Source organism: Sphingobacterium bovistauri (assembly GCF_020295405.1).
Taxonomy (GTDB): Bacteria; Bacteroidota; Bacteroidia; order Sphingobacteriales; family Sphingobacteriaceae; genus Sphingobacterium; species Sphingobacterium bovistauri.
Genome location: NZ_JADEYP010000028.1, coordinates 1 through 57,158, shown reverse-complemented (window position 1 = coordinate 57,158; position 57,158 = coordinate 1). Strand labels below are relative to the sequence as shown.

General features: G+C 34.3%; 50 protein-coding genes, 1 rRNA gene and 1 other RNA gene. 18 read left to right on the top strand and 34 right to left on the bottom strand.

The annotated features are described in order from the left end of the window. Window positions 1-206 precede the first annotated feature (206 nt). Window positions 207-710, bottom strand: a complete 504-nt coding sequence (locus IPZ78_RS13810; RefSeq protein ID WP_225554578.1) for a hypothetical protein — start codon at window positions 708-710, stop codon at window positions 207-209. Window positions 711-843: 133 nt separating this feature from the next. After that, a complete protein-coding gene (locus IPZ78_RS13805; protein WP_225554577.1) occupies window positions 844-1,077 on the bottom strand; it encodes a hypothetical protein in 234 nt (77 codons plus the stop codon). A gap of 101 nt (window positions 1,078-1,178) precedes the next feature. Here IPZ78_RS13805 and dprA point away from each other — a divergent pair, with 101 nt between their 5' ends. The 5 genes from dprA to accD all read left to right on the top strand — a co-directional run bounded on the left by dprA (window position 1,179) and on the right by accD (window position 5,175). Next, window positions 1,179-2,276, top strand: coding sequence for a DNA-processing protein DprA (gene dprA / locus IPZ78_RS13800; protein ID WP_225554576.1), 1,098 nt, complete (start codon window positions 1,179-1,181; stop codon window positions 2,274-2,276). Between the two features lie 15 nt (window positions 2,277-2,291). Further along, window positions 2,292-3,809 (top strand): MFS transporter, encoded by a 1,518-nt coding sequence (locus IPZ78_RS13795; protein WP_225554575.1) that lies wholly within the window; start codon window positions 2,292-2,294, stop codon window positions 3,807-3,809. A 4-nt stretch (window positions 3,810-3,813) separates the two neighbouring features. Next, window positions 3,814-4,041: a DUF6814 family protein gene (locus IPZ78_RS13790; protein ID WP_225554574.1), complete on the top strand. Its 228-nt coding sequence runs from the start codon at window positions 3,814-3,816 to the stop codon at window positions 4,039-4,041. Between the two features lie 82 nt (window positions 4,042-4,123). Further along, window positions 4,124-4,221, top strand: an RNA gene (gene ffs, locus IPZ78_RS13785) — signal recognition particle sRNA small type. 111 nt (window positions 4,222-4,332) lie between these two features. Beyond that, window positions 4,333-5,175 carry an acetyl-CoA carboxylase, carboxyltransferase subunit beta gene (gene accD / locus IPZ78_RS13780; RefSeq protein ID WP_225554573.1) on the top strand — a complete coding sequence of 281 codons (843 nt, stop codon included), beginning with the start codon at window positions 4,333-4,335 and terminating at the stop codon, window positions 5,173-5,175. Between the two features lie 39 nt (window positions 5,176-5,214). Here accD and IPZ78_RS13775 read toward each other — a convergent pair whose 3' ends face one another. After that, on the bottom strand, window positions 5,215-5,943 hold the full coding sequence (locus tag IPZ78_RS13775) for an AAA family ATPase (RefSeq protein ID WP_225554572.1): 729 nt from the start codon (window positions 5,941-5,943) through the stop codon (window positions 5,215-5,217). A 36-nt stretch (window positions 5,944-5,979) separates the two neighbouring features. Further along, window positions 5,980-6,324 (bottom strand): hypothetical protein, encoded by a 345-nt coding sequence (locus tag IPZ78_RS13770; protein ID WP_225554571.1) that lies wholly within the window; start codon window positions 6,322-6,324, stop codon window positions 5,980-5,982. A gap of 102 nt (window positions 6,325-6,426) precedes the next feature. On the opposite strand from IPZ78_RS13770, the gene IPZ78_RS13765 reads away from it, so the two are divergent. After that, entirely contained in the window at window positions 6,427-6,762 is a 336-nt protein-coding gene (locus tag IPZ78_RS13765; RefSeq protein ID WP_225554570.1) for a MerR family transcriptional regulator, read from the top strand. 1 nt (window position 6,763) lies between these two features. Here the strand turns inward: IPZ78_RS13765 and fbp are convergent, their stop codons facing one another. From fbp to IPZ78_RS13750, 3 genes are read right to left on the bottom strand one after another with little or no spacing between them, the layout of a single operon-like run. Beyond that, window positions 6,764-7,768 carry a class 1 fructose-bisphosphatase gene (fbp, locus tag IPZ78_RS13760; RefSeq protein ID WP_225554569.1) on the bottom strand — a complete coding sequence of 335 codons (1,005 nt, stop codon included), beginning with the start codon at window positions 7,766-7,768 and terminating at the stop codon, window positions 6,764-6,766. 36 nt (window positions 7,769-7,804) lie between these two features. After that, entirely contained in the window at window positions 7,805-8,299 is a 495-nt protein-coding gene (locus IPZ78_RS13755; RefSeq protein ID WP_225554568.1) for a metallophosphoesterase family protein, read from the bottom strand. A 4-nt stretch (window positions 8,300-8,303) separates the two neighbouring features. Then, window positions 8,304-9,008 (bottom strand): tRNA1(Val) (adenine(37)-N6)-methyltransferase, encoded by a 705-nt coding sequence (locus IPZ78_RS13750; protein WP_225554567.1) that lies wholly within the window; start codon window positions 9,006-9,008, stop codon window positions 8,304-8,306. 73 nt (window positions 9,009-9,081) lie between these two features. On the opposite strand from IPZ78_RS13750, the gene IPZ78_RS13745 reads away from it, so the two are divergent. After that, entirely contained in the window at window positions 9,082-10,206 is a 1,125-nt protein-coding gene (locus IPZ78_RS13745; RefSeq protein ID WP_225554566.1) for a hypothetical protein, read from the top strand. Here IPZ78_RS13745 and mutS read toward each other — a convergent pair. Together mutS and IPZ78_RS13735 are read right to left on the bottom strand one after the other, a co-directional pair. Next, complete coding sequence (gene mutS / locus IPZ78_RS13740) at window positions 10,203-12,779, bottom strand: DNA mismatch repair protein MutS (protein WP_262903878.1); 2,577 nt, start codon at window positions 12,777-12,779, stop codon at window positions 10,203-10,205. The two genes, IPZ78_RS13745 and mutS, sit on opposite strands and share 4 nt — an antisense overlap. 138 nt (window positions 12,780-12,917) lie before the next feature. After that, window positions 12,918-13,283 carry a DUF2200 domain-containing protein gene (locus tag IPZ78_RS13735; RefSeq protein ID WP_225554564.1) on the bottom strand — a complete coding sequence of 122 codons (366 nt, stop codon included), beginning with the start codon at window positions 13,281-13,283 and terminating at the stop codon, window positions 12,918-12,920. Between the two features lie 139 nt (window positions 13,284-13,422). On the opposite strand from IPZ78_RS13735, the gene mtgA reads away from it, so the two are divergent. Beyond that, window positions 13,423-14,172 (top strand): monofunctional biosynthetic peptidoglycan transglycosylase, encoded by a 750-nt coding sequence (mtgA, locus tag IPZ78_RS13730; protein ID WP_225554563.1) that lies wholly within the window; start codon window positions 13,423-13,425, stop codon window positions 14,170-14,172. Window positions 14,173-14,247: 75 nt separating this feature from the next. Here the strand turns inward: mtgA and IPZ78_RS13725 are convergent, their stop codons facing one another. The 7 genes from IPZ78_RS13725 to IPZ78_RS13695 form a co-directional block, all read right to left on the bottom strand. Further along, window positions 14,248-15,516: a DUF4302 domain-containing protein gene (locus tag IPZ78_RS13725; protein WP_225554562.1), complete on the bottom strand. Its 1,269-nt coding sequence runs from the start codon at window positions 15,514-15,516 to the stop codon at window positions 14,248-14,250. Between the two features lie 11 nt (window positions 15,517-15,527). Beyond that, complete coding sequence (locus IPZ78_RS13720; RefSeq protein ID WP_225554561.1) at window positions 15,528-16,934, bottom strand: zinc-binding metallopeptidase; 1,407 nt, start codon at window positions 16,932-16,934, stop codon at window positions 15,528-15,530. Between the two features lie 22 nt (window positions 16,935-16,956). Beyond that, window positions 16,957-18,423: a RagB/SusD family nutrient uptake outer membrane protein gene (locus IPZ78_RS13715; RefSeq protein WP_225554560.1), complete on the bottom strand. Its 1,467-nt coding sequence runs from the start codon at window positions 18,421-18,423 to the stop codon at window positions 16,957-16,959. 4 nt (window positions 18,424-18,427) lie between these two features. Next, window positions 18,428-22,024, bottom strand: a complete 3,597-nt coding sequence (locus IPZ78_RS13710) for a SusC/RagA family TonB-linked outer membrane protein (protein ID WP_225554559.1) — start codon at window positions 22,022-22,024, stop codon at window positions 18,428-18,430. Between the two features lie 350 nt (window positions 22,025-22,374). Beyond that, a complete protein-coding gene (locus IPZ78_RS13705) occupies window positions 22,375-23,541 on the bottom strand; it encodes a FecR family protein (RefSeq protein WP_225554558.1) in 1,167 nt (388 codons plus the stop codon). Window positions 23,542-23,589: 48 nt separating this feature from the next. Continuing rightward, on the bottom strand, window positions 23,590-24,135 hold the full coding sequence (locus tag IPZ78_RS13700) for a sigma-70 family RNA polymerase sigma factor (RefSeq protein ID WP_262903879.1): 546 nt from the start codon (window positions 24,133-24,135) through the stop codon (window positions 23,590-23,592). Between the two features lie 36 nt (window positions 24,136-24,171). After that, window positions 24,172-25,260 carry a lactonase family protein gene (locus IPZ78_RS13695; protein WP_225554556.1) on the bottom strand — a complete coding sequence of 363 codons (1,089 nt, stop codon included), beginning with the start codon at window positions 25,258-25,260 and terminating at the stop codon, window positions 24,172-24,174. Window positions 25,261-25,437: 177 nt separating this feature from the next. Between IPZ78_RS13695 and IPZ78_RS13690 the strand changes: the two genes are divergently transcribed. Then, window positions 25,438-26,802 (top strand): peptidylprolyl isomerase, encoded by a 1,365-nt coding sequence (locus IPZ78_RS13690; RefSeq protein ID WP_225554555.1) that lies wholly within the window; start codon window positions 25,438-25,440, stop codon window positions 26,800-26,802. Between the two features lie 55 nt (window positions 26,803-26,857). On the opposite strand, the gene IPZ78_RS13685 is transcribed toward IPZ78_RS13690, so the two are convergent. The 5 genes from IPZ78_RS13685 to IPZ78_RS13665 are packed head-to-tail and all read right to left on the bottom strand — an operon-like array spanning window position 26,858 to window position 31,264. Then, complete coding sequence (locus IPZ78_RS13685; RefSeq protein ID WP_225554554.1) at window positions 26,858-27,871, bottom strand: LacI family DNA-binding transcriptional regulator; 1,014 nt, start codon at window positions 27,869-27,871, stop codon at window positions 26,858-26,860. 40 nt (window positions 27,872-27,911) lie between these two features. Beyond that, a complete protein-coding gene (locus IPZ78_RS13680) occupies window positions 27,912-29,555 on the bottom strand; it encodes a S41 family peptidase (protein ID WP_225554553.1) in 1,644 nt (547 codons plus the stop codon). Between the two features lie 6 nt (window positions 29,556-29,561). Then, on the bottom strand, window positions 29,562-30,125 hold the full coding sequence (locus IPZ78_RS13675) for an HAD family hydrolase (RefSeq protein ID WP_225554552.1): 564 nt from the start codon (window positions 30,123-30,125) through the stop codon (window positions 29,562-29,564). Window positions 30,126-30,128: 3 nt separating this feature from the next. Further along, window positions 30,129-30,599, bottom strand: coding sequence for a hypothetical protein (locus tag IPZ78_RS13670; protein WP_225554551.1), 471 nt, complete (start codon window positions 30,597-30,599; stop codon window positions 30,129-30,131). An 11-nt stretch (window positions 30,600-30,610) separates the two neighbouring features. Beyond that, window positions 30,611-31,264 (bottom strand): ABC transporter ATP-binding protein, encoded by a 654-nt coding sequence (locus IPZ78_RS13665; protein ID WP_225554550.1) that lies wholly within the window; start codon window positions 31,262-31,264, stop codon window positions 30,611-30,613. Window positions 31,265-31,399: 135 nt separating this feature from the next. Here IPZ78_RS13665 and sucC point away from each other — a divergent pair, with 135 nt between their 5' ends. Together sucC and IPZ78_RS13655 are read left to right on the top strand one after the other, a co-directional pair. Beyond that, complete coding sequence (gene sucC, locus IPZ78_RS13660; RefSeq protein ID WP_225554549.1) at window positions 31,400-32,596, top strand: ADP-forming succinate--CoA ligase subunit beta; 1,197 nt, start codon at window positions 31,400-31,402, stop codon at window positions 32,594-32,596. A gap of 104 nt (window positions 32,597-32,700) precedes the next feature. Next, entirely contained in the window at window positions 32,701-33,261 is a 561-nt protein-coding gene (locus IPZ78_RS13655; RefSeq protein ID WP_225554548.1) for a DUF4230 domain-containing protein, read from the top strand. A 57-nt stretch (window positions 33,262-33,318) separates the two neighbouring features. On the opposite strand, the gene tsaD is transcribed toward IPZ78_RS13655, so the two are convergent. After that, window positions 33,319-34,320 carry a tRNA (adenosine(37)-N6)-threonylcarbamoyltransferase complex transferase subunit TsaD gene (tsaD, locus tag IPZ78_RS13650; protein WP_225554547.1) on the bottom strand — a complete coding sequence of 334 codons (1,002 nt, stop codon included), beginning with the start codon at window positions 34,318-34,320 and terminating at the stop codon, window positions 33,319-33,321. An 81-nt stretch (window positions 34,321-34,401) separates the two neighbouring features. Here tsaD and IPZ78_RS13645 point away from each other — a divergent pair, with 81 nt between their 5' ends. The 3 genes from IPZ78_RS13645 (at window position 34,402) to IPZ78_RS13635 (ending at window position 40,914) form a co-directional block, all read left to right on the top strand. Then, complete coding sequence (locus IPZ78_RS13645) at window positions 34,402-38,712, top strand: translocation/assembly module TamB domain-containing protein (protein ID WP_225554546.1); 4,311 nt, start codon at window positions 34,402-34,404, stop codon at window positions 38,710-38,712. A gap of 390 nt (window positions 38,713-39,102) precedes the next feature. Beyond that, entirely contained in the window at window positions 39,103-39,273 is a 171-nt protein-coding gene (locus IPZ78_RS13640; RefSeq protein ID WP_225554545.1) for a hypothetical protein, read from the top strand. A gap of 30 nt (window positions 39,274-39,303) precedes the next feature. Next, complete coding sequence (locus IPZ78_RS13635; RefSeq protein WP_225554544.1) at window positions 39,304-40,914, top strand: hypothetical protein; 1,611 nt, start codon at window positions 39,304-39,306, stop codon at window positions 40,912-40,914. A 40-nt stretch (window positions 40,915-40,954) separates the two neighbouring features. Here the strand turns inward: IPZ78_RS13635 and IPZ78_RS13630 are convergent, their stop codons facing one another. Next, on the bottom strand, window positions 40,955-41,239 hold the full coding sequence (locus IPZ78_RS13630) for a hypothetical protein (protein WP_225554543.1): 285 nt from the start codon (window positions 41,237-41,239) through the stop codon (window positions 40,955-40,957). Window positions 41,240-41,304: 65 nt separating this feature from the next. Between IPZ78_RS13630 and IPZ78_RS13625 the strand changes: the two genes are divergently transcribed. Next, on the top strand, window positions 41,305-42,114 hold the full coding sequence (locus IPZ78_RS13625) for a class I SAM-dependent methyltransferase (RefSeq protein WP_225554542.1): 810 nt from the start codon (window positions 41,305-41,307) through the stop codon (window positions 42,112-42,114). A 33-nt stretch (window positions 42,115-42,147) separates the two neighbouring features. Here IPZ78_RS13625 and IPZ78_RS13620 read toward each other — a convergent pair whose 3' ends face one another. Together IPZ78_RS13620 and tatA are read right to left on the bottom strand one after the other, a co-directional pair. Further along, a complete protein-coding gene (locus IPZ78_RS13620) occupies window positions 42,148-44,370 on the bottom strand; it encodes a Tex family protein (protein ID WP_225554541.1) in 2,223 nt (740 codons plus the stop codon). 84 nt (window positions 44,371-44,454) lie between these two features. Beyond that, a complete protein-coding gene (gene tatA, locus IPZ78_RS13615; protein WP_225554540.1) occupies window positions 44,455-44,964 on the bottom strand; it encodes a twin-arginine translocase TatA/TatE family subunit in 510 nt (169 codons plus the stop codon). 136 nt (window positions 44,965-45,100) lie between these two features. On the opposite strand from tatA, the gene IPZ78_RS13610 reads away from it, so the two are divergent. Next, on the top strand, window positions 45,101-46,465 hold the full coding sequence (locus tag IPZ78_RS13610; protein ID WP_225554539.1) for an MATE family efflux transporter: 1,365 nt from the start codon (window positions 45,101-45,103) through the stop codon (window positions 46,463-46,465). Here IPZ78_RS13610 and IPZ78_RS13605 read toward each other — a convergent pair. The 7 genes from IPZ78_RS13605 to IPZ78_RS13575 form a co-directional block, all read right to left on the bottom strand. Then, the gene (locus tag IPZ78_RS13605) at window positions 46,459-47,151 is read right to left on the bottom strand and encodes a sulfite exporter TauE/SafE family protein (protein ID WP_225554538.1); all 693 of its coding nucleotides are present in this window, start codon (window positions 47,149-47,151) and stop codon (window positions 46,459-46,461) included. The two genes, IPZ78_RS13610 and IPZ78_RS13605, sit on opposite strands and share 7 nt — an antisense overlap. A gap of 2 nt (window positions 47,152-47,153) precedes the next feature. Next, complete coding sequence (locus IPZ78_RS13600; RefSeq protein WP_225554537.1) at window positions 47,154-47,579, bottom strand: FixH family protein; 426 nt, start codon at window positions 47,577-47,579, stop codon at window positions 47,154-47,156. A gap of 5 nt (window positions 47,580-47,584) precedes the next feature. After that, on the bottom strand, window positions 47,585-49,003 hold the full coding sequence (gene ccoG / locus IPZ78_RS13595; protein ID WP_317197582.1) for a cytochrome c oxidase accessory protein CcoG: 1,419 nt from the start codon (window positions 49,001-49,003) through the stop codon (window positions 47,585-47,587). Between the two features lie 31 nt (window positions 49,004-49,034). Continuing rightward, the gene (locus IPZ78_RS13590) at window positions 49,035-49,922 is read right to left on the bottom strand and encodes a cbb3-type cytochrome c oxidase N-terminal domain-containing protein (protein ID WP_225554536.1); all 888 of its coding nucleotides are present in this window, start codon (window positions 49,920-49,922) and stop codon (window positions 49,035-49,037) included. 4 nt (window positions 49,923-49,926) lie between these two features. Continuing rightward, window positions 49,927-50,118, bottom strand: coding sequence for a hypothetical protein (locus IPZ78_RS13585; RefSeq protein WP_225554535.1), 192 nt, complete (start codon window positions 50,116-50,118; stop codon window positions 49,927-49,929). An 18-nt stretch (window positions 50,119-50,136) separates the two neighbouring features. Beyond that, window positions 50,137-52,254 carry a cytochrome-c oxidase, cbb3-type subunit I gene (gene ccoN / locus IPZ78_RS13580; RefSeq protein ID WP_225554534.1) on the bottom strand — a complete coding sequence of 706 codons (2,118 nt, stop codon included), beginning with the start codon at window positions 52,252-52,254 and terminating at the stop codon, window positions 50,137-50,139. 157 nt (window positions 52,255-52,411) lie between these two features. Further along, the gene (locus IPZ78_RS13575) at window positions 52,412-53,164 is read right to left on the bottom strand and encodes a lytic transglycosylase domain-containing protein (RefSeq protein ID WP_225554533.1); all 753 of its coding nucleotides are present in this window, start codon (window positions 53,162-53,164) and stop codon (window positions 52,412-52,414) included. Between the two features lie 241 nt (window positions 53,165-53,405). Here IPZ78_RS13575 and IPZ78_RS13570 point away from each other — a divergent pair, with 241 nt between their 5' ends. Together IPZ78_RS13570 and IPZ78_RS13565 are read left to right on the top strand one after the other, a co-directional pair. Next, window positions 53,406-54,890, top strand: a complete 1,485-nt coding sequence (locus IPZ78_RS13570; RefSeq protein WP_225554532.1) for a pseudouridine synthase — start codon at window positions 53,406-53,408, stop codon at window positions 54,888-54,890. Window positions 54,891-54,985: 95 nt separating this feature from the next. Then, window positions 54,986-55,456, top strand: a complete 471-nt coding sequence (locus IPZ78_RS13565) for a nucleoside triphosphate pyrophosphohydrolase family protein (RefSeq protein ID WP_225554531.1) — start codon at window positions 54,986-54,988, stop codon at window positions 55,454-55,456. Window positions 55,457-55,484: 28 nt separating this feature from the next. On the opposite strand, the gene IPZ78_RS13560 is transcribed toward IPZ78_RS13565, so the two are convergent. Together IPZ78_RS13560 and rrf are read right to left on the bottom strand one after the other, a co-directional pair. Next, the gene (locus tag IPZ78_RS13560) at window positions 55,485-56,432 is read right to left on the bottom strand and encodes a TIGR01212 family radical SAM protein (protein WP_225554530.1); all 948 of its coding nucleotides are present in this window, start codon (window positions 56,430-56,432) and stop codon (window positions 55,485-55,487) included. 612 nt (window positions 56,433-57,044) lie between these two features. Beyond that, window positions 57,045-57,156 (bottom strand): 5S ribosomal RNA (gene rrf / locus IPZ78_RS13555). Between the last annotated feature and the right edge of the window lie 2 nt (window positions 57,157-57,158).

Sequence of the window (57,158 nt, the reverse complement as noted above, 5' to 3'; positions counted from 1 at the left end):
TATAAACTCTTCTATTAGCAATAAAACAGAATCCAAAACTGTCAATAATTACAAAATATCCAAAATATCCTCTGTATCCAAGTATGCAGCTTAACAATTAGAAGTTTTCTTAAAAATCGAAATAAAACAAAGAAGCTGCCCTTTTTGGACAGCTTCTTTGTTATGTATTAGTAATTCTTACAATTAATATTTTCAGGTCATTCATATTAATTACCATTCCACTTTGGTAGTCGCATGCGCTCGTGAATAACTGCTGCCGAATCACGATAAATACGCATACTCTTTGTTACATATTCTACTTTTTCGTAATATGTAGCACGTTCGAGAAAATCGGATGTTGGCAAAAAATACATTTGAAAATAAAACAAAGAATCTCCTTTTAATTTAGTCAAATCAACAGTTAAAGGTTTCCACATTAGCTCTGCCTTATCTTGTTCTAGCTCCCGATCAAAAACACGTTGTAGTCTTCTTGAATTCTTACCCAATTTACTCAAATGACTATATAACTTATTAATACTAATAGCAACTCCTCCTAGAGGATTTATAGCAATTGGTTTTTTATTATCACCCCATAGATACGCTGTACGATATTGACTTTTCCGCGCATTATGCTTCTGCTCAGGAGTGGTTTCTTTAACAACACTTATTGTATCCATTTCCAATGTATCTCTCTTGATCGTATCTAGAATTGTCGGATGGTATAAATTCATAGTTTCCGTACCATAACTAATCCTAAATATTACTAAAATAAATCCGAGGAATAACAAATTACTGTTCATACAAAGAGATTATACACCTAAATATACAACCTCTATCAACTGAATGTAAACACTTTAACTTTAATTAACCTCCTAACTCCTTCGTTATCTCAGCGCCTATAAAATTTACTTCTTCGTCCATACCAAATAAAGGCAATCCTGTTTCTGGACTAAGCTTTAGCCAATTTGTATCTGAATCCTTAATAATTTGTACATATTCTTTGCCATCTTTGAAGATAGTATAAGTATCCTTTTCATCTGGGAAAACAGAATAAACAATCTCTCCAAATTCTAAATCAAAAGGCTCTTGCATTTCCATAATATTCAATTTTAATATACAAAGGTAATACTACTTAATAAGAAATTAAGTCAAAGTTTTGGAATAAAAAAAAAGTATTCCTTATATTTAAAGCACCAGTTATGAATATTCTTGAGAAGATCGCATTAACCAAAATCAAAGGTATTGGCCCAAAATTGAGCCGCACATTGTTAGCATACAATGGTTCTGTTGAGGAGATTTTCAAATGTTCTAAAAAACAACTTCTTACTATTCCAAATATTGGTGAAATAATAGCCAACACCATTGTTTCCAAATCATTTCTAAAAGAGGCTGAACAAGAATACGATTTTATTCAAAAGCATAATATCCAAATAGCTTGGATAGAAGATAATAATTATCCAAAACGCTTAAAAAATTGTGATGATGCCCCCATTCTATTATATCATAAAGGCACAAACTCCTTCAATCCATCACGAGCGATTAGTATTGTGGGAACACGTAATGCGACACAGTATGGTAAACGAATTTGCGAAAACTTTATTCAACAATTAAAAGAATATGACGTGCAGATCATCAGTGGTCTAGCTTACGGAATAGATAGCCTAGCACATCGCGAAGCACTAAAAAATGGGATTTCAACCCTTGGCATATTAGGCCACGGTTTGGATCGGATTTATCCTGCTGCCAACAGAGAGTTGGCAGCCCGCATGTTAGAAAATGGAGGTCTACTTACTGAATTTCCTTCTGGAACTAATCCTGACAGACAGAATTTTCCTATGCGTAATCGTATAATTGCTGGTTTGGCCGATGTAACTATTGTTATAGAAGCAGCACTCAAAGGAGGGGCACTTATCACCGCGGAAATAGCAAACACATACAATCGGGATGTATGTGCTTTCCCAGGAGGCATAGACCAAGAATATTCTGAGGGATGTAACTACCTCATCAAGACAAATCGAGCACACCTAATTCGAAATGCGGACGACCTCTCGTACTTGATGAATTGGAATAAAGATGATAGTAAAAATAAATCTAAACAATTGAAGCTAATTCCTGAGGACATGACAAGGGATGAGAAGAAAGTGTATGACTACATACATGAATCCGAACAAGCAAACATTGATGATATAGCCTTATTTTGCGATTGGCCACAGAGTAAACTAGCTATCGTATTACTAGAAATGGAAATGAAATCCCTTCTCATTTCCCTACCTGGAAAAACATATAAATTAATCTAACCAGTATAAACATCTATGACAACAGAAAAACAACAAACCAAAGGAATTTGGAAAGTAATTGGTGCCTCCTCTCTTGGGACTCTAATTGAATGGTATGACTTCTTTATCTTTGGAAGTCTATCCATCGTTATATCAACAAAATTTTTCCCTGCAGATAATCCTACAGCTGCTTTTTTATCGACACTAGCGACTTTTGCAGCCGGCTTTGTCGTAAGACCATTCGGAGCATTATTTTTTGGAAGATTAGGAGACCTTATTGGACGAAAATATACTTTTATGGTTACCCTAATGCTCATGGGTGGAGCCACATTCCTCATTGGATGTATTCCAAGCTACGATAGCATAGGCTTTTGGGCCCCTTTCTTAGTCTTAATATTAAGACTTTTGCAAGGCTTAGCATTAGGTGGTGAATATGGTGGTGCAGCGACTTACGTAGCAGAACATAGCCCTAAAGGACAGCGCGGCTATTGGACTTCTTGGATTCAAACTACCGCTACTTTCGGTCTTTTCGTATCACTTCTCGTGATCCTAATTACAAGAAATGTATTGAGCGAAGAACAATTTGATCTTTGGGGGTGGCGTGTACCATTTTTATTATCAATTGTGATGGTATACGTATCGTATTTGATTCGTAAAAACATGGATGAATCTCCTGAATTCAAACAAGCAAAATCTGAAGGTAAAACATCTACAAACCCACTTAAAGAGAGTTTTGGCAACAAATACAACATGAAATTCGTTTTGTTAGCCCTATTTGGAGCAGTGATGGGACAAGGTGTTGTCTGGTATACAGGGCAATTTTATTCCATGAGCTTCATGAAAACAGTGATGCATCTTCATACGGATCAAGCCGATATGATCTTAGGTATTGCCCTACTTTTTGGGACCCCATTTTTTATTGTATTTGGATGGCTATCAGACAAATTAGGCCGAAAATGGGTAATGCTAACAGGTATGGCACTAGCCCTCTTGACGTATCGACCAATCTACGAGCAAATGTACCAATTGACTAATGTGGACAACAAAGAAGAAATTACCTCCAAAAAAGAGGACTTCTTTGAAGTCGTTAATACAGAAAAAGGCAAAGATGAAGTAGTGACACATAAATCTCACTATACTGATGGATCCATTCTAACAACCATAACAACTACACATATTGTAAAAGACCAAAAAAGTGATGTGACAACTAAGAAAAGCATCACCATCGATGGAAGCAATTATATATATCTTATTTTATTAATTTTTATCCAAATCATCTATATTACCTTAGTATACGGACCTATAGCTGCATTTTTGGTGGAAATATTCCCTGTAAAGATTCGCTATACATCAATGTCACTACCATACCATATAGGTAATGGTGTATTTGGAGGTTTATTACCAGCAATTTCTACTTATCTCGCTACCAATGCACAAACTCAAATGGACCCCGAATTCTATTTAGCTGGTTTATGGTATCCAATCATCATTTCAGCGGTATGTTTTATCATAGGTGCATTATACATTAACAAGAACATTTACACTAAAAATTAATAAAATGGAATTATTAAAAAAGATATTGGGTGTAGTTTGGATATTACTATCACTTTTAACAGCATATTTTTGTATTGTGGAATTTGGATTCCCTAAACTACAAACAGGACACCAAGAAGACCTTGTTTTCGGGTTAATTATTGTATTTATTTTGACTCCAATAGTGTCATTAGGCCTAGGTGTATTTGGTTATTATGCGCTAAAAGGAGAATATGATGATAGCAAGATGTAATTTTTCTTATTGAACATCAATACTATAGGAAGATTATGGAGTTTTATTTTTGACAATCTCAAAATTTTCCTACTTTTGTGGTGGGTAAGTCCTTTACGACCAGCTCCCTTTGACTCCCCCAGGATGGGAACATAGCAAGGGTATTTGGTTGAGCGGTGCGATAAAGGGAGCTTGCCCACTTTTTGTTTCTATACTTTTCTAATCCTACCATCTCCATTATTTCTTTTAGCCATTATGTTTTACATTTAGCATATCTTTTCGTTTATTTGTAGTTCGAATAAACACTATTGTATGAGTTGGTTTAAAAGAAGTACGGCAGGTATAAGAACTGCAACAGCAAACAAAAAAGAGGCACCTGATGGGATGTGGGACAAATGTCCTTCGTGTAAAAAACCTCTTTTGAACTTAGAACAAATTGAGAACAAGTACGTTTGTCAGTATTGTGGTTACCACATTCGTATTGGTTCGGCAGCATATTTTTCCATTTTATTTGACGACAATCAGTTTACAGAATTATTTCCTAATTTGACAGCTGGTGACCCTTTAAATTTTGTTGATAGCAAGCCATATCATGAGCGACTAATTGAAAGCCAAAAGAAAACAGGCCTTAAAGACGCTTTACGCTCAGGTCATGGCAAATTGAATGGCCATGAAATCGTTATTGCATGTATGGATTTCAACTTCATTGGTGGTTCTATGGGATCAGTTGTGGGGGAGAAAATCGCACGTTCAATTGATTATTGTTTAGAACATAAATTACCGTTTATGTTGATTTCAAAATCAGGTGGTGCACGTATGATGGAAGCGGCATTCTCATTAATGCAAATGGCTAAAACATCAGCAAAATTAGCGCTATTGAGCCAAGCAAAATTACCTTACATCTGTTTATTGACAGACCCTACTACAGGTGGTGTAACTGCTTCATACGCGATGTTAGGTGATATCAATATTGCTGAGCCGGGTGCTTTGATTGGTTTTGCAGGCCCTCGTGTCATCAAAGAGACGATTAAAAAAGACCTTCCTAAAGGCTTTCAAACTTCGGAGTTTGTTTTAGAACATGGTTTCTTAGATTTTATTGTCGACAGAAGACAACTAAAAGATAAAGTTTCAACCTTCTTGAAACTTATAAAATAAAAGAACAAAGGTCATTCAAATTGAATGACCTTTGTTCTTTTATAATAAATCTAATTCTTTCAACATCCTTTCATGGTTATTCAGAAAGAATTTTGTTAGTCTATATTGATCCGTATCTTCATATTCAACATTCTTTATCCCCTTTTCATCCAAATGTAAAATCTCTGCATCAGGATAGGCTAATAATATGGGTGAGTGCGTAGCAATGATAAACTGTGAGTCTTGATTCAATAATTCTTTTATTCGCACCATCATATTCATTTGCCTAGATAAAGACAGTGCGGACTCAGGCTCGTCAAAAATATATAATCCTTTTCCACTAAATCTATTATGCAATAATGCCATAAAACTTTCACCGTGTGAACATTCATGAAGAGAATGTCCATATGCTCTTTCCAAACGATACGGCTCACCTTCATAAAGACGATTTACTTCACTAGCTACATTATAAAAACTTTCTGCACGTAAAAAATAACCATCTTTATTACGCCATGGAGTTCTTGTGATGTGGACATCTTCAAATAAAGCAGAATGAGAGTTCATCGTTTCAAAATTGAAATTTCGGCTGCCACCCTCGGGGTTAAATCCAGCTTTAATAGCGATAGCTTCCACCAAAGTAGATTTTCCCATCCCATTTTCACCAACGATAAAGGTTATTGGATTTGTAAATTCCAATTCCGTCAAATGACGAAGCGCTTCAATATTATAAGGGTAAGCTTTACGCTCTTTTTTAGGTTTTAGGTTTCTAATTTTTGAAATATAAATCATTACGAGTTGTTGGGATTGTATTAAATATAAAATTTATTACAAATACTTACAAAAACTCCAAAGCTTTTTGGACTTCAAATAGTTGAAATTAGATTCATTAGCGTATGCTTCACGCTCAAACGAAATATTACGATATGCTTTATGAAAATCACGAAACTGAATAAATCGAATAGTAAATTCAACTAAATACCAGATATAAAATGGAAGTATTAGTAGTTCCAAAGCTTGTAGGAGATGAATACGTTCGTGATTAAGCAAGACCTGATCTGTCTTTAACCCTCTTCTTCTCAAAAAGATAAATGGGAATATAGTAATAGCTTCAGCCTTACCAAAAGAAAAGACTTTAGTCCAAAATCTACTTACCAATACCTTACCTTTCATTTATACAAGTATACTTATTAAACCAACAACAATTATTCCTAACTTTAATATTTGAATACTACATTGTATATTTGTTAATATTAAGAAAAACACGTTACGGGTATGCCTTACAAAGAACGAGAAATAAATAAATTGTACTATACAATGGGAGAAGTCACTGAAATGTTTGGTGTAAATGCTTCTCAGGTTCGTTTTTATGAACGTGAATTTGATATTCTTCAACCCAAAAAGAATAAAAAAGGAAACCGTCTTTTTACTCAAGAAGATATTGCTAATTTGAAAATCATCTTCAACTTAGTAAAAGACAAAGGCTACACATTGCAGGGAGCGCGTGAATATTTGAAAGCGAATAAATCAGAAGCAAAAGAGAACCAACGTGTTGTTGATTCTCTAGAGCGTTTGAAATCTTTCTTAATTGAAGTTCGCGATAGTTTATAAATTAATTCAAAAACTCCAATACCTTATCAACCATTTTTGTACTGCCCAATATTGCAGGTACACGTTGGTGTAGTTCTGTAGGCTTTACTTCTAGTATACGTTCATTTCCAGTACTAGCTTTACCCCCAGCCTGCTCTATAATAAAAGCTATTGGATTACATTCATACATCAATCGTAGTTTACCATTAGGCTGTGATGCCGTCTCTGGGTATATAAACACGCCTCCAAGTAGTAAATTACGGTGAATATCTGCCACCATTGAACCGATATAACGTGAAGTATAGGGTCTATTGGTTGTCTTATCTTCCTCTTGACAATATTTGATATAGTTTTTAATACCTTGTGGGAATTTGATATAGTTACCTTCGTTGATCGAATAGATTTTTCCCGTTTCAGGAATTTTCATATTGGGATGGGATAAGCAAAATTCACCTATAGATGGGTCTAGCGTAAAACCATTTACACCTTTGCCAGTTGTGTAGACCAACATGGTAGATGAACCATAGATAATATATCCTGCTGCGACCTGTTCTAATCCGCTTTGTAAATAATCCTCTTCTGTTAATTCTTCTCCAACCGCACCTTTACGTCTATAAATAGAAAAAATAGTACCTACAGAAACATTGACTTCAATATTTGAGCTTCCGTCCAAAGGGTCAATACAAACAATATACTTGGCATTTTTTGAAATACCTGCATCTGTCAACAACACCCCTTCTTCTTGTTCTTCTGAAGCCACAAAACAACATTCACCACCACTCTTTAGTGCTGAGATAAATTGTTCATCGGCATACACATCTAGTTTCTTTTGATTCTCGCCAAAGATGTTGGTCGAATCACCGTTTGTCCCTAGAATATCAACCAATCCTGCTTTGTTTACTTCACGATTTACAATTTTTGCGGCAATACCAATGTCACGTAATAATCTGGAAAGTTCTCCTTTCGCGTAGGGAAAGTCAGCTTGTTTTTCAATGATAAACTGACCCAGTGTTTTTGTAGATGTCATAAATATAAGTTTCAAAAAGTAAAAATATGAAAATTTTTACCTTATATTCAACTCAATTATTTCCAAATTTTCAATTTTTCCACTATTTAGATCGAATCGCATTAATGTCCTTACCTTATGCCATCCATGTTTACCAGCCGCTCCAGGATTTAAATGCAACAACTGCAACTTTTGATCAAATTGAACTTTTAAAATATGGGAATGTCCACAGATAAAAAGTTTAGGCGGATTCTTTGTAATTTCTGATTTTACTAAGGAAGAATAACGCCCTGGATAGCCGCCAATATGCGTCATCCATACATCTACACCTTCACATTCAAAACGCAAATGCTCTGGACAGTGTAATTGTATTGTCTTATCATCGATATTGCCATACACACCACGAAAAGGTTTGAAAGCTTCTAATTTCTCGACAACCTCCAAAGAACCAAAATCACCTGCATGCCAAATTTCATCACAATCTTTGAAGTGATTAAAAACCGCATCGTCAAGATAGCTATGCGTATCTGAAAGCAATCCAATTTTCTTCATATTACTAAAATGCTAAAAAGAAAGGTTTTAATAAAATTCGATAGCCATCGGAATACACTCCCTGTGATTCATAAATAATGAATTCTTCAGTAGAAATCTCAGTTCTCAATTTACTAAGTGTTATAATATGGCGAATGACCTCTGTTTCTTCAAAAGATTTTATCAATATTTTCTTAACTATATGCAGTCCTATTTTTTCTCCTTCTGCGGCTATATACTCCGCCAATTCTACAGGCAATATTAATGTTAACTGTCCGTGATCAGAAATATTTTCATTCGCAAATACCAAAAGCTTATCAAAAAAATCAAAATCAGCATGACGCGCCAATTTCTTACGCGCATCAGGATTATGTAGAGAATTCGTATAAAAAGGGGGGTTACTAACTATCAAATCATATTTTTCAACAGATTTCATAGTTTCAAAAGAACCTAAAATTGCATTTAACCTTGAAGTAAACTTTGAATTTTCAAAATTCAATCTAGAAGCTTTGTAAGCATCTTCATCTATCTCAACGGCATCCACAATAGTATGCGGAAATTGCTGTGCTAACATGATGGCTATAACACCAGTTCCTGTTCCAATATCTAAAATTCGCAAAGGGTGCTTCGAAGAAATTAGAGCCCCTAATAAAACGCCGTCTGTGTTTATTTTCATTGCACATCCTTGTTGATTTATTTCGAACTCTTTAAACCTAAATACTGATCCCATGTCTAACAAAGGTAGCCAATTTACAATTGAAGAAATTGTTTTTTATGTATACTTTAGCTATAAACTAACCATTATGATGATAATCAGAAATCTATCCTTACTATTCTTTTTCATGTTGTCAATGACTCCTGGTAAGGCTCAAAATAACTGTGAACAGATTTCTACTCTATCCTTAGAAAAACTAATTTCACTTCTTAAGAAAAACGATGTTCCGAATATCTTAACTATAATGAACACCATTGAAGCAAATTGTGGAGAAAATGAATTTACTCTACGAACAAGACTAATTTACCAAGTAATTAACAAAGAAAATACAGATGCAATTTATACACGATATATCAAAAATAAATTTGATGAAACACTTATCAAACGTTGGGATAATGCCTCGGACACAGATTATCAAAACATTTATGCTAAAAATAAGAAATCATTCAACTTTGTACCATTACGTCATCCTACAGATTCACTATTAAAAATCAAAGCCTCAGCTATATTAAATTCTCCTTCTTACTCCACAATCAATAACAATGATGTGGCCATACTTCACCTTTTTGCTGATGATATAGATGCCTATTTAAATATCATGCAACCAAAATCAGCACCTGATAAAAAGATGAAGGAGCGAATCGAAAATGAACAACACAAGGAAAAGAACACATTTGGTGTACATGCGGGCTCATTCATGCCTATTGGTGAAAATATTTACTTTAAAAATTCATTTACAGGAGGATTATCGTACATGTCGCCATTCATAAATGACTTCGTATTCGATGTACATTATAAATTTAGAATTCATTCCAATGCACCAGCTTTTGATTTTATGTACAAAGACGAATTAAGAGAAGTGGCATCAAATTCTAGCCATGTAGTTGCAGTAGGTCTTGGCTATAAGTTATTGGATAAAAGCAGATTTATTATTTTGCCAAAAGTAAATATAGGGTATGGTGTTATCTGGACAGGTTTGTCTGAAACAGTTTATGGTGAAGATGATGAAGGTAATGAAACAGAGTTTATGCAGTTAAGGAATGTTCAAACTTTACATTCATCATTGGGCATTGCACTAATGAGACATATTAAAAACAAAACCTATATAGGAGTTGAAAGCAATGTACACTTAGTTCCTTATACATGGGACGGCAGATTGCATTCTACCATCCCATCCAAATATGCTTCTTTAGAATTTTTTGTTCGTTTTTAACTTTTCAGTACGCGTTGAATCTCGTCCAATTTCATCAATGCTTCGACAGGAGTCAATGTATTGACATCAAGATTATTCAACATATCACGTATTTTCTCTAACACTGGGTCATCAATCGCAAACATTTGCAGTTGATGAGCTTGCTTTTGGATTTTCCGCATACTATCCTTTATTTGCTCTCCCCCTGTACGTTCCTGTTCTAATCGTTTCAAGATTTCAGAAGCTCGACCAACTAATTTGGATGGCATACCCGCCAATTTAGCCACATGAATACCAAAACTATGCTCCGATCCACCAGGAACTAATTTGCGCAAGAATATCACTTTATTGTTTACTTCTTTGACCGTGACATTATAATTTTTAATACGCGGCATAGAATTGTTAAGCTCATTCAATTCATGGTAGTGTGTAGCAAACAATGTTTTGGCCCTTGCAGAAGGATGATTATGCAAAAATTCGGCTATCGCCCAGGCAATGGAAATACCGTCGTACGTACTTGTTCCTCGACCAATTTCATCAAGCAGAATCAACGAACGATCTGAAAGATTGTTCATTATACTCGCTGTCTCGTTCATCTCTACCATAAATGTAGATTCTCCAGAAGATAAGTTGTCTGAAGCTCCTACCCTAGTAAAAATCTTATCAACTAATCCAATATGTGCTTCTTTGGCTGGCACAAAAGAACCTATTTGCGCCATCAAAACAATTAGTCCTGTCTGACGTAATAAAGCCGACTTACCTGCCATATTTGGCCCCGTTATGATGATGATCTGTTGCGATTCAGGATCTAAATAAGTATCGTTCGTAATATAGTCTTCACCAATTGGAAGGTTTCTTTCAATGACTGGATGACGCCCTCCTTTGATATCAATGATCTTTAAATCGGATATATCGGGTTTTGTATAATAATTTTTTTGTGCTATTGTCGCAAAATTTAATAATACATCCAATTTTGCTATCAATTGCGCATTGAGTTGAATAGGCTTTATATATTCAGCTATGGAAACTAATAATTCTCCATAAATTCTATTTTCAATAACTTGAATCTTCTCTTCAGCGCCAAGTATTTGTTCTTCGTACTCTTTAAGTTCTTCCGTAATATAGCGCTCTGCATTAACCAGTGTTTGTTTACGAATCCAACTTTCAGGCACTTTATCTTTATGCGTATTGGTCACTTCTAAATAATAACCAAACACATTATTAAACGCTATCTTTAAGGAAGGAATGCCTGTCGCTTCTGCCTCTCTACGCTGAATCTCTACCAAGTACCCCTTACCTCCGAATGCGATTTTACGCAACTTGTCCAAATCAGCATCCACACCATCCGCAATAACATTACCCTTATTGAGTAAAACAGGCGGCTCTGCCTGAATAGTTTGCTCTATCTTCTCACGAATAATTGTACAAGCATTCAACTGTTCAGAAATCATACGCAAAGCTTCTGACTCTGCAATATTCGTCAATTCCTTCAGTTTTTCAGTAGCATAAAGCGAACGTTTTAACTGTATAATTTCACGAGGATTAGCTTTGAGCAAACCAATTTTAGAAATTAAACGTTCTAAATCTCCTACCTGCTTTATCTCTTGAATCAATTGCTCGCGCAAATCTTGATTCTGATAGAAATAATCCACTACATTAAGACGTTCTTGGATTGATTTTCTATCCTTCAAAGGCATGACAATCCATCGTTTTAATAATCGAGCTCCCATTGGAGAAGCTGTCTCATCCAAAACATCAGACAGTGTAATTGCATTTTCATTTGCCGAGCCAATCAATTCCAAATTTCGAATCGTAAAACGATCCAACCACATATAGCGGTCTTCTTCAATACGTGAAATATTTGAAATATGCTGAAGGTTACGATGTTCGGTTTCATTTAGATAATGTAATGCCACACCTGCAGCAACAATTCCAATTGGCATTCTATCAATACCAAATCCTTTAAATGAATTAACCTCAAAATGCTTTAGCAAAGTTTCATTTGCATAGTCGCCAGAATATGGCCATTCATCCAAGAAATACGTATAATACGAAGGTCCAAAATGCTCTAAAAATTCTTTAGACTGTTTTCTCGGCATGATTACCTCAGTAGGCTTAAACCCTTGAAGCAACTTATCAATATAATTGACACTTCCCTGTGCAACTAAAAACTCTCCCGTCGAAATATCTAGGAATGATACACCGACCACTGATTTTTCTATATAAATGGAAGCTAGATAATTATTGGATTTTTGATGTACGATGTTATCGCTATATGACACACCTGGTGTAATCAATTCCGTGACCCCACGTTTTACTATAGTTTTTGTTTGTTTTGGATCTTCGAGTTGATCACAGATAGCAACACGACATCCTGCACGAACCAATTTTGGCAAATACGTTTCAAGTGAATGATGAGGAAAGCCCGCCAAAGCAGTCTCAGATTCTGTACCATTGCCTCTTTTGGTCTGAACGATACCCAAAATTCCTGCAGCTTTGATTGCATCTTCACCAAACGTCTCGTAAAAATCACCTACACGAAATAACAACAATGCACCTGGATATTTAGCTTTAATGCTATTATATTGCTGCATTAGAGGAGTTTCTTTCTTTGCCTTTGTCAATGGAAAATAAATTTTAGTTGAGTTGTAAAAATAAGATAAATGCTGTGATTTGACAAGGACAAAAAAGCATAAGAAATAGCTTAAAATATCTCGTAATAATTTTTGTTATTACTTTTTTCTCAGTATTCTTTCCATTTTCTTACCTTTTGCTAGTTCATCGATTAATTTATCTAAATAGCGTGCTTTTTGAGTCAATGGATTTGTGATTTCTTCGACTCTATACCCACAAATTGCACCTGTTATCAAATTGGCATTTTCATTTAATCTAGCCAAATTAAAGAATTCTTCAAAAGTTGCCTTATTACGAATATACGCTTGCAATTCTTCTTCCGAAAAACCAGTCAACCATAAAATTACTTCATGTAGTTCTTCTTTCGTTCGTCCCTTTGTTTCAACTTTCTTCACATAATGTGGATACACTGAAGCAAAAATCATCTTTGCGATTTTTTCGTCATGATGGCTCGTGTCTTTCATAAAAATTTAAATTTATTTCAAAATCTCCCTCTACCGATAGCATACCAATTGGAAATTTATTACTATACAAGTTACAATTCCTGATGCAAATTGTCTATTTTTTATTTAGGTTTGCATGCAAATACCGTATCAAATAGTCATGGCTATTCAAAGAACAAACTCAACTTCTACACGTAAAAAATCAAACACAAGAAAATCAACTTCAAAGAACTGGTTTCAATTGACCAAAAAATGGAGTTTAAGAATAATCGTTGGATTTTTCATAGTAACAATATTTTGGGTCTTAGCCCTGAAATTTATCAATCCCCCTATCACATACTTGATGATAAAGAGAGGGTTTGAATGGAAAGCTGAAGATAAGGGATTTAAGATTGAAAAAGATTGGTTGAGTTATGATGAGCTTTCTACTAACCTTAAGAAGGCTGCCCTTGCAGGTGAAGATGCGCATTTCATGACGCATAATGGTTTCGACACCAAAGCAATTATGGAAGCATTTGAAAAGAACAACGATGGCAAACCACTTCGTGGTGGATCAACAATATCACAGCAGACAGCAAAAAATGTATTCTTGTGGCCTGAGCGATCATGGTTACGAAAAGGATTAGAAACCTATTTTACTTTTCTAATTGAAATTTTCTGGTCTAAAAAACGAATTTTGGAAGTTTACCTGAATGTGATAGAAATGGGACAGGGTGTATACGGCGCAGAAGCCGCAGCACAGTATTATTTTGATAAATCGGGTAAAAGCCTTTCAAAGAAAGAAGCGGCCTTAATTATTGCGATCCTTCCCAACCCTCGCAAATGGGACGCAAGAAGACCCTCTCGATATGTAAATTCAAGAGCTAATAGTATTGTCAGGTATTTAAATCATTATACAGTGCCGGAATAGAAAAAATATTATTACAACAAAGGACCATCTTAAAGATGGTCCTTTGTTGTAATAATATTTAAAAAAATCAGCTATTTAGTAAGCCCAGGTAGCCCAAGCCTTGCCATCTGACACACTCACCATATCGTATATTTGATCTCTTGTCCCACCTCCCTTTACTCGTATAATATAATATCCTTCTGGTTGCGTATACTGCGCCACATACTTATTAAAGGTATCGGTTGCAGCACTAGGAACCGTTCCTGATGTTCCCGTCTGTGTAAAAATTACAATTCCATTCTCATTAATTGTCGTTTTGAATATAGGACCGTAATTTGTACTTGCAACTATACGAGCTACATGATTTGATACAGTAGCAGTAGGAGCCACGAAATCAAGTCTTCTAAAACCCGCCAGTGTCTTTAATCCCAACCCGTCATCTGAGCCATTAGCATGAAAACCCTCATACGCAGAAACATAACCACTTGCTGCTGTCCAATCAATCCATAGCTTAGGCACATTAACCTCATACTTAAGCGGTTTTGTCTCTTCTTTAATTACAAATTCTTTACCACCAAAGGTAGTTGCAACGACTGCTTTCGCTTGGTCATCATACCGAAAATCATTTAAACCATTAATCTCTGTGTCACCTAATTTTATAGTCTGAAAAAAGCGCAACCTATTACCTACATTAAAATAATTAACATCTTTAATAACAAGCTCATCATTTTCTAAATATTTTAAGGTAAACCTCTTATTGGCATCATTAATATTAATTTCACAATCAATCCCTCCAACATTAACACGTCTAAAATAAGTTTGTAGCTTATTATATTCATTTTTAATATCCTGATAGATATTAAAAGAATCATCTAACTCTTTCTTACTTTTAGCTTTAATAAGAAAAAATTTACTTTTATTCAAAACACCCTCTAACTCAATAGTATCTTGAGAGGCCCTAATAAACTGAAATTCAAAGTCAGTAATCTGTCCTTCACCTATCTCACCACCACTTACATTAGATGAAGGGTCATTAATTATATGAATTGTAGAATATGTGTCAAATATCAGAGTAGGCTTTTGTAATGCTCTCAAAATGTATGAACTTTCTGCATTTGTCTTTGCATAATCAGAAGACATATTTACTCTATTCTTATCGCTAAATGCCATTTTAAAAACATGTACTTTTTCAGTTCCTGTTAATAAATATCCTATCCACCCAAATTCGGTGTCTACTAAATGTTTTTCATAATCAGCTAATGTCATATTAAGCCTTTTATCAGGACTTTCCAAAATTGCTGAATCATCTTTTTTACATGAAAAAAGAGTTATAAAAAAAAGACCAAATAATAAATAATTTTTCATAATTATTAAGTTTAAAGAATACCGTATATATATGATGTAGGATCTCCTGTTTTAAAAATTCCTCCAAAGACTTCTTTTGATTGAGGTATTATATTATCAATCCATTGTATTTTAAACTCTTGATCTTTAAAATAATTTAATAATGGTGCAATTTTTCCCTCTATTGCTCGAGCATTTACATAATTAGCAGTGGTAGGTTGTGTATCAGCGTACTTCATCGTAAAAACTCCATCAACAATACTCACATCAAAATTAAAATCTGCATTCACGCCATTCAAATTCGTCGCAGATAATTCTACAGTGTTAACGCGTAATACAATTCTCGTTGCACTAGTAAAAGACAAAGTTATATTATCTACATATTGGGGTTTCGCGTCCGCTTTCAAACTTGTATTTGCTGTATTAAAAGCAGTTAAAAATTTTGAAGAAAGTTTGGTAACTTTTTGAGGATTAATATTGAGAGAAGTAAATCGTTTCCCTATTCCAAGCAAATTATGAAAATCGGGTGTTTTTACTTGATCATCAATAGCTTTTTGAGTAACCTTTTGTAATTCGGCTAATTCTATACCCCACTTGTCTTTCAAATAATCAATTACAAACTGTCTTTTCAATAACAATTTATTGCGAGCATCTTCATTCTTTTCATAAATACCTGTTTCACTTCTTTTAATTACAGTCCCGTTTTTCACAAACAAATTGTTTATAACATTATCGAAGTAAGCTTCTCCTCCTTCTAATAAAGTGGCTATCATCTCCACAAAATCGTCGTCCTTATTTGACCTAGAATATGCGGTAATAAACCCTAGATCACGAGCTTGAACATCAGTAAAATTAAACCAAGTAGCCGTATAATCAGCTGGAGTTACCTTTTGATATTCTGGAGATATGGCTATGTTCTGATGAAGTATGTGTCCAAATTCATGATGCATCGTATGTAAGATTTGCTTTACTGCATTCTTATTTGATGCATTGAAAGTATTTAAATTCAACATAACAATCTTTCTTCCAGCCTCTGCGGTGCCTAATGTAACAGTACCATTAGAGTTATAAGAAGGGCTTCCAGCAAGATAAAATTGCTTTTGTGCATAAGTCTTGAAGAAATCATCTCCCTTCACAGTAACATAGGGCTCAATCCATGTCCTTTTTATTACATCCATAACTGGCTTTACAAGATCCTCCTTAATCGGAACTATCGTCTTATATATATCACCTAATTCAGATCTATCCCATTTATATTTGACTTCAATATTATATGGTTTTATATAATTATCAAACAACCAATTATCTAGTTCGGTTTTTGCCCACTGTTCTCCTCCTAACCCAGTCAAGTCGGCAGTCAGTACTTCATCTTTTTTGCATGAATTCATTAGAAACAATGATAATACTATGCATGAAACGAATTTTAATCTCTTTTTCATAATTCTCATTTATGATTTATTATTATCTAGGATTTGCCTCCAAACCAATGGCTATTGCATTTTCTGGAATTTGTAATACTTTTCTATTATCATCTGCACTAATAGAAATATTTATTTTACCATCCGCACTAATATGCTCAAAAGCAATTTTATGTCTTAAAATATCAAACCAACGCATTCCCTCATGGATATATTCAATTTTCTTAAAATTAAGTATTGATTCAATGAGGGCCTGCGAGGACGTTTTACCAGTAAAAAAAGCAGTTGCCTTTTGTTCTGAAAATTTATCGTTTACAGCTGAATAACTTACTAACCGCTTTGAAAGGTAAACATCAAGATCAGCAATACATGCTGCATTATTGCCTAAGCTTGCATGAGCTTCTGCTCTATTAAACAATACCTCCTCTGTCGTAAATAAAGGAATCATATTATAAGCATCACCAAAATTTGCACTTATAGAAGGTTTCACGAAATGTTCTCTAAATTTTGGTAAATTGTAAACCAGCTCTGTCCCTCCAAATATTTTATTTGCTTGCGCAAAAGTTTTTCTCGCAGGATTTGAATTAGATAAAAAGACCTTTTGCAGTACACTCTCTGAAAGCGCATAGGTATATCCAGCATAGTTTCTTCCCCAAGAAGTTTTTGCTTCTTGTAATAAAAGATTAGCTGGCTCAGTAGAATTTGTATAAATAGCTTCTAATTCATAATAACCAAATCCACTATAAACCGTATTCCATGCTCGTAAATTGTTTCCAATAGCTTCAGTTGTGTAAACCTTATTCGCGAACTCTATGACTTTTTGGTATTCCTGCTTGAATAAATAAAACCTAGTCGCAAATGCGTACGCTGCTTTTGTATTGAAATGATATTTTGGAACAGTATATTTTTGATCACTAATTAATGAAATTCCTTCCAATAGATCTTTTTCAATATTATCATAAACACTTTTTACTGTTCCTCTAGAGTATGACCCTTCCACGACTTTTTGTGGATCAATAACATAAGGAATACCAAGATCAGTTGAAGCAGTTTGTGGGTCGTAAGATTTAGCAAAAAATGTCACAAGCATAAAATGCGAATATGCCCTAGCTACTAAAGCTTCACCTCTATCTGCTCGTGTAGCTGACGTCTCTTCAAGTTTAGATAATGCCTCCAAAGCATAATTTGCGGCAGCTATTGCATTATAACAAGCATTCCAATAAAATGGAGGAGAATCAGTATCGCTAGGATCTAATTGATCTTTGAACATCCAGGCAAATTGATTCACAAATGTTTTTCCATTATTACCTTTATCACCAGCTAAGTCACTCATAGATTCCGCCATAGTAATATAGCTACCCTTTGGATAAGCATTAGCTAATAATTCACTAACCTTTTCTTGTGAATTAAGTTCTGTTCGATCATCAGGTTGATGATCTAATATTTTTTCACATCCTGTATTTATACTGACAAATAATATGCAAATGATAAATAATAGTTTATTTTTCATAACGTTAAAATCCAACTTTTAATGATAAAGTATATTGTTTAGGTATTGGTAACGCTACCCCACCTGAGGCAAAAAATTCAGGATCTTGTCCTTTTAATTTTTTATCAGAATAAATCAGCCAAGGATTATTCGCGGCCAATGTTAATGACGCCCTTGTTCCACGAATTTTTTGAGCTAATTTTTCCGCAAAGTTGTAAGTGAAAGTAACTTGTTTAAGTTTCAAAAATCCTCCATCAGCAATTCTTATCGAAGAATAATTATATGTATTGAATGGATACCCATCTACATACAATGAGTTTAAAACATACAATAAAGATGGCACGTTGGTAAGCTCCTCGTCTCCAGGCAAAGTCCACCTATCCTTAAACTCATTTGGCATAGCATCTAAATCTGTATAATTAGAACTAAAAGCTGGATTTAACCGGATTTTGTTCCCCATAGAGAAGGTCAATAAAGTACCTAAACTGAAGTTTTTATAACTCAAAGTATTAAAGAATCCACCCGTTAATTTAGGATCTGTTGGTCCTTCATATTTTAAGAAAGAAGTTTCTAAACTTTGTAAGTTAACATCTGTCGATTCCTCACCTTCTTGATTGATAAATGTTGGTATCCCTTCATCATGTGACAACCCCTTAAACTCTATGGAATAAAGCCCTCTATAAGGTTTCCCCAATTGAGGCCCACCATCTGCTGTTACTAAACCAAAAATACTTTCTCTTCCATTAAGCGTTACAATTTTGTTTTCATTATATCCAAAATTGAAATTACTAGTCCAATTCCAACTGTCAGATTTCAATATTGGACCACTTAAAGTCACCTCTATGCCCTTTGATTTCATATCGGCATAATTAGCATTTGTAATATATTGACCTGTAATACCTGAGGTTCGAATAGGACTAATCAAATCAAATCCATCTCTCTTATACAAATCAACAGTCAAATTCAATTTATCGTTAAAAAAACCCAAATCAAATCCAAGATTAGTTTCATATTGTTTTTCCCATGTTAGTTCAGAGTTTTCAATGTACTCTAAATTCATTACAGACTCTGTCTCTGTCAAATATGGTCTCAAGGCACTTCCATTTCGCAAAATAAGAGCTGAGTTGGTAGCTGTGCCTAGACTCGCGGTCAACCCATAAGTCATCCTAATTGCAGCACGATTAAGTATTTTAGTGAAGTCCTTACCAACATAAAAACTTTCTCTGTCAATGTTCCAAGCTCCAGAAATATTCCATGTAGGTAACCATCTTGCCTTTGCAGATTTACCAAGCTGATTCGAACCATCATACCTTCCTGTTGCATTAATAGAGTATTTCCCATCATAAGAGTACGCTCCTCTCCCCATAAATGCGACGAAACGATCATACTTATTATTCATTCCATAATAATTCAAATTACTCATCACTGCTTGCTTCACAATATTAGGGTCTATGAAAGGTACTCCACCTTTATCATATTGATAGCCGTAACCAATCATATTTCTATTTTGTCTGCTAGCTAATCTTATCTCTTGAAAACCATAAAAATTTATCAAATGTTTATCATCGATTGATTTATCAAATTCTAAAGAATTTCTTACCATATAAGATTTTAAAAAATCATCATTAGTATTATAAAATCCTCCATATGGTAACACAACCACTTTCTGTCCTTCTGGACTTTCAGGGTCTCTAAATAAGAAATCATTAGCATCATTTGTAAATGCATCATAATTTGCTCTATAAGCATTTGCCATATTAGAATTTTCTCTTATTTTGTGTTCATTTGAACTTTTCACATACCTATAAGCACCTAATAAATCATAAGACAAGTTTTTCGTAATCTTATAATTGACACCTCCTTGCAATTTAAAATCCAACATGCTTAGATCAAGAGAATTATTATCCAGTTCATTCAGAATATTAAAATCAGCAAAATTACGAGTGAAATTTTCTCTATTTCCATGTTCATCGTATGCAGTTAAAGTTCTACTTGTGTTCAACGCATAGCTAAATGGATTAATATCAAAATCTCTTGAGAACCTTCCTTCGACAGGATTACTCACCCTACCGACAGTCCCTGGAGCTGATTGATTACGAATAGAACCTGCGGTAATGAATTTCACAGTTAGTTTATCTGATAATCTGTAGATATTATTCAAATTAGCGGTATAACGCTCTACATTATTTCCTGCAGCCCAACCATTATCATTTAAGTAACTTGTGGAAAAATAAGTTTGTGAACCCTCAGTTCCAGAAGAAAAGCTAACCGAATGCTCTTGCTGGAATGAATTTTTAAACAAAACATCAAACCAATCTGTATCTGTTAGTGCATATCTTGATAAAAAATTCTGTTTAGCTTCTGGTGTATTCTCTAATAAAAACCCTCCTTTAATAGGATCATAAGTGCTTATCATTTGATTCATCTTTGTAAATACTCCACCATCACGAGCTCTAGAAGAAGAAGAAAAATTCAAATATCCTTTACGTGACATCTCGCTGTACACTGACATTTGATCAGACGAATTCATGATATTGAAAGTATTATAGCTAGGCTTCAAATACGATGAAAAGTTTCCAGTGTATGAAACCATAGTTTTGCCAACACGTCCCTTTTTGGTAGTAATAACGACTACACCATTCATCGCTCTAGCACCATATTGAGCTGTAGCTGCAGCATCCTTTAATATATTAAAACTCTCTATATCATCAGCATTTAATCCAGCTACTGATGAGCCAATCAAAGTATTAATATCACCCGTAGATAATTGTTCATTTGATATATTAACAACATCTTCTAATATTACTCCATCGACTACCCATAAAGGTTTATTTTCTCCTGTAATTGATGTAGCACCTCTGACCCTTATTTTAGGAGCAGCACCGAATGTACCCGAAACATTTTGAACAGATACACCTGCAGCTCTTCCTTCTAACATTCGGCTAACATCAATTATACCATCTTGTTTTACATCTGAACCTTTCAGTGAAGTCGCAGAACCAGTAAATAATTTTCTATTTAGGTTTTGATATCCAGTAGCTATAACACTAACTTCTTCTATATTCGTAGAACCGTCAGATATTAAAACTACTCTAATATTATTAAGTGAAGACACTGCTGATCGTGCAGATTTATAACCTACGTATCGAACTTCTAAAGTGCTACCAATTGGTGCTACTATGGTAAATTTACCATCTTTGTCTGTTGTTGTAACATTGCTTGATCCAACCAAAATAACAGTTGCATTACTTATCGGATTTCCATCACTGTCAACTACAATCCCTGATGCATTTGTCTGTAATCGGCTCTCCCTACTTATTCTCTCCTGCGGCAATAAGCTCACTAAAATTGTATTAGATACAATTTTGTACTCAAATAAACTAGAAGAAAGGAGTTTACTAAGGACAAGATTCACATCTTCATTTTTTACATTGAGCGAGACTAATGAAGCCTTCGACAGTACATCGTCATTATAAAAAAACTTAAATGAAGTTTGGGCTGTAATTTGTTTAAAAGCATCATCAAGCTTTGCGTTTTTCAAATTTAAACTCACATGTTGAGCCTCTGAATTTGCAAACACAAATTGAAAACTCACTAACATTACAATCACGGACACTTTCATATAGAAAAAAATTTTACTGAGAAGGTATAATTGCTTATGCCTTACTCGTGGGAAGTAATTATTCATACATTTAGTAATGGTTTTACGTTAAAATTTAGTTAATTAATTAGATGTAGAAATGTTGGCGCACATCTATGATATTCATTAATTCAGTAATTAGTCTATTTTCATAATATTATTTTTTTTGGTTAGTTGATTAATTATGATTACAAATTATGCAGATCTTATCCTGATGGATCAAACACAGTCATTTTCAATCATATTTTTTATACATTTGATATTGGTTTTACGCTAAAACCATTTTAGTTAATTAAAATTTTACAGGAGTGTTGGCGCATTCCTGTATTTTATTACAATTCAATTCTTAAATCGTCCCCTTCGATCTTCACCTCCAATCCTGAAATAAATTCCAACATTCTTTCAATTTCTGTCAACTTTACATTTCGCGAAATTTCACCCGAGTAGGTATCCTTAGATTTCATAATATTATTTTCAATGCTAACCTTTACACCGTACCAATTTTCAATCTGTTCAGATATTTGCTTTATTGAGAAATTATTAAAGTAAAACGTATTATTTTTCCAAGCCAAATCCGCTAGAATATTAGCCTTAGCCATTACAAAATCGCCTTTATATAAAGTACCACTAGTATTTGGTGAAAGTATTTTTTCAGAATTTTCAGCAGATAGCTTCACACTTCCTTCTAACAACGTGGTTTTAAAAATTGAATTAGTCGAATTAACATTAAATTTTGTACCTAACACCTCCACTTCACCGTGTGCTGTTTCTACTATAAATTTTGAGCTCTGATTTTTTTCAACTTCCAAATACACTTCGCCCGACAGGAGTTTTAGTCGTCTTTCTGCATTATTCATATGCATTGGGATTTTTAGTCTTGAATTTGCATTTACCCAAATTTTTGAACCATCAAATAAAGTGAAATGAATTACTTTTGCCTTGGGAACAACAAGTTCGTACTCCACAAATTCTTTATTAAGGTTGATATTCCGGTTATCATCAGCGAGTAAAACATCACCTTCTTCACTAATTTCAAATGAAGAATTGAGTTCTATTTTATTACCATCGGAAGAAATTAAAATTGCTCCTGTTGTTGCTGGTAAAATTTCTCCAACAGAATCTACTAAGACTTTACCCTCAGCAATAGCCACATTATTACTAATACTCCTCGTTTTTGACAGATAAATAGTAAATGATATACCTAAAACAAAAAAAATACTCGATGCAATTCGCAAAAGCTTATTTGAAAGAAAATACGATAAACTGTAATTAGGTAATTTTTTAGATTCAAAATCCACCCAAGCCTTATCTTTATCGAATGAATTAAAATCAATTAAATCTTTTTCAAGATTATTCGAATCCATAAGACTATTAAGGAGTTCAAGATTGTTAGGATGTTGTGAAATCCATTCATCGATTACCTTCTTATCCTCATCGGAACACTCCCCCTTAATATACCTTGCTAATTTCTTAGCTATTTCACTTTCATTCAGGCCCATATACAATAAGAAACCTAGCTACAAGAAATGGGTGACAAAAAAAAACAATTATTTAATAACGAATAAAAATAAAGCGAAGTATTCTGGATTTAAATTAGATTGAATATATCGGATTCCACGAAGTTTTTGAGTCTTTATGGTATTAACACTTAAGTTTAACTCCGCAGCAACTTCTTTTGTAGAAAATCCTTCTAAATAATACAACTTAAATATTTGTTGACATGCATTAGGAAGTTTTTCTATCAAAGCATTGATTTCTGAGATAGTTTCAGACTTAATGATTGCATTATCAAAGTCTAAATCGAGCAACTCATCAAAGGGCTTAAGCTTATGATATTTTAACTCTACCTTTGATCTTCTATGATAATTTAGAATTTTATTTTTAACTGCAGTATATAAGAATCCCTTATACACTTTTTCATTAGGAACTAATGTCTCGAGATTATCATTTAGAGAGCAGAAAGCGTCCTGAACAAAATCTTCTGACAAAACCTTATCACCCAACAGAGTATAAGCAAAATAACATAGATTTTGATAATACTTATCGAATAATAATTTTGTTATATTTTTTTTCGAAGACATCTTTTTAGTCAGTAGATGACCACAAATATAACGACAACAACCAGCATGTTAAAAAATCACACACACTGGTTTAAAAATTTTCAAATTAAAGTAGCGTTTATTCGACATTGGGGTCTTATTATCGAAAATATTAACACCATTTGATTTTTGATTAGATAATAAAATAAATTTTCCTGACGGGGAAATATTTAAATTCCTAGGAGAGTCACCCTGTACTGAAGAATAGCTTTTAGTTTTTAGAATCCCTGTATTGGTTATTTTATATTGGTAAATTAGATTTGCTGTACCCCTATTGGTAGCATAAATATATTTGCTCTGATTATCAATTTTAATATCCGCCCCTCCTTGTTCTCCTTTGAAGTTGTTTGGATACATTGGCAATATTTGTTTACTCATCCATTTACCGCCTTTTAATTGGAAAACTTCAATTTCACCTGTTAATTCTAAAACACTATATAGCATCTTTTCATCCTTTGAAAAAGTTAAATGTCTTGGACCGCCTCCTAATTTAGTTTTTATCTCCCCAACTTTATGAAACTTAAACTCTCCGAATCTTCTTTCAATCGCAAATATATAAATCAAATCCGCACCTAAATCCGATACATATACCTTATTACCATCTTTAGTAAAGAAAGCAGAATGTATGTGTGATTGCTTTTGTCTACTCTTATTAACACTTGATCCATTAAATTTAATCAAATCATCGATTTTATTTATACTACCATCCTCATTCAAAGAAAGCAACGTGAGAGATCCACTAGAATAGTTAGATACAACAGCTATGGGGTCTTTAGGACTTAATGAAATATGGCAGGGATGCGCACCCTTCGTAGGAACATGACTGACTACTTTATCATCTTTCAAATTAAAAACAGTGACCATGCCTTCTGAATCTTCATTTACAGCGTATAAGACATCACCTCGACGAGCTAGAAATGAAGGATTTGACATCTGTATAGTTTTATGTAAGACAGCTTCCCCAGACACTTCATCAAAATTATATACATATACTCCCTCACTCTCACTGTTGGATGTATATGTCCCAACAAACATTTTATAGACCTGCGCGTGCAAAGTCGTAGAAAACAATAGAAGTAATAAACATAGTGGGATACATAATGTGTGACGGCCTTTCATAAACTCGTTAAATTTCGTTAAATTGACTATTAGCTTGAATCAAAACAGTATATTCGCAAATAATGTTTGACTCTGTTTAATATTAGAAATAAGTTAGTTTATATTATTCATTTGAAAAATAATGCTTTTATAAATTATTCTAATATTTTTGTACCATAAAATTTGACGGACAATTTAATGAAAAAACTTTTAGGAATACTATTTATTCTAACTGTATATATTAATTCACTTTCGGCACAAGATAAACTAGTGGATAGAATAATTGCTAATGTTGGGAATGCACATATATTACAATCGGATTTAGAATTAGAATACACACAATATTTAGCACAAGGCAACAAGCCAGATGACAATATCAAATGTTATATTCTTCAACAGCTTCTAACACAAAAACTGCTAGCTCAGCAAGCTGTTATTGATTCTATCGAAGTATCAGAAAGTGAAGTAGATGATCAATTGAATTTTAGAATTCGTTCTATGGTACAACGTGCTGGAGGTAAAGAACGTCTAGAAGAATTTTTAAATAGATCAATTCTTCAACACAAAGAAGAATTACGTCCTGCTGTAGCTGAACAAATGAAAGGTAATAAAATGCAACAGCAGATTGTTTCCAACATTGATGTTACCCCAGAAGAAGTTAAACGTTATTTTAACAGCCTGAATAACGATAGCCTACCCTATTTTAATACAGAGATTGAATATGCTCAATTGGTTATTAATCCTGTGTTGACTAAAGAAGAAAAGGATGTTTTTAGAAATAAAGCGGAGAGTTATCGTCAGCAAGTTATAAATGGATCTGACTTCGGTACTATTGCAAGACTTTATTCTGAAGATGGCTCTGCGCCCTACGGTGGAGAATTAGGTTTCACAACACGTGAAAATTGGGTTAAAGAATTCTCAGCGCAGGCTTTTAGATTAAAAAAAGGTGAAATATCTCCCGTATTTGAGACTCAATTTGGTTTTCACTTTTTGCAAGTATTGGAAAGAAGAGGTGAAGAAGTAAATGTAAGACACGTGCTTATCAAAAAACAAGCGACCATAGAGTCACTAAATAGGGCTAAAACAAAAATTGATAGTATCTCTGATTTAGTTAAGAACAATAAGTTAAACTTCAATCAAGCTTCTTCAATCTATTCGGATGATCAAAACACGAAGTATGCTGGTGGTGTAGTATCCAACATGGAAAACCGTAATACTCTAATCCCTATGGATCAACTGGATGATGTTGAAGTATTTAATGCAATAGATCCACTTAAAGAAGGTGAAATTTCAAAACCTATATTGTATACGGATAAAAGAGTAGGTGAAAAATCATACCGCATCTACTATCTAAAATCAAGAATAGCCCCTCACAAGGCAAACTTGGATCAAGATTTTGCAAAAATTAAAGAAGCTGCTCGTCAAGACAAAGTCAATCGTACATTGAGTGAGTGGTTTGAAACAAGAAGAGAAACAACATTTATTAGTATAAATCCAGAATTTTCATCTTGTGAAGAATTGAAAATTTGGACAAAGACCTCCAAGCAATTAGCTGGAAAATAAAAGAAAAGGCTTGAAATATGTTATTTCAAGCCTTTTCTTTTATCATTTGAATCTTTTATTGATAGACTAATTTTGAAGCTAAAATTTGATCAGGAATAGATATTTCAAGATCTTTATTCTCAAGCATTTCAAATAATATTTCTGCTGCTTTTGCACCTTGTTCTGCTGGATATTGCTCAATACTCGCTAGTGGTGGATTATCCATATACTTCCACAATGAATAGTTAGCGAAACTAATAACCTGAATATCACGACCTAAAGATATACCATTCTCTTTGGCATATTTGATAATATCAAATGTAACATAATCATTAAAAGCGAGTATAGCCGAAGGTGTAGCATCTAGTGCTCTCAGTTTCTCCATAGCCTTATAATTACTCTCTTCTGTGAGCTCTGAATACACAACATATTTCTCATCAAAAGTTAAACCATTATCTAATAAGGCATTTTTAAATGAAAACGTACGCTCACCTGTCGCATTCAAGGTTTCTGGCCCATTAATAAGTGCTATTTGCTTATGTCCACGTTCAACAAAAGCTTTAACAGCTTCATGGATGCCTGTAGATAGATCACAATACACTTTTGGAACATCTATATTTTCAGGAACACAATCAAAAAATACAATTGGAATTTCATATTTATGAAGCCTTTCCACAAACCCCATATCTATTGTATTTTTACCTAATGACATCAATATGCCATCTACGCGATGTGTTCTAAAACTATTAATTATATTTAATTCACGTTCAGGGTTATCGAGAGATTGTCCCAATAACACAGTAAATTTTTTTTCAGCCGCAATTTCTTCTATAGCGCTGATTGCAGATGCAAAAAAAGGCTCTGAAAGCTTTGGCAATATTACTCCAATTGTGAATGTCTTACGCTGCTTAAAGAAAATAGCTGTCTGATTTGGTTCATAATTTAATTCTTCAGCCAATTTCTTAACACGCATTGTCGTAACCAAACCTATACTAGGGTGATCATTTAATGCTCGTGAAACTGTTGAAGGTGATATTCTTAGTTTCCGAGCTATTTCCTTTATCGTAGTAGGTTTTCCTGCCTTATTCATACTTATATTTCAATTTTATGGATCTGGCTAAAGATAATCATTAAAAGTGAATCCTTTTATTAGGAAATTTATACATTCCTTGAATTTTACGCTGCTTTAATCCATCTTTTGATATTTTGCGTTCAAAATTTGTGCTTCCTGTCACTGCACGATTTTTTGTATTAGAGAAAACACCATTATTAATGTGGTAAATGGCCGCAGAAAGCATACTTTCATCCATATTACCAAAATCTTTAAACGAATCTAATTCCCACACATGGGAATTTGGCTTCAAACCGTCAAAATAATCGCCAAAGCCATCTTTATTAAACATTTGGAAAGAAGTTACATACAATTCGTTCGAAGAACTCACGATCTCTACAGGAAAAAAACCTACAGGCTTTCCATAGGTATTACTTGCTATTGTAGCACCATTATTATATTTGTAAGTTCCAATAACATAGACCTTCATATGTGGTGCGAGCAAATTGATTAATAATTCACTTGCCGACGCGGTCTCTTCCGAAACTAAAAAATAAATTCGAGACAAATTCAAATTACCTTTTTTAGAAAAATAAGTTGGTCCAAATTCATCCCCCTCTTGATCCCATTCAAGCTCTTTAAGAATATTGTTGATTTTATATTTAAATTTTAAATTTCCTGATGATGACATAGGTGCTAAAATATCACCCAAATATTCAGCTGTGGTGACCGATCCACCGCCATTATAGCGAAGATCAACAACCATCTCCTGCACATTCTTGTTTGCTATACCTTCGAATGCTTCATTCATTCTTGATTGGAAAGATTTAGTCTGACCTTTATCTTGTACCCAGGCATCTGTAGACAGAAAAGAACTAAGTCCTAAATATCCAATTTTTTTGTTGCCAGCTGTTAACACAGTGTCTACAAAAATTGCATCAGCATAGTTATTGTACCTATAATCAATATTTACAGTACGACTTTCGCCCTCAGTATTTCGATACTCTACAGTAAGATTTCTTGAATTCAAATAATTATTGAGACTATTAAAATATCCTGCTTTTTGGGTTTCATAGTCTATCTTTTTATCTCCATTCAAACTAGTAATTTGTGCCCCTCGTCTCAAACCTGCTTGATAAGCAGCAGAGTTTTTCTCGACAAAACGCACATATAATTTTGGATTTTTATCGGTTGAGCCGGACTGTATATAGACCAAATCCATACCAAATCCCGAATGATATCCCTGTTGAATACTTCCAGTAATAAAACCGCCTCGATCTAAGAAACTATACCAATCGTAAGCTTTACTTTCACCCTTATTATGCGTATAAAGAATGTCACTATAGAAGAAAAAATTATTACCACTCCCATTATTACCTTTTACTAACTTTCCATTTACACTTGCCTTGGTCATATACATTAAATAACCCAAAACATCACTAGCGGTTTGAAAATATTTTGTGTAATTATTTTTTAAATAATTTTCCTCCTCCATCTTTTCTATATCTGCAAACGCTGGACTGATAACAGGCTCCCAAAGAGTTAAATATTTATAATAATACCAAACAGAATCTTTGATTCGATTTTCATAAGCATCGTCTGTATATACTTTAGTCGTATCTATTGCAAACCTCGTATTGAAATTATAATCATCCTTCTTACATGAAAAACTTAATAAGCTTATTGTAAGAATCAATCCGAGAATATATGTATTAACTTTCATATGAATTTATTGGTACTCAATAACAGATATTTCCTCTTCTGAAACACCATACTCTATTGCAAGATAAGGAATTACAGAGATTTTCAAGTGCAGTATTTCATCTACAAAATAGATACGAACAGAGTTTTTATAGCGATCCAGTTCGCCCCAATCAATAAATTTTAACTTATTTAATTGTTCAATTGGGTTTCCCTTTGTTAAAATAGTTACATGCTTCCCTTTTTCAAAAATCTGCTTTAACAAAGATTTCATTTCACTAAAAATTTCTAACCTTAAAGGAATTTGAGCATTTGCTTGAAGCCTTTCTAAATTTTCACGATACTTTTCCTCAATACCAAAAACTTCCTTTGCGGCATCAAAAACTTTATCCTCACCATGAACAAGATAAATCTTCTTCATAAAAAGGGCAAGATCATTTGCTTTTACTGTACCCTCTGTAAATTCATAAAAACTTCCGAAAAGATAATATACTTGCAACAAATAATCTTGTCTAGGAAACAACACATCATCTAATTCAAAAGCAAACACTTCTTTGCTTAGGTCTAAATCATCAGCTTTTAATAATCTCATTACTTAATTCGCTACAACCAACAAGAAATCTAACCCAGAATCTGAAAGAACCCCTAACCCATCAACATTAACTTCAGCTTGTCTATTATTCAATAAATCCATATTATCTAATAGCAAACTTAAGGACATATCTTTAATAGGATTTGCCAATATTTCCAATTCTTCCAATTGAGACTTTGAGGGACAAATAACCTGAATTCCATACTCTTCAAACAAAAGCAAAGATTCTGCCAATGTTTCAATCTCAGAAAGTTGCAATGGTAAAATGTACTGACAATTATTATCCAATGCAGATTTTAGCATTTCATGTGCAAAAGTTGAATTTATACCTTTTGGTATTTTCAAATAATTGGATTGCATGAAAGCAGGCAAATCCTCAGATGTAGATAATACGACTTCGTATTTTCCTTCTAACATGTTAGCTACACGAAGTCCCAAACTATGTGTAGCACTAGTAATTAATAATCTTTTCAAATCCTTCCCTTCTAATAAATATTTCCGTCTTTCATGTGAATTGTACGATCCGATATATTTGCCAAATCTTCATTATGAGTCACAATAACAAATGTGTGCCCCATCGATTTTCTTAAGTCAAAAAACAACTTATGTAACGCCGCTGCATTCTCAGAATCCAAATTACCAGATGGTTCATCTGCAAGAATAATCTTTGGATTATTTATCAATGCTCGAGCGACAGATACTCGTTGCTGTTCTCCACCAGACAATTGTGATGGCTTATGATTCGCCCTTTCACTTACGCCCAACAGATCTAACAATTCCATAGCTTTTTTCTCTGCGACATCCGTTTTCGTTCCTGCGATATAAGCTGGAATACAGACATTTTCTAAGGCTGTAAATTCTGGCAACAAATGATGAAACTGGAATACGAAGCCAATATACTTGTTTCTAAATGCACTCAACTCTTTGGCGGACAATTTATGGATAGCAATATCGTCGATATACAATTCGCCCTTATCAGCTCTATCAAGTGTACCAATAATATGCAATAATGTACTTTTACCAGCACCCGAAGCACCTACAATACTGACAATTTCACCCTTTCCAATTGTAAAATCTACTCCCTTTAATATGGATAGATTTCCATAAGATTTTTGAATGTTTGATGCTTTTAGAATCATGATACGAATTTAAGAAAAAGATTCTGATTGTTGGTTTGGCTTAAGGTAATAAGCAGTAGCGATTAACAAAAGTATCCAAATAAATTCTTGTCTCTTAAGAATAAAAGTCATATTTTTACATCAAATTTTTTATCAATGAACATTCACGAATATCAAGGAAAAGAAATACTTAAAAGTTTTGGCGTTAGAGTCCAAGAAGGAATTGTTGCTGACACTCCAGAACAAGCAGTTGCTGCTGCTCAAAAAATGAAGGATGACTTCAACTCTGATTGGGTTGTTATAAAAGCGCAAATTCATGCTGGTGGACGTGGTAAAGGTGGCGGTGTTAAATTAGCTAAAAACCACGATGAAGTATTACAACGTGCTACTGACATCATCGGTATGCAATTAGTAACACCACAAACTGGTCCTGAAGGCAAGAAAGTAAATAAAGTATTAGTAGCTCAAGATGTTTACTATCCTGGAGAAAGTGAAACAAAAGAGTTTTACATGTCTGTATTATTAGACCGCGCTACAGGTCGTAATATCATCATGTACTCTACTGAAGGTGGTATGGATATCGAAGAGGTTGCTGAACACACTCCTCATTTGATCTTCAAAGAAGAAATCGACCCTAAAGTAGGTTTACAAGGTTTCCAAGCGCGTAAGATTGCTTTCAACTTAGGTTTATCTGGTGCTGCACATAAAGACATGGTAAAATTCGTAGCTGCTTTATACAAAGCGTACGATTCTATCGATGCTTCTATGTTTGAAATCAACCCTGTATTAAAAACTTCAGATGATAAAATTTTAGCAGTAGATGCAAAAGTAAACTTAGATGAGAATGCTTTATACCGTCACGCTGACATCGCTGCTATGCGCGATGTGACTGAAGAAGATCCAACAGAAGTAGAAGCTGGTGAGTCAAACTTGAACTATGTAAAACTTGACGGTAACGTAGGTTGTATGGTGAATGGTGCTGGTCTTGCAATGGCAACTATGGATATTATCAAGATAGCTGGTGGTGAGCCTGCAAACTTCTTAGACGTAGGTGGTACTGCCAATGCTGAAACTGTAAAAGCTGGTTTCAACATTATCTTAAAAGATCCTAACGTAAAAGCCATCTTAATCAACATCTTCGGCGGTATCGTTCGTTGTGACCGTGTTGCACAAGGTGTGATTGATGCATACAGTGAGATCGGTAACATTCCAGTTCCAATCATTGTACGTCTTCAAGGAACCAATGCAGCTGAGGCTAAGAAATTAATTGACGAATCTGGTCTTCAAGTATACTCAGCAATCTTATTAAAAGAGGCTGCTGAATTAGTAAGCAAAGTATTAGAAGAGAAATAATAAATATTTCTTTATTTAAAATAAAAAAAGCGGTCAACATTAATGTTGACCGCTTTTTTTATAATACTATAATGAACTGGCTTGTAATTTGTAGCGTAATAAATATGAGAAAAATACTTTTTATCATTGTATTGGGGCTAATTACATTCCTATCTGGATATTGGATTAAAACTCAATTATACCCTAAAACTAAAGTTGAAAGCAATCATAATATTCTGTTGGAGAAAATTGAATCAATGGGTAAACTCCAATTAGTCAAATACAAGTACAGCGATATTATCGAACATATTAATAAAACCGACTTTTTACCAGCAGCTAGTGTTTTACTTATAATAAAAGCTGATGCAGCTGGATGTATAGATTTAACCAAAATAGATACCAACTCGGTTAAAACTTTCGGCGACTCTGTACACCTTACTTTACCAAAGGCGGAAATATGTTACATTAAAATCGACCACAAATCATCAAAAGTTTACGACACAAAAATGGCATTCTTTAGAGAAGCAAATCTAGTAGATGAAGCTTATAAACATGCAGAAAACGAAATTGCTAAACAAGTACGACAATCAGATATACTCATACAAACTCAAAACAACGCACTACCTGTATTAAAGCCTTTGTTAGAAGGTCTGGGGTACAAAAAAATAAAAATAGACTTCAAATAAGAAAAGCTGAATGTTGAAACATTCAGCTTTTCTTATTTCATTCAAAATAATAATGAGTTACATTGGTATACGTGCTAAAGGAGCTACGTCCTGTCCTACAAAATCTTTCTTTAAGAATTTATAATGTCCTGCTATTGCTATCATTGCAGCGTTATCAGTACAATATTCAAACTTAGGAATAAAAACTCGCCACTTGTATTTCTCTCCCATTTCCAACAACGATTTACGCAATCCCGAATTAGCAGAAACTCCTCCTGCAATAGCAATATCTTTTACTCCAGTTTGTTTAGCAGCCTTTTTCAACTTATTCAAAAGAATTGATACAATTCTTTCCTGAACTGAGGCACACATGTCGTTCATGTTTTCTTCCAAGAAATTTGGATTCTTCTTAAGCTCAGCTTGAACCATGTACAATATCGCAGTTTTCAAACCAGAAAATGAAAAGTTTAAATCCGCAATTTGAGGTTCTGGCAATTTAAAAGCATAAGGATTCCCTGATTGCGCATATTTATCAATCAAAGGACCTCCAGGATAAGGCAAATTCAAAATCTTAGCAGTCTTATCAAACGCCTCTCCTGCTGCATCATCTAGTGTTTGGCCAATTAATTCCATATCAAAATAATCCTTTACCAATACAATTTGCGTATGTCCACCCGAAACTGTCAAACACAAGAAAGGAAAATTCGGTTTTGGATCATCGATAAAATGCGCCAAAATATGCGCCTGCATGTGATTAATATCAATTAAAGGGATATTTTTGGCTAAGGCAAATGATTTTGCGAATGATGTTCCCACTAAAAGTGAACCTAAAAGTCCAGGTCCACGCGTAAAAGCTACCGCATCTACATCATTTTTCGTAATTTTGGCTTGCTGTAATGCTTGATCAACCGTAGGAATAATATTTTGCTGATGTGCACGCGAAGCCAGCTCGGGAACGACTCCTCCATATTTGGAATGAATTACCTGAGTAGCAATAACATTTGATTTGATTTCACCGTTTACGCAAACGGATGCTGATGTCTCATCACACGAAGATTCAATCCCTAGAATTACAGCCATTTTGGAAGAATTTATTTAACGTACAAAAGTATCAAAAAAATACTTAAAATAACGCTCTGGACTCTTACCAGTATCTTATTATTGATACTGGGAATTGCTGTATCCTTGAATTTTTCTTCCGTACAAACATACCTAACGAAACGTATAGCTACATTTCTTGGCACCGAACTTCACGCAAATATTTCAATTGGAAAAGTATATTTTAAACCTTTTTCTACATTATCATTACATAATCTTGCTGTAACAGAATTTAATGGGGATACAGTTTTCTTCTCTAAGAACCTTCACGCAAAGTTAGATCTATTAAAATTCTTAGATAATAAAATAACCATACATAGTCTCAAATTGGATGAATCCTATTTAAACTATCAAATCTATCAAGACAGTACAAATCTTGATAAGTATATATCCTATTTTTCCAAGCCAAAAAATCAAAAGAAAACTCAAAAAAACAAGCTACAACTAGCCATTCACCGTATCGAACTACTTAATAATAGTTTTAGAATGGTGAACCACAAATATACTAAACCCAAAAAGGGGGTAAATTTTGCAAATTTAGTTGTCTCGAATTTGTCGGGTATAATTGACAATATAAAACTGGATACTATCACAACAGCTAGAATTTCAAAGCTAACTTTGAAGGAAAAATCAGGCCTTCATGTTAAAGAAATATCTGCCAGTGCTAATTATAGCAATGAAGAGATGAGATTCGAAGATTTATTAATTAGAACCAACAACTCAACTCTTAAAGATTATATTGCCTTTAACTATTCTGACATTAAAGATTTTAGTTCATTCCTAACGAAAGTCCAAGTCACAGCTAATATTAAAGATTCTTACATAGATTCTAAGGACATCGAATATTTTGCTCCAACTCTTCAAACAGTTCAATTTACTTCGAACGTAAAGAAAGCAAACCTTAGTGGCACAGTATCAGACATCGTTGCTAGAAATGTAAATATGAGTACCGGCAAAATAACTCACCTACTTGGTGACTTTACGATCAAGGGACTTCCAAACATTAATAGAACTGTATTTGGATTTAATATAAAATCACTTAAAACATCAGCCACAGACATCGAATATTTTGTTCCTAAACTAAATAAGAACAAAAAAATAGTACTACCTAAACAAATTCACAACTTAAAACAGTTAGAATACAAAGGTTCATATGTTGGATTGTATAACGATTTTATTATCAAAGGTAATTTATCAACAGCTGCTGGTATATTGACAGCAAATGCACAAATAGGAATTAAGAAACTATTAGAATATAAAGGTAAACTGACTACTCAAAACTTTAAAGTAGGTGAAGTGCTTGATCTGAATAGTTTGGATAAAACTTCTTTTGATTTAAATCTTGATGGCAAAGGATTAACATTAGAAGACCTTAACCTAGCATTCAATGGCAGTTTAAATAAAACAGCATATGAAAAATACACTTACGAACAAATTAATGTTACAGGCACCTTAATAGAAAAAAATCTGTCTATCGGAGGTACTATTGAAGACGAAAATCTAAGACTAAAGTATACTACTTCAGTTGATTTTGGACATAAATCTCCTAATTATCTTTTGGATGCAAGCATTGACTACGCAGAACCTAAAAAATTAGGATGGCTGCAAAGAGATAGTATAATTATTCAGCAAGCACATATCAACACCAATTTGACAGGTAGTACGCTAAATACTTTAACTGGAAAGCTGCAAGCTGATTCTATTAAATTTAGTACCAGTAAAGGCGATTTTGCTATTGAGAACATCAATTTTTCAGCTGAGGGAAATGAAAACAATAGAATATTATCACTAAAATCTGATGTCTTAGACGCACATGTTGTAGGTGAAATAGATTTAAATACTATTGTTCCTTATTTCAAATCATTAGCCATGCGTTATGCGCCTGCTATTAATATTTCAACTCAAATATATAACCCTCAAAATTTCAATTTAGAACTGAATATAAAATCCTTCCAACCTATTGCAACTTTATTAGACCCTTCACTTACATTAGATGACGGCGCACACATGAATGCTCAATTTTCGTCAGAAGATTATAAAGCTAAATTTATAGCTTTCAGCCCATCCGTGATATATAGAGGAATTAAGTTTAATAACTTATCTGTGATAGAGAACGCCGATCAAAATGCATTTTCGCTGGATATAACATCGGACAAAGTGAATTTCGCGGACAGTACATATATCAACAATGTATCCATCCGAAATATACTTGCTAATGATAGTCTAGTGTTTAATATTGAAATGTCTGAACGAAGTGCTAATAACTATTTGAACTTAAATGGAAATATACATTTTGCACATAATAGCCCTGCATTCATTCATTTTAAACCTTCTGATATTATCATCAATAATGATGCTTGGAATCTGAACAATGATGCACATATACAAATCTCGAAAGGTAAAGTATTCATTGAAAATTTAATTTTAAGTCAGGCAAAACAACAAATCAAATTAAATGGAATTGTTTCTAAAGAAAATGAAAAGCTTAATGTACATTTTAATAATTTCAATCTGACGTCATTAAATGGTATTACAAAACCATTGGGTATTAATCTTCAGGGAACTCTAAACGGCGAGATAGACATCACTTCAGCATTGAAAAATGCTGTAGCCTCATCCAACATTCAAACAGGTCCAATTATATATAATGAAATTCCAATTGGACAATTAGGATTAAATGCAAATTTTAACCCAACAAGTGGGAATATGCTCATTGACATGAAGCTTCTAGATGGTCAGCAAAGAGGAGTTTTAGTTAATGGTGAATATAACTTTTATAGTGATGATGAACCCTTAGATTTAAAGGGAACATTGAAAGAAACAGACCTAATGATTTTCCAACCCTTCTTGAGAAATTTAGTTTCAGATCTTAAAGGTAAAGGAAATGCAACTGTTGACATAAAAGGTACATTTAAAAACCCTAAAATTACTGGGATAGGTCGTTTCAATCAAGCTGAATTTACGGTCAATTATCTCAATACACACTACTATCTAGATAATCAAATCGCAATGGTGGAGAATAATTCTATTATTCTTCAAAATTTCAATATACGCGACACAAAGGGTAATAAAGCACAAGCTAATGGTCTAATCAATCTCCAAAAATTAGCCAATCCATATATTGATATCGATGTAAGTGGAAATCAATTTATGATTCTGAACACAAGTTTCAAAGATAACAGCTTATATTATGGTACTGCATATGCTACAGGTTTATTTCGATTCAAAGGATATACTTCAGCAATAAATATAGATATAAATGCAAAATCAGATCAGGGCACACTTATAACTCTACCATTTAATTCGGCAATGACCGTTACAGATAGTGACTTTATCTACTTTGTAAGTTCTGATTCCACAGAAAACAAAAAACGGATCAAGCGGAATTTGTTTAATGGTCTAACCATGAACATGAATCTTAACTTGACTCCAGACGCTGAAGTTAATTTACAGACGAGCATGGGGTCGCTTAAAGGAAGTGGAAATGGTACAATCGCAATGAAAATATCTAGCTTGGGTGATTTTGAAATGTTTGGAGACTATGTAGTCAGTAAGGGTAAATTTCATTTTACAGCACAAGATTTTATCAATAAATATTTTGACATCAAAGAGGGCGGAACTATTCGATGGACAGGCAACCCTGCTGAAGCTGTTATCAATTTAAACGCACTATATCAACAACGCACAGCTATTGGCCCATTATACAACGCGGCTGGTTACGCAGGTGACAACGAACGTGTCCTAGCGCAAGCAGATATGTTAATTAAGGGGACTCTTGAACAACCTGATGTTACCTTTGATTTGAATTTCCCACAGAACCCTTATATCAAGGATCAAATCCAAAGTTTTTTGAGTGATGCTAACAATGTGAATCAACAAGCGTTGAGTTTAATTGTACGACGTAGCTTCACCCCTAGCTCTACTAGCGAAATAGGAAGAGAGGTAAATAATACGCTATTGTCAGCAGGAACTGAGATCGCATTCAATCAATTGAACAATATCATTTCTCAATCTTTAAACATCAACTTTTTGGATCTTAATATACGTTCATTCAATGATGCCTCTGCTTCATTGCGCTTCTGGAATGATAGATTAGTGATTTCGGGTGGCATTACAGATAGAACAAATCTGGAAGCAACAGATCTAACCTTTTTCCGTCAAGGAGTAACTACTGACACAGAGCTAACTTACAAACTAAGAAAAGATGGTGGATTATTGTTTAGAGCATATAATCGTCCCTACACACGCAATTTTTTAATTCGCTCACTGGATGCAGAATACATTAGTGCCATGGGATTAGTTTATCGACAAGAATTTAATTCGCTTGGTGAATTCTGGCGTAGACTCTGGATTTGGAATAGCAGAGCTAAATAAACGAAATGCTCCCTAAGTGCCCTTTCACCAAAAAAGCAATTGACTATACCTTATTACTCGCCTCAAACATAAAATACACAAACGAATTTTATTGTTTAAAAATCAAAGATAGATTCTTAATTATACACAGAATCAAACGCAATCTAATTACTAAAACTTTATCAATCACCAAACATTAACCTCGCCAACAAAACACCTTAAAAAGGTTACACCCCCTCCCTCTTTGTAACCATTAATTAACAATAAATAGCCGCAGAATAAATTGTAGAGCAATCGCTACAAGGATATCGACAAAATAAAAAAAACATCGTTTAAAACCTCTTAGGCTATATCTTCGCATCAAAATTACAGCTACACAAAGCTGAATACATCTATCACACTATACGAAAAATGAATATTAAAAGGCCGTACATCAAGCCCCTTATTATGCTTAATGTTATTGAATTGGAATGTGGAATTGCAAGTGGATCTGCACAAGTGCTTGTGGATGATACAAATATGGACTTATTTGAAGAATGGAATCAAGAAGAAGACGAAAGAAGAATTATTGATTGGATGTAAATCAAGAATAAGCATATAAAAAACACAACAATGAGTAAAATAAAAATTTCGAACAAGCTAATTACTATTTATTTATTTATTTTCATCTTAACAGTATCATGTAAAAAAACTAACGATGAAGTTTACAAAAATGGTGAAGCTCTTGTTTCAGTAAACATTAAGGGATTTAATTTTGATTCTGAAATTGAATTAAATGCAAATACTACTAATCCTGGACAAATAAAAAACATCACACCTGTTCATATCCAACACGCAAATCAGGATTATCAAATTGAAAGTCAACTCATACATACCCAAAGTAATGATGTCAAGAATAGTTTAGAGACTTTAAGAAAATCGTCATCATCTATTTTAAAGGAGTTTGGTAACGGTATACATTACACACTTTTAGTATATGATTCCAGGAAAGATTTAATAGCGCAGAAAAACTTTATTTATGGTCAAGAAACAATAGAATCATCTTTAAAATTAAGCTCTAATATCAGATACACCTTTATAGTGGTGAGTGCTAAATCTACAACAACAGTACCGACAATCGAAGATGTTAATAATCTTGATAATGCAAAGATTGTTAATATCAATGCAGATCTATTATACTGGAAAGAAGAAAGGGTGCTAAATGTCGGACAGAATTATTTATCCGCAATACTAAAGCCTCAGTTTAGTGAAATTACTACGATACTTGAAATGGATCCAAATATGACCGGCAATATTACACGTATAGTAAATCCAACATTCAATTTACCTACTCAAAATGTAAGCTTAAAATTAAGTAATAAAGCATTAACTTATCACAAGTCTGCATCGCAATATAAGGCAGTAATCTTCCCAAATATAAGAACTAACAATATACGATCTATAAAAAGTAACACTACAACCATAATTCACAACAGCGATCTCAATACTTTTTCATTAAAGTTCGATTCATTGCGTGTAGATGGAGAAACGAAAAGTGATATCACTATATCTGGATTAAATATAGCCCCTGGTCATAGATACAATCTTATTTTGACATTAAAAACTTGTACTGAAGCTGTTAATGGTTTAAATGGAATGAATTGGTCATATGACGAAGATAAAAAGGGAAATAATTCAGGAATATATCTCCCAAGAGATCAAAGAAATGGCTGGTTTGACGATGGCTTTAGAAGAAATGGCGAGGTAATATCCTTTACTTTCAATGAAGCTGGTGCTGATTACGGATTTGTGTACGATATCACAGAGTTAGATAACGCTTTCAACTTAGAAGTCAATGGCAAACCTATTTTTGGAACCGATATTCTAAGGAATGAGATACAATTCCAAAATAACGCGACTTTGACTACTCAAAATATTGAATTCGAAGACGGAAGTCAATATCAAAGTGATGATGTCCCTTCTATTTGGAATTTGAAAGGCACATCAGATAAACCCATTGTAAAAGTCGTTATTAGTAGATTTGGTGAGGTACTGATGTTCGGTAGTAAAGTCAGTGGAGGAACATTATATCCTTTGAAATTGAAAAATAACGCAAAATTCAACACGGTGACCTGGAAAGGTGGTAATCAAACTAACCAAATCAAAGCCAGCACGAGAATTGAAGGAAAAACAGTAATGAAATCTATGGGTTCAGGTAGAAGAAAAATAGCTTGTTCTAAATAAAATTTTTCAAAAAGCGCAACCTTAAAGTTGCGCTTTTTCATTATATATACTTATCTAATAAAGACTTCCACTCTTCCTCTAATTCTCCTTGAAATTCGAACTGCTTAGCTCGATTATACCAATAAAGAGCATTCCACAGATCCCCTTCCTTTCTATGTAAATAGGCATGAATATGCGCTGATTTAAGATCCTCCAAATGATCTATTAAATCATGTGCCTTTTTCCAATTCCCCTTAGCATCCCACCACAATGATTGCAATGGCAGGCTGAGTTCCAAAGGTGGAATATGTTGTGTTAAGGATTGTTCAAATTCTACAGCCGTCATCGTATAAATATAGTAAGAGTTACTATAATTTTAATACTATATTTATCTATTCTAAATTCAAAAAAATGAAAGGACCAATCGACTACATTAAAATTAATAAAGAGTCATGGAATAGAAGAACGGCTTTCCATGTTGATTCTGAATTTTATGACATGAAAAGTTTTCTGCAAGGTAATACCTCTTTAAATCCTATCGAATTAGAATTATTGGGAGATCTAAAAGGGAAAAGCATATTGCATTTGCAATGTCACTTTGGTCAAGATAGTATTTCATTAAGTCGATTGGGGGCAGAAGTAACTGGTGTAGATTTATCAAATAAAGCTATTGATGTAGCCAAAACACTTGCAGCACAAACGCACGCTAATACAAAATTTATCTGCTGTGATATTTACGATTTACCGCAACATTTGGATGAAAAATTTGATATTGTATTCACAAGCTATGGTACAATTGGTTGGCTTCCAGATTTAAATAAATGGGCAGAGATTATTTCTCGATTTCTCAAAACAAATGGAAAGTTTGTCTTCGTAGAATTTCATCCTGTAGTATGGATGTTTGATGATAATTTTGAGAAGATCGGGTATAATTATTTCAATGATGGCCCTATCCTAGAAACAGAACCAGGCACCTATGCCGATCGGTCAGCTCAAATTAATCAAGAATATGTCTGTTGGAATCACAGCATGAGCGAAGTTATTTCAAGTCTTCTTCATCATGACTTACAAATCTCCTCGTTTGATGAATACGATTACTCGCCTTATAACTGCTTTCAACACACAGTAGAATTTGAACCAAAGAAATTTAGAATTACACATTTAGACAACAAAATACCGATGGTATATGCTCTTGTTGCTGAAAAAATAAACGCCCGATAAAATCGAGCGTTTAAAACATTTAAAACAATTCTTCTATTTAAACATACCTTTTAAAGCAGCTAATTTAGCTGCCATATCTGTTTCTGGTGCCTTCTCTTCTCTTCGTTCTGTACGTTTGCGTGGAGCAGCTTTTTCTTCGGTCTTCATTGATAAAGCAATGCGGCTACGTTTTTCATCTACTTCAGTCACTGTCACCATCACTTGTTGTTGCACTTTCACTATTTCATGCGGATCTGACACAAAATGATTTGACAATTGACTCAAATGTACTAATCCATCTTGGTGCACCCCAATATCCACAAAAGCACCAAAATTGGTAATGTTAGTAACAATACCTGGTAGCTTCATTCCAACTTTCAAATCAGAAATAGAATTTACGCCTTCTGTAAAAGAAAAAGCCTCAAACTGCTCACGAGGATCCAATCCTGGCTTTGCTAACTCAGCTATAATATCATTCAATGTAGGCAATCCAACCTCTTCAGAAATGTATTTTTTCAAATCAATTTGCTTGCGCAATTGTTCTTCTTTCATGAGTTCGATGACACCTACACCTAAATCTTTAGCCATTTGTTCCACCAAAGCATAACGTTCAGGGTGAACAGCAGAAGCATCCAATGGATGTTTAGCATTACGAATACGTAAGAAACCCGCTGCTTGTTCAAAAGCTTTATCACCGAGACGAGGTACTTTCTTCAACTCACGACGTGAACTAAAGGGACCATTCTCCTTACGATAATTTACAATTTGCTGAGCCAATGCTGGACCTAGGCCTGAAATATATGACAAAATTTGCTTTGAAGCCGTATTTAACTCTACACCGACAGCATTCACACAAGACATAACAGTATCATCCAGTGCTGATTGCAACTTATTCTGATCTACATCATGTTGATATTGTCCCACACCAATTGATTTTGGGTCAATTTTCACTAATTCTGCCAATGGGTCCATCAAACGACGACCTATGGAAACTGCACCACGAACAGTTACATCTTGATCTGGAAATTCATCTCGAGCTACTTCTGAAGCAGAGTATATAGATGCACCAGATTCATTCACCATCACAATCGTCACATTAGCTATGCCTAATTTACGAACAAAATCCTCTGTCTCACGACCAGCGGTACCATTACCAATAGCGATAGCTTCAATATCATATTTAGAAACCAAATGTTTAACAGTACGCTCAGCTTCAGCAACACCGCCAGCCCCCGTGTGTGGGAATATTGCTGTATTTTCTAACAAATTCCCTTGTGCATCTAACACGACAGTTTTACAACCTGTACGGAATCCTGGGTCTATAGCCAAAAGTCGTTTTTGCCCTAGAGGAGCACCCAACAATAGCTGACGCACATTATCCGCAAATACTTTAATAGCCTCTTCATCCGCACGTTGACGAGTCAACACACGAATTTCTGTTTCCATCGAAGGCTTCAACAATCTTTTATATCCATCATATAATGCCAACTCAACTTGCTTTGAAGCGTCGTTTTTACCCTTAATATAAATAGCGTCTATTTTTGGAATAACTAAATCTTCATCAACGGCAATATCTAAATAAAGTAACTCTTCTTTCTCTCCTCTACGCATTGCTAAAACACGATGAGAAGGAGCCTTATCCAAAGCCTCTGACCATTCAAAATAATCCTTATATTTCAATGCCGCCTCTTCCTTACCTGGCACTACACGAGAAACAAAATCTCCCTTTTCTAAGAACACCTTGCGCACGCGTGCTCGCACTTCAGCATTTTCAGCAATGACCTCAGCAATAATATCGCGGGCGCCAGCAAACGCCTCTTCTATATTATTTACGCCTAATTCTTCATTTAAGAATTGCTCTGCCTGACTTTCAATATCTCCAGAATTTTGTTCCAATAAAAAATCAGCTAATGACTGTAATCCTTTTTCACGTGCAATCATAGCTCTTGTACGGCGCTTAGGTTTATAAGGCAAGTAAATATCTTCTAGTGAAGACATGGTTTCCGCACCAAGCACTAAAGCCTCCAACTCAGGTGTCAATTTACCTTGATCTTGAATAGATTTTAATACTGCTTCTTTACGTTTATCTAAATCGCGTAGCTGTTGAATACGGTCACGAATAGCCGTAATTTGAACCTCATCCAAAGATCCTGTCATTTCTTTACGATAACGAGAAATAAAAGGAATAGTAGCACCTTCGTCTAATAATGTTACTGTTGTACTCACTTGTTTTTGCGAGATAGACAACTCATTCGAAATAATTATTTCGTGTGACATGTGTAATTTTATATAATCGTGTAGTAACGAGAAAGCTGCTGAAATACTCTTTCAACAGCTTCTCCTTTTATAAATTCTTAATTATTAAGCGTTTTTTGAAGGGTTTTCCTTAGGTTTCTCAACACTTGAATCATCCTCTTTCAATTCAGCTTTTTCCTTTTCCTCTTCCGAGAAATAATCATTATATCCGTATTTATAATACTCAGTATCATCTACAGGATGAGCTCCTGGATCATGCATGACAGTATTTTCTGGCTGTGTGAACTGCGGAAATTTCTTCTCCTCAACATTCGCTTCTCCAGATACAAGCTCTTCTGTTGGCTCCGTATTTTCTGTAGCTTCAACTTTAACTTCTGCTGCGGCATTTCTTTGAGTAGGCTTATCCTCTACTCGTACATCCAAATCCTTTTCAAAATTATTGATTTGATCCGAAATCTCTCGTTTAATATCTTCAGATGCATCCTTAAACTCTCGAATCCCCTTTCCTAAACCTCTAGCTAATTCGGGTAATTTTTTACCTCCAAACAACAACAAAATCACGATCACAATAAGGATCATCTCTTGCGTACCAATTCCCATTATTGTTAACAACATAGCACTTAACATTTTTTACTAAGGTAAGCGTATTCTACATTTTGACCAATAGTTATTTGTAAATATTTAGACACACAATATTAGGCAATAGTTTGCGAGTAAACTTTCGTACCTTTGCATCCAATTTTATTTGTATATGCTACACAACATCAAGAAACACAAACCATACTATATCAGCGCATTATCTCTAGCAGGACCAATCATTATTGCCCAACTTGGACATACTTTGGTGCAAACTTCTGATACTATGATCATTGGTCAATTTCTTGGTAAAATATCTTTAGCTGCGTCATCATTAGCGCATTCTGTTTTCATGATGGTACTCGTATTTGGTCTTGGGATAGCATACGGGCTGACACCACTGATAGCACAGGCGAATGGAAAAAGTGATAAAATTGAATGTGCTAAACTTTTATCTAATAGTCTCTGGATTAATTTTATTGCAAGTCTATTTCTTTTTTGTGGCGTGTATTACGGATCAATGTATGGTATGCAGCATGCCGATCAAGACCCTGCAGTAGTGGATGAAGCTAAACCATATTTAATAGTATTAAGTATGTCCATTTTTCCATTAATGATATTTAATGCTTTCAAACAATTTGCTGAAGGTTTGGGTTTTACCAAGCAAGCTATGCGAATTACTATTTGGGGCAATGTCCTAAATGTAGTATTAGCTATTATATTTGTTAAGGGAATGTTTGGCATTAAACCAATGGGAATCAGCGGAGTTGGATTAGCTACATTGATAGATAGAATTTTAATGATGGTAGTGATGATGGCCTATGTACTAAAATCCAAAAACTTCAAAGACTACACGATCCATTTTAGCTTTCTATCAGTTCAAACCAAAAGAATAAAATCAATCCTAAAGCTTGGTACTCCTGTTGCTTTTCAATATGTGTTTGAAGTAAGTGCATTTGCTGGTGCTTCGCTAATAGCAGGTAAGATAGGAGCACTCGAACAAGCATCACATAATGTTGCTATCACACTAGCCTCTATGACGTACATGATGGCTACAGGTATTTCAGCAGCTACAACTATCAAAGTCGGTAATAGCTACGGTAGAGGTAAATTTGAAAGATTAAACAAATTTGCTTCGGTTTCATATAAGATTGTTCTTGTCTTTATGATTTTTACAGCTACCATATTTGCTGTATTTAGTGATACACTAGCATCATTAATGACTACAGATCCCGAAGTTATCGCTTTAGCAGGTCAGTTATTAATTATAGCAGGGTTGTTTCAATTATTTGATGGAACCCAAGTAATAGGACTTGGGATTTTACGCGGTATTGGTGATGTGAATATACCTACATTAATAACATTACTTGCCTATTGGGCTGTTGGATTACCCATTGGATATTATATGGGAGTTATTTTAAATTGGGGTATACAAGGTGTATGGTACGGTCTGACTTTAGCACTTTTAACATCATCAATATTGCTATATTTTAGATATAAATATATGGTGAATAAAAAATTAGCCAACATCAGTTATTGACAAGAAATAGCACCATCAATCTGAAGTAACGGACTGAGATATGGTATATCGAGATTTAAACCCCTCAACATAAACCATACTCCCATTATTAAATAAAGGAATGGCAATAATGAGGAAAACTTAAACTTAAATATCTTCTTTGGTATGCTTGTCAATAAAGAAAATAAAAACATTAAAGGAAGTGTTCCTAAACCAAAGTAAACCATAAACTGAAAGCTTAGGAAAGAACTTTCGGCATTCATTGCTGAAGCAACAGCCATATACACCATGCCACAAGGTAAAAAACCATTCAACATTCCAGCTATAAAAGAACCATTTGGTTTATACAACCACTTACCCATTTCTTTAGCAAAAGGCTGCATAGCTTTTGTCTGAAATACTACTATTTTAGGGTATTTATTCACAAATAAATAAGATAAGCCAATTAAAATCAGCAATACCCCTGTAAAAATTGAGAAACCCTGCTGCCACCCTTTCATTGCAAAAGAACTCCCCAACAAACCAAATATTAACCCAATCAATCCGTAAGTCAATATGCGACCGAATTGGTATAAAATTTTATTGATGGCTATTTTAAATGATAATTGTTGATTTTGCTGTAAAGCAAACAGCAATGGTCCGCACATCAATGTGCAATGAACACTCCCAAACAATCCCATAAAAAACGCCAACAAATTGTAACTCATTATTATTGAATATAAAGCGGTTGATTATGATAATATGCTTTTCCGCCTTGATTCCATGAAATTTCTAATGACCAATTACCTTTAGCAAATGAAGATATATTCAATTTATATTCAGAAGTTGAGGTAAATAAGGGTAATTGTTTATCTAAAGTTCCATCGGAAGGTCTTTTAAAAATTAAACTACCTTTGTTTACGGTAGCAACAAATTGGATAAATAATGTATCACTTCGCACACTAACGTTAGGCTTAGCATTATCATCAATTAGATTTTGCTTACTGTTATAAACCTTATCATAATCCAAACTATTTTCATAATAATCTTCATCAATAAGTGTATCTGAATCTTTTGTCACCATATAGATTCCTGTTCCTACGATGAAGAGGATAAAACTTGCCAGACCAACGATTATCTTGCTACCCCAATTCATAGTAATTAATTTTTATTGCCCGGAGGGCATATAAATGTTGTTTCCAATTTATTAACTTCCTTACCTTCAGATTTGATAACAATAGAAGTTATTGTCTTATACGTTATGATATTCTTTTTATCTGTGATTAAGAAAAAAGACATTTTAGCAGCACCATCTTTCACTAAAGAATCAATTTGATTTACGACTTTAAGTTCGTAATTAGGATCAGTAGTTTCCAAAGAAAACGGAATCTGATGCCCTGACTTATTGATTACTTCAATAGTATACAGGTTACTTATCCTTCCATCTGCCATAGTTTGATACGTACTGCCCGTTGCCCGTAACAATGAACCATCAATAGCCGCTCGATTGAATATAAAAAATAAGAAAACGCTGGTCAATACGACTAATACAACAGAATAAAGTATATGTCTGCTATAACTTTGTTTGAATCCTGGCTTATTTTCTACTTCACCCAGGGAATAAAATCCAATTAATCGTACTGGTTTCCCTATTTTATGCATCACTGTATCACACACATCAATACATGCTGTACAGTTAATACATTCCAATTGTACACCATTTCGAATATCTATACCTGTAGGACAGACATGCACACACAATCCACAGTCTACACAATCTCCCCCTTTATTCTCATCACCTTTAGTAATTTTACCTCTTGGCTCACCACGTTCCGAATTGTAAGCTACAGTAAAACTTTGATCATCCAAAAGAACACCTTGGAATCTTCCATAAGGACAAATTGTCGTACATACAATTTCTCGAACATGTGCAAAAACTGTATAAAACACCAATGTAAATACAGCTATAGAAATAAAACCAACTAAATGTTGCTCGATAGGATCTGTAATAATTTCAATTAGAGCATCTATCCCAATTATATAGGCCAAAAATAAATTAGAAATTAGACAGGAAATAATGAGAAAAATAGAATGTTTTAATAGTTTCTTCCACGCACGAGAATCGGTATTTGGACCTTCATTTAATTTCTTTTGCTGTGTCCAATCACCTTCTATTATGTACTCTATTCGTCGAAATATCAGCTCCATAAATATGGTCTGCGGACAAGTCCAGCCACACCATACTCTTCCAAATACCGCTGTGAATAGGACAATACCTACCATGACAACCAGCATTCCAAAGACGAAAATATGCAAATCTTGTGGAAAAAACATGTTTCCAAATATTGAAAACTTGCGTTCCACAATATTAAACATCAAGAACGGATTACCATTCAATTTGATAAAAGGAGCGACAAATAGAAACAGTAATAAACTATAACCTACCCACTGTCTGTAATTGTATAGTTTTCCAGAAGGCTTTTTGGCATAAATCCATTTTCTTTTTTTTCCCTTGGAAGGTAAGATGGGACCTTCGTTACTATTTACCACTGCTTCCATTTCACTCACTTTATAACTCACTAATAATTAAACTTCAAAATTTCACAACAGCCTATTGTGCAGACTCTCCTACAGTTTCTTCAACCGTATTTTCTGCGTCATATTTTTTTACTTCTGCACCTTCAGAAGGTTTTTGATTAGCAGGCTTAGTATCACGCAATGTGATGATATAACTAGAGACTTCAGCGATTTGACCTGGAGTCAGAGTTTGCTCCCAAGGCACCATCCCCTTTTCTGGCACACCATATTTCACAGTTTTGAAAATATCCTTTATTTCTCCTCCATGTAACCAAAATCTATCAGTCAAGTTTGGACCAATAGTACCTTCGCCATTCGCACCATGACAGGCGGCACAGTTTGCTACATATATTGCTTTACCAGAAGGAGCTAATGCTTCACTGTATTCAACCGAAGTTTCATCAACTAGATTCGCTGCTTGAGCCAAGTACTCTTGCTTTGCTTTCTCTGCAACTGCTACTTCATGTAGATATTCTTGATCTTGGTTCATACCCCATCCAAAAACGTGATACACGAGTAAATAGATGAGACCGAATATAATTGTACCATAAAACAAAGCATTGAACCAAATCGGCACTGGATTATCCAATTCCACTATTCCATCATATTCATGATCTATAACGATGTCTTTTTCTTCTTCTATAGGACGTACCCCAAGCAATTTGCGCCATGCCAATTGAGATTTTAATTTTCGCTCAGCAGCCTTTTGTTGTTTTTCTTCTTCTTCCTTCTGAACGACATCTGGCATAGTTACTTTCAAAATTGATTTCATTGCCTTATTTACTACCAAAGCAGCAAATAATATCGTAATCATTACGATGATCAATGTAATAACTAAAATGTCACTATATAAACTAACTGTACCTATTTTCCATTGTGATACTTCCGCGACCACTTCTGTACCTGTAATCATATCATTCATACTTCTAATTTTTATCCGATAAATAATTAGACTTTGGCTCTGATTCGTCAAAAGGAATCTCTTTCATATATTGGATATGATCCTTCTTCATGAGAAATAACATGATACCGACGACCACAAAGAAAATGAGGAAAATCCAAAGGGATGTCATCAAATAAATTTCATCACCTTGTAAGTTTGTAATTTGCTTAAACATAATACCTTCTATTTTAGGTTACTTCTCTGTCTTATTTGCTTTAATATCTGTCCCCAATCGCTGTAGATAGGCAATCATAGCTATGATTTCACGATCCGATCTTACGTCTACTTGATTATTAGCTAGATCTGCAGCAATTTTTTCCGCTTGCTTTTCAGCATCTTGAACAGCATTATTTACTTGCTCATCTGTATAGGGAACTCCTAATGTTTGCATGGCCTGCATCTTATCAACTAATAAAGAGTTGTCTAATTCTTGCTCCATCAACCATGGATAAGCAGGCATAATACTTCCTGGTGAAGTGATAGTAGGATCCAACATATGATCAAAATGCCACTTGTTTGGATATTTCCCTCCTATACGATGTAAATCTGGTCCTGTCCGTTTTGACCCCCACAAGAATGGTCTATCATAAATAAATTCGCCAGCTTTCGAATACTCTCCATAGCGAGAAGTTTCTGAACGAAATGGACGAATAGTCTGCGAGTGACAGTTTACACATCCTTCTTTGATATACAAATCACGACCTTGAAGTTCCAAAGCAGTATATGGTTGTACACTAGCTATAGTAGGTATATTATTTTGAATGGTGAATGTCGGAATCATTTCTACCAATCCTCCAATCAAAATAGCTAGCAAGGCCAAGACCATGAATAATACAGGCTTACGCTCTAGACGACGGTGCGTAGAACGCTCATTTACCACTAATGGCTCCAACGCAGGTGCTTCTGCAGCTTCATTCGCGACTAATTTTCCCTTTTTCATAGTTTTAGCCAAGTTGTAAGTCATCATGATTACACCAGCCAAATACATTGCTCCACCGACAGCACGCATCATGTGCATTGGAATGATTTCTAATGTTGTAGCTAAGAAGTTTGGGTACTTTAAAACCCCTTCAGGAGTAAATTCTTTCCACATTAAACCTTGTACTACAGCAGCCCAATACATCGGAATAGCGTAGAATAAAATCCCTAGCGTTCCAATCCAAAAGTGTGCATTTGCCAATTTTTTAGAATATAGCTCTGTCTTGTAGATACGAGGTAACAACCAATACAACACAGCAAAAGTCATAAATCCATTCCAGCCTAATGCGCCTACATGTACGTGTGCTACAATCCAATCCGTAAAGTGAGCGATAGCATTCACTTGTTTAAGAGACAACATAGGTCCTTCAAAAGTTGCCATACCATAACATGTCAATGCTACAACCATGAATTTCAACACTGGCTCTACACGCACTTTATCCCAAGCACCACGCAACGTCAACAAACCATTGATCATACCTCCCCAAGATGGAGCTATCAACATAATAGAGAATACTACACCCAATGACTGCACCCATGATGGTAAAGATGTATATAGTAAATGGTGAGGCCCCGCCCAGATATAGATAAATATCAACGACCAGAAGTGAAGAATACTTAATTTATAAGAGTATACAGGACGATTTGCCATTTTTGGCAAGAAATAGTACATCATACCCAAGAAAGGTGTCGTTAAGAAAAATGCAACTGCATTGTGACCATACCACCATTGTACTAATGCGTCTTGGACACCCGAATAGACATAATAACTTTTCCAAAAAGATACAGGTAATTGAATGGAGTTAACAATATGTAATACAGCAACAGTCACAAAAGTAGCGATGTAAAACCATACGGCTACATACATGTGACGCTCCCTACGCTTGATAATAGTACCAAACATATTGATTCCAAACACAACCCAAATCAAGGTAATACCTAAGTCAATGGGCCACTCCATTTCTGCATATTCATGCGAAGAGGTATACCCTAATGGTAGGGTAATTGCAGATGCGACAATAACTAACTGCCATCCCCAAAAGTGTATTTTACTCAGCACATCGCTAAACATTCGTGCCTTAAGCACACGTTGCATTGAATAATATACTCCCATAAAAATTGCGTTACCCACAAAGGCAAAAATTACCGCATTCGTATGCACAGGACGTACACGACCAAATGTGGTATACTGGGTCATAAAATTTAATTCAGGCCATACCAATTGTAAGGCTATCAGCAAACCGATAGACATACCTACGATACCCCAAATTATAGTCGCGATACCAAAATTGCGAACTATCTTGTTGTCGTAACTAAACTGCTCTAGATGCATTACTTTATCATTTTGTTTTACGTTGTAAAAGTAATGACACTTTAATGACAGGCTAATGACACAACTTTGTATTAAATATGACTTTCATCACAAATCAAAAACAACAAAAGGCTCGAATTAATTCGAGCCTTTTGTACCTAATATTTTGTAACAGTGACTAAATGCTGTATCCGTACATCGATGGGTTCTCAATCACTTCTTTAACAGAAATAATCTTGTACACATAGGAACCAGTTTCGTTATTTAATCTCAATTGATAATAATCATCTTTCTTTTGTCTACGAATGGAGCCTCTTAGACTTCCTCCACCAACATTATAAGCCGCTGCAACTAATGTCCAATCACCAAATTCATTATAAAGTGACTTAATATACTTTGCTGCTGCATGTGTTGATTTCACAAAATCCTTTCGCTCATCGACTTTACCATTCACACGTAGTCCATAGAGACGAGCTGTAGCTGGCATAAATTGCCAATAACCACCCGCTCCTTTATGTGAATGCACACTAGGATCCAATCCGCTTTCTACAATAGGTATGTATTTAAAATCTTCTGGAATACCATAAGATTTAAGGATTTTTTCAATTTTTGGCAAATACTTATCTGCTTTCGCATGCATTTTATGCGAACGCGTTTTTTTGAATGAAAATCTAGCTAAATATTTCCCTAATTTGCTCTTCACGTTTACATCCTCTGTAGGTACACTTTCATTTGCGAAAGTTAGAGAACTGTAGTACGTTTTTATGTTGTTCTTTGAAGATCTTGACTCTTCCTTTAGCCTAGCGGCATGTTCCAACATCATTTTTTTATAAGGATTCTCAACAGAAATTCCTTGGGGCTCTGAATGCAACTTCGATAAAACCATTATCGACAAAATTGCTGTAAAACACATTACTCTTTTTTTAATCATTCACTTCCTTAATGCTATCTATCCACGATAAAAAATCGATCAAAAATAGCTTGGTCCATTTATGCTGCGCCAAAGATACAAACTATTAGACTATAAAACAAATAGTTACAAAAACACACATAAGGAGAGTTGTATAAAACAAAGCTTAACATGCTCAAAAACGGATATTTCGGCATTGAAAAAAAAAATCAAAATATCATTATTTTTTGTAACTTTGTATTCTATTTTTATATAAAATATTATGCCATTCAAAAGTCAAAGGAACAGTCGCGAGGACAACTCCAGAAAAAGTAAAAGCAACTCAGAAAGCTTTAGATCGAAAGATAATTCGGATAAAAAATTTGGTAAATCAAAGTCTGATAATTTCGGAAAATCTTCATTTAGCAAGGATAAAAATGAAGATAGAAAATCTTTCGGTAAATCATCTTTTTCAAAATCAAGCAATGATGAAAGTAAACCATCATATGGTAAATCATCAGGCGATGATAAAAAACCATACGGAAAATCGTCATATGGTAAATCATCAGGTGATGACAAGAAACCATTCGGCAGATCTTCATTCTCCAAATCAAACAGAGACGATAGTAAACCATACGGAAAATCGTCATATGGTAAATCATTAGGTGATGACAAGAAATCATTTGGCAAATCTTCATTTTCTAAACCAAATAGAGATGAGGGAAAATCATTTGATAAATCTGCACCTTTCTCAAAATTTCATAAAGACAATAAAAGATCTTTCGAAAAACCATCATTCTCAAAGTCTGATGAATCTGACGAAAGAAAATCATATAACAAGCCATTTGCTAAAGACGGAGGGGAAGAGCGTAGAAGTTTCGGAAGAAAGCCTTATGGAAAATCTTTTGAAAAAGAAGGCTATTCTAAAAATAGAAGACCCGAGCCTACTTCTGAATACCAAGAACAACGTGAAAAGAACGACTTCAAGTATTCTGCGAATAGAAAATTTAGACCAGCTAACAAGCCAGCAAATAAAGAAGCAGAAGATGATGGCCTAATTCGTTTGAATAGATATATTTCAAATGCAGGTATTTGTTCTCGTCGTAAAGCTGATGAATTAATCGCTGCTGGTGTGGTATCTGTAAATGGTGAAGCTGTTACTTCTTTAGGTACGAAAGTCGATCCTGCAAAAGACGAAATTCGTTACAATAACGAACGACTGAAACGTGAAAAAATGGTTTATGTATTATTAAATAAACCGAAAGATTATATCACGACCACGGACGATCCGCAAGAACGTCGTACGGTAATGCAATTAGTTGCTAAAGCGACAAAAGAACGTATTTACCCAGTAGGTCGTCTAGATAGAAATACAACAGGTTTACTGTTGATGACGAATGATGGTAATTTGGCTGAAAAACTATCGCATCCGCGCAATAACGTCACTAAAATGTATCAAGTTGAATTAAATAAAAATTTAGTTCAAGGTGATTTCAACAAAATACAAGTGGGTATTGAATTAGAGGATGGTCTTATTAAGCCTGATGATTTGAGTTATGTAGCTGGTGCTTCTAAACGTGAAGTAGGCATTCAAATCCACTCTGGCAAGAATCGTGTTGTAAGACGTATATTCGAATCATTGGGTTATGAAGTAATCAAATTAGATCGTGTCGTATACGCTAACTTAACTAAAAAAGATCTTCCACGTGGACGATGGAGATATTTAGAAGAAAGAGAGTTAATTCAACTTAAACACTTCGTAAAATAAAACAATAAAGTCTCGAAATATCGAGACTTTATTGTTTTTGGCAGTTTTTAATTAGCAAAGATTTGTATTTTTATACTTTAAAAGAATAAATAAACATGACAGACCCAAAATCGTTGACATCTGTTGCTGAATTTCATAAAACATTTCAGCATCCCATACTAGACTCTCCTCAAATCCCTTCTGAATCAAGAAGCAAGCTTCGTGTTTCACTAATCGCTGAAGAACTAAAAGAACTTGAAGAAGCTATTGAAGCTAAAGATATCGTGGAAATAGCTGATGCATTATGTGACATTCAGTATGTATTGTCAGGTGCAGTACTAGAATTTGGTCTAGGTGACAAATTCAACACTTTATTTGAAGAGGTTCAGCGTTCAAATATGAGTAAAGCCTGTAAATCAGTAGAAGAGGCTGAGGCTACAATGAAATATTATAAAGAGGAAAAAGGTGTTGATTCATATTTTAAGGAAGTAGATGGTTTGTTTTTAGTTTTCCGTGATGGTGACAACAAAACATTAAAATCAATTAATTACTCTCCTGCTGATTTGAAATCAATCGTTGAAAAATAGAAAAGCGACTTACAGTCGCTTTTCTATTTTATAATACGTACAAACTTCCTTGTTGTACACCTCTAGCTTCTAATCCTTTATCAATATAACTCTGAATACCTGACTTTTTTAATCCCCAATTTGGCGCGATTAACAAATCCTGATCAGCAATACCAAAGACACGTTGTATAATAATATCGGGTCTTAATAATGGAATAAACTTCGATAAGAACTCCGTATATTCTTCCATAGAGAATAATTTGAAAGGTTCACGTTTATATTTTACACCCATAATTGAACCTTCCACAATGTGAAGATGGTGCAACTTTACAAATTTGATCTGCGGATGTTTATTAATTTCATCTGCATAACGAAGCATCATTTCTTCAGACTCCCATGGAAAACCAAATATCGTATGCACACACAACTCTAGTTTTGAATTCTCCAACATCTTCATTGTAGAAATGAATTCATCATGCGAACATCCGCGGTTGATAAGCTCTAAGGTTTCATTATAAATTGATTCCATGCCCATCTCAAGATCGACATCGTATCTGTCTGTATAAGATTCTAATAAGGCAATTTTCTCAAAATCCAAACAATCAGGACGAGTACCTACAGACAAACCTAATACATTTTCTGTATCTATGCTCAACGCCTCATCATACATCATTTTTAAAAGATGCGTAGGGGCGTATGTATTCGTATTTGGTTGGAAATAAATAATGAATTTTTCAGCTCCGTAATTATTCCGTGCACGTTCAATACCATTCTCTACTTGTTCGCGTATAGAAGGAATTTTACGCGCTGTATCCGGAGTAAAAGAATCTACATTACAATAAGTACAACCACCATAACCTTTGCTTCCATCACGGTTGGGACAAGTAAAATTACCATCAACGATGACTTTAAATACCTTTTGCCCGTTATATTTCTCTTTCAGATAAGCTCCGTAATGATTATACGGCTTAATACCATTGTCTAATGCTGTTCCCATTTCAATGCAAAGGTAGACAAATTAATTTTGGTGGAAAAATGAATTCTTACCTTCAGTCATAACTCATCTTTACGGATCAATACGTTTGAACGAAGCTATCATTTTAGTTCCTATATATAAATTATAATATACAGTCGTTATATTTATAAGAACTAATCTTCTATAAATTAGTATGAAAGTAAGCCTCCATATTCATATCTGTACAATATAAATAAGTACTATATGTACTACAAAACTAAAAATAAGTCCCATTTACTTGATATTCGGTTGATAACGTATTACAATTTGTAAAAATATCAACACTCTCTTTGCCGAACCAAAGTACAGATCCTCCACTATTAGGTATAAGGGTTTCTTTCGATTCAAAAATTTGCCATTTTGTTCCTTCTAGATTAATTGGTTCACTGATAATTTCATCCTCTTTCCTTTTTACATCCTAAGAAGAAAAACAATAGCAGTAGGATAAGGTTAATAGACTTCATAGTTTAGGGTTTATACTATAATAATCAAACAAATAATATTGCTACACCATAATCAATTACAGAAAAGTGTATAACGTAAAAAAGCCTTAGTACGATTGTACTAAGGCTTTAGTTTTCATTATTGAATAAAAGAAGGCACCGACCTACTCTCCCACCTGTTACGGCAATACCATCGGCTCGGGTGGGCTTAACTGCTCTGTTCGGAATGGGAAGAGGTGAACACCACCGATATAGGCACCCAAAG

Coding starts and splice junctions, on each gene's coding strand:
- IPZ78_RS13810 (WP_225554578.1), bottom strand. CDS start 710: ATGAATTTATACCATCCGACAATTCTAGATACGATCAAGAGAGATACA.
- IPZ78_RS13805 (WP_225554577.1), bottom strand. CDS start 1,077: ATGGAAATGCAAGAGCCTTTTGATTTAGAATTTGGAGAGATTGTTTAT.
- dprA (WP_225554576.1), top strand. CDS start 1,179: ATGAATATTCTTGAGAAGATCGCATTAACCAAAATCAAAGGTATTGGC.
- IPZ78_RS13795 (WP_225554575.1), top strand. CDS start 2,292: ATGACAACAGAAAAACAACAAACCAAAGGAATTTGGAAAGTAATTGGT.
- IPZ78_RS13790 (WP_225554574.1), top strand. CDS start 3,814: ATGGAATTATTAAAAAAGATATTGGGTGTAGTTTGGATATTACTATCA.
- accD (WP_225554573.1), top strand. CDS start 4,333: ATGAGTTGGTTTAAAAGAAGTACGGCAGGTATAAGAACTGCAACAGCA.
- IPZ78_RS13775 (WP_225554572.1), bottom strand. CDS start 5,943: ATGATTTATATTTCAAAAATTAGAAACCTAAAACCTAAAAAAGAGCGT.
- IPZ78_RS13770 (WP_225554571.1), bottom strand. CDS start 6,324: ATGAAAGGTAAGGTATTGGTAAGTAGATTTTGGACTAAAGTCTTTTCT.
- IPZ78_RS13765 (WP_225554570.1), top strand. CDS start 6,427: ATGCCTTACAAAGAACGAGAAATAAATAAATTGTACTATACAATGGGA.
- fbp (WP_225554569.1), bottom strand. CDS start 7,768: ATGACATCTACAAAAACACTGGGTCAGTTTATCATTGAAAAACAAGCT.
- IPZ78_RS13755 (WP_225554568.1), bottom strand. CDS start 8,299: ATGAAGAAAATTGGATTGCTTTCAGATACGCATAGCTATCTTGACGAT.
- IPZ78_RS13750 (WP_225554567.1), bottom strand. CDS start 9,008: ATGGGATCAGTATTTAGGTTTAAAGAGTTCGAAATAAATCAACAAGGA.
- IPZ78_RS13745 (WP_225554566.1), top strand. CDS start 9,082: ATGATGATAATCAGAAATCTATCCTTACTATTCTTTTTCATGTTGTCA.
- mutS (WP_262903878.1), bottom strand. CDS start 12,779: ATGCAGCAATATAATAGCATTAAAGCTAAATATCCAGGTGCATTGTTG.
- IPZ78_RS13735 (WP_225554564.1), bottom strand. CDS start 13,283: ATGAAAGACACGAGCCATCATGACGAAAAAATCGCAAAGATGATTTTT.
- mtgA (WP_225554563.1), top strand. CDS start 13,423: ATGGCTATTCAAAGAACAAACTCAACTTCTACACGTAAAAAATCAAAC.
- IPZ78_RS13725 (WP_225554562.1), bottom strand. CDS start 15,516: ATGAAAAATTATTTATTATTTGGTCTTTTTTTTATAACTCTTTTTTCA.
- IPZ78_RS13720 (WP_225554561.1), bottom strand. CDS start 16,934: ATGAAAAAGAGATTAAAATTCGTTTCATGCATAGTATTATCATTGTTT.
- IPZ78_RS13715 (WP_225554560.1), bottom strand. CDS start 18,423: ATGAAAAATAAACTATTATTTATCATTTGCATATTATTTGTCAGTATA.
- IPZ78_RS13710 (WP_225554559.1), bottom strand. CDS start 22,024: ATGAAAGTGTCCGTGATTGTAATGTTAGTGAGTTTTCAATTTGTGTTT.
- IPZ78_RS13705 (WP_225554558.1), bottom strand. CDS start 23,541: ATGGGCCTGAATGAAAGTGAAATAGCTAAGAAATTAGCAAGGTATATT.
- IPZ78_RS13695 (WP_225554556.1), bottom strand. CDS start 25,260: ATGAAAGGCCGTCACACATTATGTATCCCACTATGTTTATTACTTCTA.
- IPZ78_RS13690 (WP_225554555.1), top strand. CDS start 25,438: ATGAAAAAACTTTTAGGAATACTATTTATTCTAACTGTATATATTAAT.
- IPZ78_RS13685 (WP_225554554.1), bottom strand. CDS start 27,871: ATGAATAAGGCAGGAAAACCTACTACGATAAAGGAAATAGCTCGGAAA.
- IPZ78_RS13680 (WP_225554553.1), bottom strand. CDS start 29,555: ATGAAAGTTAATACATATATTCTCGGATTGATTCTTACAATAAGCTTA.
- IPZ78_RS13675 (WP_225554552.1), bottom strand. CDS start 30,125: ATGAGATTATTAAAAGCTGATGATTTAGACCTAAGCAAAGAAGTGTTT.
- IPZ78_RS13665 (WP_225554550.1), bottom strand. CDS start 31,264: ATGATTCTAAAAGCATCAAACATTCAAAAATCTTATGGAAATCTATCC.
- sucC (WP_225554549.1), top strand. CDS start 31,400: ATGAACATTCACGAATATCAAGGAAAAGAAATACTTAAAAGTTTTGGC.
- IPZ78_RS13655 (WP_225554548.1), top strand. CDS start 32,701: ATGAGAAAAATACTTTTTATCATTGTATTGGGGCTAATTACATTCCTA.
- tsaD (WP_225554547.1), bottom strand. CDS start 34,320: ATGGCTGTAATTCTAGGGATTGAATCTTCGTGTGATGAGACATCAGCA.
- IPZ78_RS13640 (WP_225554545.1), top strand. CDS start 39,103: ATGAATATTAAAAGGCCGTACATCAAGCCCCTTATTATGCTTAATGTT.
- IPZ78_RS13635 (WP_225554544.1), top strand. CDS start 39,304: ATGAGTAAAATAAAAATTTCGAACAAGCTAATTACTATTTATTTATTT.
- IPZ78_RS13630 (WP_225554543.1), bottom strand. CDS start 41,239: ATGACGGCTGTAGAATTTGAACAATCCTTAACACAACATATTCCACCT.
- IPZ78_RS13625 (WP_225554542.1), top strand. CDS start 41,305: ATGAAAGGACCAATCGACTACATTAAAATTAATAAAGAGTCATGGAAT.
- IPZ78_RS13620 (WP_225554541.1), bottom strand. CDS start 44,370: ATGTCACACGAAATAATTATTTCGAATGAGTTGTCTATCTCGCAAAAA.
- tatA (WP_225554540.1), bottom strand. CDS start 44,964: ATGTTGTTAACAATAATGGGAATTGGTACGCAAGAGATGATCCTTATT.
- IPZ78_RS13610 (WP_225554539.1), top strand. CDS start 45,101: ATGCTACACAACATCAAGAAACACAAACCATACTATATCAGCGCATTA.
- IPZ78_RS13605 (WP_225554538.1), bottom strand. CDS start 47,151: ATGAGTTACAATTTGTTGGCGTTTTTTATGGGATTGTTTGGGAGTGTT.
- IPZ78_RS13600 (WP_225554537.1), bottom strand. CDS start 47,579: ATGAATTGGGGTAGCAAGATAATCGTTGGTCTGGCAAGTTTTATCCTC.
- IPZ78_RS13590 (WP_225554536.1), bottom strand. CDS start 49,922: ATGAATGATATGATTACAGGTACAGAAGTGGTCGCGGAAGTATCACAA.
- IPZ78_RS13585 (WP_225554535.1), bottom strand. CDS start 50,118: ATGTTTAAGCAAATTACAAACTTACAAGGTGATGAAATTTATTTGATG.
- ccoN (WP_225554534.1), bottom strand. CDS start 52,254: ATGCATCTAGAGCAGTTTAGTTACGACAACAAGATAGTTCGCAATTTT.
- IPZ78_RS13575 (WP_225554533.1), bottom strand. CDS start 53,164: ATGATTAAAAAAAGAGTAATGTGTTTTACAGCAATTTTGTCGATAATG.
- IPZ78_RS13570 (WP_225554532.1), top strand. CDS start 53,406: ATGCCATTCAAAAGTCAAAGGAACAGTCGCGAGGACAACTCCAGAAAA.
- IPZ78_RS13565 (WP_225554531.1), top strand. CDS start 54,986: ATGACAGACCCAAAATCGTTGACATCTGTTGCTGAATTTCATAAAACA.
- IPZ78_RS13560 (WP_225554530.1), bottom strand. CDS start 56,432: ATGGGAACAGCATTAGACAATGGTATTAAGCCGTATAATCATTACGGA.